The organism is Blautia sp. DFI.6.71 (assembly GCF_020593585.1).
Classification (GTDB): Bacteria; Bacillota; Clostridia; order Lachnospirales; family Lachnospiraceae; genus Blautia_A; species Blautia_A wexlerae.
This window is the reverse complement of record NZ_JAJDMJ010000027.1, coordinates 1-48,974: the sequence shown is the minus strand read 5'-3', so window position 1 is coordinate 48,974 and position 48,974 is coordinate 1. Positions and strand designations below refer to the sequence as shown.

The window sequence follows — 48,974 nt, the reverse complement described above, 5'->3', positions numbered from 1 at the left end:
ACAACAAAAAAATGCCGTATTTATGCGGCTTTTGGCGTTTCGCAAACGCCTAAATTATTTTATATAGGAAAAGGAGCAAAAAACACATGAATATTTTTGAACTTTTTATACTGGCGATAGGCTTGTCTATGGATGCATTTGCAGTATCTGTCTGTAAGGGCCTTTCCCTGGGCAGAATCAATGCAAAGCATATGTGTATCGCAGGCGCATGGTTCGGGGGATTTCAGGCATTAATGCCCCTTGTGGGATATTTTGGCGGACGATTCTTTGCAGATAAGGTTACTCGATACAGTCACTGGGTAGCTTTTGTCCTTCTGGTGTTCATTGGTGCCGGCATGATCAAAGAATCGAAAGAGGAAGAACATGTAAATGCGGATATGGATATAAAATCCATGTTCATCCTTGCAGTGGCTACCAGTATTGATGCACTGGCAGTGGGAGTGACATTTGCTTTTCTGAAAGTAGAGATTGTATCAGCAGTATCCTTTATCGGTGTGATCACCTTTGTCTGTTCAGCAGCAGGGGTAAAGATAGGCAGTCTTTTCGGAATGAAATACAAATCCAAAGCGGAATTATGCGGAGGTATTATCCTTATCCTCATAGGTACAAAAATCCTGCTGGAAGGACTGGGAATGATATAAATAATAATTACAAATCTCAACTCAAACGTGTTATAATACTACTATCAATGAACAGGCATGAAATGATTATCCGCCTGAATAATTTAAATAACATATCAGGGAGGTTTCTATTATGAAAAAAGTAAAAACAGCAGCAGCACTTTTATGCAGTGCATGTCTGGTACTTTCAGGAACTGCTGTACCGACAATGGCAGATTCAGTGAAGGTTGTGACACTGGGAGCTGATCTTACTCAGGACCAGAAGAATACAATGATGAAATATTTTAATGTAGACAGTAACCAGGTACAGATCCTCACGATTACTAATCAGGATGAGAGAGATCATCTGAGTGCTTATGTACCGTTAGAGCAGATCGGAACCAGAACAGTAAGCTGTGCATATGTAAAGCCGACTCAGTCAGGCGGTATCAAAGTAAGAACAGCCAACCTTAACTGGGTAACATGTAACATGATTGCAACGTCACTTTCCACATCAGGTGTCAAGAACTGTGAAGTGGTAGCAGCCTGCCCGTTTGAGGTATCCGGCACCGGAGCGCTTACAGGTATTCAGATGGCGTACGAGACAGCTACAGGGGAGCAGCTTGACAGCACGAAGAAAGAACTTGCTACAGAGGAAATGGTAGTGACAGGAAATCTGGCTGATGAGGTTGGAAAGAATGATGCAACTACTGTTATGAATAACTCGAAGATACAGGTTATCAAAGATAATGTCCAGAATGTGGATGATATCTATAATATCGTAGTAAATGTTGCTCAGCAGAATAATGTAAATCTGGATTCTGACCAGATTAATAAGATTGTAGAGCTTCTGAAACAGATTGCGCAGCAGGAGTACAATTATGATGATGTAAAAGCAACACTGGAGCAGGTAGAACAGAATACATCCGGTGATAATGATGAGCTTGGTGATATTGATGATGAAGAGGATGACACTGTAAATGCAGGTGATCCAGCAGATGGTGATGATATCCTGAATAATGTGGATAACAGTGCTTTAGGCGGAGATATCGTAGAGAGTTCCACAGAGAATCCATCGCTGGAGGAGGATTCAGGTTTGATTGAGGACGACGGGGACGATCAGAGTGACGGAGACCTCAGCGAAACAGAGGAACCGCAGGAGCCGGATGGTGATGAAACTACGGATGACAGTACGCTTGGAAATACAGATGAAGGTGATACAGACTCCGATGAAGGAACAGATGATACAGAAAATGATACCACATCAGATGAATTGGATACTTCTGCACTGACAGAAGATCAGAAAACCATGTTTGATAAAGCTGAGAATTTCTGCAAGGGAGAATATGAAGGCGATACCACTGCTCTTACAACAGCTATGGAAGATGAAACAGCAACAGCTTCCGTAACTCTTGATGCTGAAAATGGTGCAACTCTTGCTAAGAATGTGGAGAAGGCATATCTGAAAATTCTTACAGAAGGCACAGCTTCTTATCAGGCAGATGGAACAGAGATTTACATGAGTACAGAGCTCAATATGGTAGATAAGTCCATGAAGGAAATCTTCGGATTAAGTGCAGATGCACAGGCAAGTCCGGAGCTTGGAGAACTTTCAGATGATGACAGACAGACCTTATATAATGAAACAATGAAATTCTTTGAGAAACTCTACGGAGAAAGCACAGAGACTTATGATACAACGGATGCAGATTCCACAGAGACTGCAGGCGGCGAGGAAAATGCAGAATAATCAAAGCATCATGCAGATTTCAGAGAATAAGGATGGTTCTGCAAAGGTATTGTTCAGGATACGAAAAGCAGAGATGACAGATGTGGATGAGATCATGGCTGTTATGCATGAAGCGAAGAATGATAAAGAGCATCCGGACTGGTTTGTATCTGATGATGAGGAATATGTCAGGACACATATAGAAGAACAGGGTTTTGTGATCGTGGCACAGACAGCAGATGGTTCTGTTGCGGGTTTCTTCATTATTAAATATCCTGAAAACAGGGAAGATAATCTGGGAACTTATCTTGATTTTGATGAGGAACAGCTTTCCCATGTTGCAGTCATGGATTCGGCAGTTGTGTGTTGTGCATACAGGGGAAACGGGCTGCAGGGGCATATGCTGGAAGAAGCGGAGAGATTGCTGGATACAGACCAATATTATTATCTGATGTGCACCATACATCCGGATAATCAGTTCAGCAGACATAATATGGAAATCCATGGATATGAAGTTAAGAGAACGGCACTCTGTTACGGAGGTCTGCCAAGATGTATCCTTTTTAAGGATTTAACCGAATCAGGGAAGTCCCCTGCACAGGTTGTGAAAAGCAGCAAACAATAATAGTAATGGAAAGCAGTTGGTGAAATTTTTGTGATTTTGCCGGCTGCTTTTTGTTATGTATGGAAAAAATGAGATGAATGTGATAAAATGATGTGATTATAGCAATCCTCGTAAATAATGAATCTTAATCCGGCCCATCAGAGTGTGAAATCTGAAACTGTCTTAAATGCATTATTTATGTTACTGTTCACTGGTAATATCCTGCGAGGTGTTTTTTGTGAGCGAAGGTCACAGAAAACCCGAGACATACTGCGCGAATTTATGCGATTAGCATAAATTAAGTTTGCGAAGCAAACGATACTCCTTGGGCATTGCACAAGGAGGTTCATATTTCCTGCATCGCGAAGCGTGTTGCTGGGAACGGAGTGAACAGTAACTTATTTATGAGGGCTGCTATAGAAAACAGAGTCATATAATTGACAAAAGATAAACATAAAAATACAAGGAGAAATACGAATGGGAATGGCAGTAGTAACTCTGAAAAAGGGAGAGGGAAGACTTCTGAAATCCGGCGGAATGTGGATTTTTGATAATGAGATAGATACAGTCATGGGAAATTTCGAGAACGGTGATATTGTACTTGTCCATGATTTTGACGGATATCCTATGGGAAGAGGGTTCATTAATACTAATTCTAAGATTACGGTACGTCTTATGACCAGAGATGAAAATGTTGATATTAATGAAGAACTTTTGGAGAAGCGTGTACGTGATGCATGGGAATATCGTAAGAAAGTGGTAGATACAGGATGCTGTCGTCTGATTTTTGCAGAGGCAGATTTCCTTCCAGGAATTGTGGTGGATAAATTTTCGGATGTACTGGTAGTTCAGTCACTGGCTCTGGGGATCGATCGTTTTAAAGAAACAATCGTAGAACTCCTCAGGAAAGTCCTGGCAGAAGATGGGATCACTATTCGCGGTGTTTACGAAAGAAGCGATGTGAAGGTGCGCAAACAGGAAGGAATGGAAATGGTTAAGGGTTTTATAGGACCAGAGTTTCCAACACTTGTGCAGATTGAAGAAAATGGCGTAAAATATGAAGTTGATGTAAAGGACGGGCAGAAGACAGGATTTTTCCTGGATCAGAAATATAACAGGCTTGCAATTCAGAAGCTCTGTAAGAATGCGAAAGTTCTGGATTGCTTTACACATACAGGTTCCTTTGCACTCAATGCCGGAATTGCAGGAGCTGCGAGCGTAACCGGTGTGGACGCTTCTCAGCTGGCGGTAGATCAGGCAACCGCTAATGCAACATTGAATGGTTTATCCGACAATGTGAAATTTATTTGCGAGGATGTTTTTGAACTGCTTCCAGAACTGGAAGAAAAGGGTGAGAAATTTGATGTTGTGATTCTTGATCCTCCGGCATTTACCAAGTCCAGAAATTCCATTAAAAATGCAGTAAAAGGATACAGAGAGATTAATCTGCGTGCCATGAAACTGGTAAAAGACGGCGGATTTCTGGCAACCTGTTCCTGTTCTCATTTTATGGACTATGAATTATTTACCAAAACCATCGGACAGGCAGCAAAGAATGTACATAAAAGACTTCGCCAGGTAGAATACAGGACACAGGCACCGGATCATCCGATCTTGTGGGCGGCAGATGAGTCTTACTATCTGAAGTTTTATATATTCCAGGTATGCAATGACAGATGATTATTTGGCATATCAGGTAGGGGCAAAATACCTTTTGCCCCTAGAGCGTGTCTGAAAAATCATTTCCACAATCTGCACGCCCCACTTTGCGGTATATTTTGCCCGAATTCGGTTGCCGTAGCCAGCTACGACGCCCTCATCCGGGCAAAATCTCCCACAAATTGTGACATATATCTTGCGGAAAGTATTTTTCAGACACGCTCTAACATCATAAGAGTACATAATAAAGAAAGAGAGGAAATAATATTATGAGTTTCAGAGAAGTAAAAGCAGAAGAACTGACAATGAATCCATTTACCAAGATTGGAAAGGAATGGCTGCTGATCACAGCCGGAAATGAAGAAAAATGCAATACCATGACAGCAAGCTGGGGTGCAATGGGTGTTATGTGGGGAAAGAACGCAGTGACAGTGTATATCCGTCCTCAGAGATACACCAAGGAATTTGTGGACAGGGAAGATACATTTACAATTTCTGTTCTGGGAGAAAAACATCGCAAGGCATTAAATTATTGCGGAAAGGTTTCCGGAAAAAATGTGGATAACAAGATTAAAGAAGCAGGACTGACTCCTTACTTTACAGACGGAACAGCCGGAATTGAAGAAGCTGACATGATCATGGTCTGCAAAAAAATGTATCATGATGAGATTAAACCGGAATGCTTTGATGCCGGGGAAAACGACGGTAAGTGGTATCCGCAGAAAGACTACCATACCATGTATATTGCAGAGATCCTGAAAGTTCTTGTCAGAGAGTAAAAAAATGCATTACAAACAGTAAAAAAAGAGGTAGTTTAATGAAAGACAAATTAAACAGATTCATGCAGGGGCGTTATGGAGTGGATAATTTTGCAAGATTCACTCTCGGTGTGGCACTTTTCGTCATTGTTGTAGGTTCTTTTATGAGACAAAATGCAGCCGGAGGCGTTCTGGATACAGTTGGATTTATTCTTATCATTTATACATATTTCAGAATCCTTTCCAGAAATATCTCTGCACGATATGCGGAAAATCAGAAATATCTGGGATATACTCAGAAAATCCGTAGCTGGTTTACCAGAGAGAAAAATATGATGGAGCAGAGAAAAACACATCATATCTATACCTGCCCGGGTTGTGGACAGAAAATTCGTATTCCCAGAGGAAAAGGACAGAAGGTAGAGATTGAATGTCCGAAATGTCATGAGAAGTTTATCAAAAGACGTTGATTTGCTGCAAACACGCTCTGGCAGATCATCATAAGTTATGGGCTGGAGGAATTATGTTTGGTTATATAGTAATGAATAAGCCTGAAATCAAGTTTAAAGATTTTGATCTGTACAGATCCTTTTACTGTGGATTGTGCAGAGAACTCAAAAGTAAATATGGAATATCAGGACAGATTTCTCTGACTTATGATATGACATTTGTGGTGATTCTTCTCAGTGCGCTTTATGAGCCGCCCACACAAAAGGGAAGCACAAGATGTATCATTCACCCGGTATGTAAACAGCCGGTCAGAAGAAATACAGTGACAGAATATGCGGCAGATATGAATGTACTTCTTACTTATTATAAATGCCGGGACGATTGGGAGGATGAAAAAAAAGTAACTGCTCTTGGTTATTCAAAAGTTCTTCAGGGAAAAGTGAAAAAACTGGATCAGAAATATCCGGATAAATCCCGAAGAATACAGAAGCTTCTCAGTGAATTGTCTGAGATGGAGAAATCTGGAGAAAAAGACATTGACAAAATGGCGGGCTGTTTCGGAAAAATTATGGAAGAGATTTTTGCATGGAAACAGGATGTATGGGAAGATACTCTGCGCAGAATGGGATTTTTTCTTGGCAAATTTATTTATCTTCTGGATGCATACGATGATGTGGAAGAGGATATAAAAAATAAAAATTACAATCCTTTTTCAGAACAATATATAATAGAAGGGTTCGATGAGCAGGTACGCCGGATTCTGATCATGATGATGGCACAGACCTGCAGGGAGTTTGAGAAACTTCCTATTATAGAATACACTGATATTTTGAGAAATATTCTTTACTCAGGGGTATGGTGCCGGTTTGAGGTGATCCATAAGAAGAGAAAAGAAGCAGGAGAGAAAGATAATGATTGATCCGTACAGTATACTGGGGATTTCCAGAGATGCATCCGATGAAGAAGTGAAGAAGGCATATCGTAAGCTGAGCAGAAAGTATCATCCGGATGCCAATATTGACAATCCGAATAAAGAACAGGCTGAGGAGAAATTCAAGCAGGTTCAGCAGGCTTATGAGCAGATTATGAAGGAAAGAGAGCAGGGAGCCGGTTACGGGAATTATGGCAGCAATAATTACGGTGGTTTTGGCGGATTTTCCGGACAGGCAGACTCTGGCTATCAGGATGAAGAGTCTATGCGCAGACAGGCGGCAGCCAATTATATCCAGAGTGGTCATTATCGTGAGGCTATGAATGTTCTGCAGTCACTTTCACAGAGGAATGGACAGTGGTATTATCTGTCTTCCATGGCAAACATGGGACTTGGAAATAACGTAAATGCATTGAATGATATTAAGCAGGCTATCCGTCTGGAACCGGATAATGTACAGTATCAGATGGTTTTGCAGCAGATGGAAGGCGGAGGAAACTGGTATCAGGAGATGCAGAATCCTTTTGGAGGTATGCCGACAGGCGGTGATGATTATTGTATGAAGCTGTGCCTGGCAAATATGGCATGCAGTCTGTGTTGCCCGGGAAGCGGCATATTTTGCTGCTAAAACGTTATTGTTCACTCCGTTCTCAGTAACGTAGTCAAAATTCATTCCAGATTGCCTGCGGCAATGAAATTTTGGTAATAATTGGATTGACAATTAAAAGTGAAAATATTACTATAGTAAAGTGATAATGTGCAACTGTAATGATATGCAACAGTTGCAAACATATAATTAAGGTTACAGGAGGAAATCATAATGAGTATTCGTATTGGTATTTTAGGCTACGGCAATCTTGGCCGCGGTGTAGAGTGCGCAATCAAACATAATCCGGATCTGGAGCTTGTTGCTGTATTTACACGTCGTGCTCCGGAAACTGTTAAAATCCTTACAGAGACAGCAGCGGTATATTCTGTCAATGATGCCGAAAAAATGAAAGATAAGATCGATGTACTTATCATCTGTGGCGGAAGTGCAACAGATCTCCCGAAACAGACACCGGAATATGCGAAGATGTTTAATGTAATTGACAGCTTTGATACACACGCAAGAATTCCTGAGCATTTTGATTCAGTTGATGCAGCTGCAAAAGAAAGCGGTCATATCGGAATTATTTCAGTGGGCTGGGATCCGGGAATGTTCTCACTGAACCGTCTCTATGCAAATGCAATCCTTACAAACGGAAAGGATTATACATTCTGGGGCAAGGGTGTAAGCCAGGGACACTCAGATGCAGTACGCCGTATCAAAGGCGTAAAAGATGCAAAACAGTATACAATTCCTGTTGAAGCAGCACTGGAAGCAGTGAGAAACGGAGAAAATCCGGATCTTACAACAAGACAGAAACATACAAGAGAATGCTTTGTAGTTGCAGAGGAAGGTGCGGATCTGGCACAGATTGAGAATGATATCAAGACTATGCCTAACTATTTCTCTGACTATGACACAACTGTACATTTTATTTCTGAAGAAGAACTGAAGCGAGATCACAGTGGAATCCCACATGGCGGTTTCGTGATCCGATCCGGAAAAACGGGCTGGAATGATGAGAACAATCATGTGATCGAATATAGTCTGAAGCTGGATTCCAATCCGGAGTTTACATCTTCTGTACTTGTTGCATATGCAAGAGCTGCATATCGTATGAATAAAGAAGGACAGAGTGGTGCGAAGACCGTATTTGATGTGGCACCTGCTTATTTATGTGCTGCTGATGGTGCTGAATTAAGAAAGCATCTGTTGTGATCAGGGATATAAGATAATATTCTGTCTGTTGAAAAAATAAAAAGAAAACAGGTATACAGGTTATATTTCACAGTGTTATCTTGTGAAAAGAGACAAAGTATTTGTGGACTTTGTCTCTTTTTTTATGGAATAGACTGTGAAAAATTAGTGAATGTTTAACAGAATTTTACTTGTCTGTTGACGGGATATTTAAAGTGTAATATAATAGAGTCATAGAAACGTAATAACATTGTAAAAAACTTTGTTAAACCTTAGAGCGTATCTGAGAAGTATGTGAGATATCAGAGCGATACCCACGATTCATACTTTTCGGACACGCTCTGATAATGAAAAAAGAAAAGGAAGGTATGTATGCAAAACGTAAACAGGAAGTTTAAAATCTGGGGGGCACTTCTGTTTCTGCTGTTTTTTGCTGTGGGAGTTTCCATGTATTTTACTGCGGCAAATGTACAGGCTGCAACGAAAACAGGTTTTGTAACTATTAACGGAGATTCATACTACATAAATGAAGATGGCTCTAAACAGAAGGGTTGGCTGGAACTTGAAGGAAAGAAATATTACTTTAACACAAAGACCGGTGTTCAGGTAAAGGGCTGGGTTACTGACAGTAAAGGACGAAAGAGATATTTCAGTAAACAGGCTGGTATCATGATGACAGGCTGGGTCACTGATTCAAAGGATCAGAAAAGATATTTTAATCCATCTACCGGATTCATGCAGACGAAATGGCTGACATTGAAGGGAAAGAGATATTATTTCTACAGTAACAGTGGAGTGGCTGCCTGCAAGACGTTCCTTACAGACAGTAAGAAAAATACCAGGTATTTTACAAGTGCATGTTATATGCTTACCGGCTGGACAAAGAATTCCAGCAATGAATACAGATATTTTGAAACTGAAGACGGAATTATGGCAAAAGGTTTCCAGACACTGAATGGAAAGAAATACTACTTTAATACAGGCAGCGGCAAGATGGCTGTAGGCTGGACGACAATTGACGGAAATAAGTATTATTTTGATAAGGAAACCGGTGTGATGGCTACCGGAGATGTAACAATTGATGGACAGAAATACCATTTTAATTCCAATGGTATATTGAGCAATACTACAAGTCCGACCGGTTCCAGAACAATCAAGAATTATCTGGCAGGTGCATTACAGCCTGTTGGTCAGGCTCTGTACGTATGGGGTGGCGGATGGAATGATTCCACCAGAAAAGGAACAAGTCAGACAATGACTGATTTCTATAACAGTCAGAGCAGCAGTTATGATTACAATAACTACAGAGATCTCAGCACAGCCAACAGAGCAAAAGGTTTTGACTGTTCCGGTTTCGTAGGATGGTCAGCTTATCAGGTAATGCAGAGTAAGTCCGGTGTAGGAAGCGGATATACAGTAGTTTCCGGTGAGATTGGTTCTTATTATAAGTCCATGGGCTGGGGAAGTATTCTCACTCAGGCGAATCTGGCAAGTGATGACTGGACAGTATATCCCGGAGATGTGGGATATGACAGTGGACATACATGGATCATTCTCGGACAGTGTGCTGATAAGAGTGCAGTGATCGTGCATTCTACCCCGAATGCAGGTGTTCAGATTGCAGGTACACCTACTCCGTCCGGTGGTTATTCCAGTCAGGCGATTGCACTGGCACAGAAGTATATGTCAAGATATCCGGGATATACCAAGTATGATTATCATACTTCATCTGGTAACTATATCAGAAGAGGTAATTATCTGAGATGGAACAGAAGTACGCTTTCTGATCCGGATGGGTATATGAATATGACCGCAGACCAGATTCTTGCAGATCTGTTTAGCTGAGAAGTGAATAGTTAAGAAAATGGAAGCAGCTTTCGAAAGAGGAGGCTGCTTCTTTTTTTGCGTTCTGTAGTAATTCCATAAATAATGCAAACAATCCAATTCACTATAGCGTGAAGTCCTGCTACGTTACTGTCCACTCCGTTCACAGTAACGTAGCCAAAATTCATTCCAGATTGCCTGCGGCAATGGAATTTTGGCTTGTATGTCTCGGGATTTTGGCATATTCATGCCAAAACACCTCGCGGGATAGTGGTGTGTGAACAGTAACCCTGCATCAGATATCTTTGTCCTGTGTTAAATTATTACAAACATGAAATGGAATATGTTTGAATTGTAGAAAGAAATGCGAAGAATAACAAAAAGATTAATAAATGTTACAGAAATATAAAATTTATGGTAATTAATCCTTGCGTTTTTGAGTGTGGTGTGTTAATATGTATAAGAATTAACTTAGATATTGCAAAAACATTAAGATATAGAAAGAAAATGTTACGAGGGTGAGAATTCATGAAGAAAAGAATTGTATGTCTTACATTAGCACTCCTGATGAGCGCAACACAGGTTGTTAGTGTAAGTGCTTCAAGAGAGGATGAATTGAGAGAAGAGCAGGCGATCACAAGTCAGCAGCTGGATGCTACATATTCCAGAATGGATGAGCTTGCATATGCGAAATCACAGCTTGAGAATGAGATTTCCGAACTGGATTCCAATCTTGTAAGTGTTATGGTTTCTATTGATACTCTTAAAGGAGATATCGATAATAAAGAAGTAGATATTATTAAGACAAAACAGGATCTGGCTAAGGCTCAGAAGGCGAGAGATAAGCAGTATGAGAGCATGAAGCTTCGTATTCAGGCACTGTATGAACAGGGTGGGGATGCAGCGTGGTTTCAGATGATGCTTAATTCAGAAGATTTAAGTGAACTTCTGACACGTGCTGAGAATACACAGCAGATGTATGAGCAGGACAGAAAGAATCTTGATAAATATGTGAATACTATTAATGAGGTGAATAATTTAAAGACTCAGTATGAATCTGACAAAGCAGAACTGGAAGAGATGAAGGCTTCTTATGAACAGCAGTCTTATGATCTTCAGTGCCAGATCGATCAGAAGAAATCTGAATCAGCCGATTATGAGAATGAAATTGCATATGCACAGCAGCAGGCGACAGAATATGCAAATCTGTTAGCGGAACAGACAGCTGAAATTCAGAGATTGGAAGCTGAAAGAATCGCAGCAGAAGAAGAGGCAAGACGACAGGCTGAGGAAGAGGCTGCAAGACAGGCGGCAGAAGAAGAGGCAGCAGCAAAAGCTGCAGAGCAGGAACAGGACTCCGAATCAGAAGACGAAGAAAATGTAGAGTATGATGAAGACGGAAATGAGATTGAGAATACTGATGATGCGGATGATGAGTCTGAATCAGATGATGGTGTAGAATATGATGAAAATGGTGATCCTGTTGACAATGCAGGAGCTTCTGATGATGTAGAGTACGATGAGTATGGCAATGTGATTGATTCTGATAATACAGTTTCACCAGATGATTATGAGAGTGAACAGTCATCTGATTCAGATAGTTCTTCATCTTCAGGTTCAGGATCAGGATCTTCTGTAGTAGACTTTGCAACACAGTTTGTTGGCAATCCATATGTATGGGGCGGTACAAGCCTTACAGGTGGAGCTGACTGTTCAGGATTTACACAGAGTGTATATGCAAACTTCGGAGTAAGTCTTCCGAGAACTTCTTATGAACAGCAGAATGCCGGTACAGAAGTATCTTATGCTGATGCACAGCCGGGCGATTTGATCTGCTACGGTGGACACGTTGCAATCTATATGGGGAATGGACGTATCGTTCATGCATCGAACTCTGTAGATGGAATTAAGATCAGTGATAACGCAGCGTACAGAACGATTGTTTCTGTAAGAAGACTGGTATAATTAAATAAGTATAAATAATTAAATTTATAGGGGTTGAAAAGGAGTATCGCTAAGGGGGCTGATGCTCCTTTTCTTTATGTATAAGTAGTTATCATTATTCCGCGAGGTGTTTTGGCATGAATATGCCAAAATTCCGAGACATACCGTGCGAATTTATGCGATTAGCATAAATTCTGTGCATCGCGAAGCGTGTTGCTGTGAACGGAGTGAACCGTAACCATGTATAATATTTTACCGACTTTCAGGTGGATTTTACCTTGACATAAAATTGGATGGATAGTACAGTTTATGTAACTGAAGAGATACATATAAAATTTTAAATCTGTTTTTGGAGACATCAGTGGGAAAGAATATTCTCATGAATTATCCGGATTATAGTTGAATAGTGAAAGCGAGGAATGATAAATGGCAAATGACCATGTAGAACACATAAGAATTGTACAGGAAACAGTTGCTGGCAAGGAGATTACTTTTGCACATGTAATGGGAGGGCCGGCTCCGGTCATATACCAGAAGCTTGGACTGAATCCGCAGGTGGATTATCGTTCATCTGCAATCGGAATTATGAATATGACACCGCCTGAATCTGCAGTGATTGCATCTGATATTGCGGTAAAAAGCGGAAATGTTTATCTGGGATTTGCAGATCGATTTACAGGCACACTGATCATTACGGGAGAGATTTCCGATGTAATGTCAGCGATGACTGAGGTTGTGGATTATTTCAGAGACACTCTGGGTTATGTAGTCTGCAAGATTACCAAAAGATAGGAAGTGTTGGGATGGCAGGGATGACAACCAGAGAATTACTGGAAAAGCTTTATAACCAGGATTATGAGAAACTAAAGGGAAAAAAACTGCGTATGACCAGGGTAAGGGTTCCGGGAAAGGAAGTGTGCCTGGCGCATGTGATCAATCCTTCACAGAGCTGTATTTATCAGAATCTTGGTTTGCATATTGGAGTCCATGAGGGAGAAGACCACACAGGAGAAGCAATCGGAATGATTCGTTTTACCCCATGGGAAGCAGTGGTTGTAGCTGCTGATATTGCAGTGAAAAGTGCAAATGTGGAGATTGGTTTCATGGATCGCTTCAGCGGATCATTGATCCTTACGGGAGGTCTGACGGAAGTTCAGACTGCAGTGGAAGAAGTGGTGAAATTTTTTAGAGAGGTGCTTGGCTTTAAGACTTGTGCAGTTCACAAAAGTTAAAACATACGAAAAGTCAGTTATTCTGTATCGATGGTGCTTATGTAACTGCCGGAATAGCTGAGAGAAGTGAAAGGGACAGACATTAAATATGAAGAAAATATTTCTGATGGGCAGAAGTGAAGCAGGTAAGACTTCATTAACGCAGGCATTAAAAGGCGAAAAACTTCATTATGTAAAAACGCAGTATACGAATACGGATGATGATACCATTGATTCTCCGGGAGAGTATGCAGAGTCCAAGCATTTCAGCGTAGGGCTGGCCTGTTTTTCTTTTGAAGCAGATGTGGTGGCAATGGTACAGTCAGCAGATGAACCTTTCAGTTTGTTTGGCTATGGCAGTAATGCATTTATTCTGAGACCACTGATAGGAATCATTACGAAAATAGATTCTCCTTATGCGAATGTTCCAATGGTGCGTCAGTGGATGCTGAATGCAGGATGTGAAAGAATTTTTCTGGTAAACAATGTGACCGGAGAGGGGATTGATGAGCTGAGAGCGTTTTTGAATGAGGATGTTCCAAAGCTGAGTCTGGAAGAAGCAAAATTCAGACAGAGTCTTGGTCTGAATGAATGGGATCCGCTGCCGGAAGGTGTGGAATATTGAAAAATATATTGATAAATAGTTGACAAGCTTGTTGCAGGGTGTTATTATAATGACAGTATAATTCCATACAGAACATATTAAGTGCTGATACTGTGAGAAAGAGCAGTACAGAAAGAGGGAATCAGGTGAGAAACCTGAGCGATCCGGTCACTGTAACAGAGGAGCAAATCTCAGAATGTCCATTGTGCCATAGCATGAGAAGGAGAGAGGAGCGATGAGCCTGGAGCCAGGAAACCTGCTTGGTATGGCGAGGTTAAACTTCCGTGTAAAGTGTAACAACCAACTCCGTTGAATCCGCAGCTTCGGAGTGTTGTCTGCTTTTATCTGAAGGCAGACATTTTTTATGGAATGCGCCTGTTCTTTATGAATTATACATGATTAAATGGCAGGCGATACTACTTCGGATTTATTCGTTCCCTCCGCGCACTCATGAACGGATTTTTTTCTACCCCGGGGTAGCATCGCTCCCTCTTATTAATTTTAAATGTATGATCTGTGAAAAATACTGTAATGAATTTTCAATGCTTTGTTATGTGAAGAGAAATTGATAATTTATTAGAGTATTTTTTTTATTTCGTCCTCTGATGGGTGGGATTGATGGAGAATGAGAAAACGGAATTATTCTGGAAAGATAAAAACTTGCAACAGGAGAGGAGAGGTAGCAATGGAGAAACCTTATTGGGAAGGGAAAGAATATTCTTATTTCAGCCATAAGAAATGTGAATTTTTTCCGTGTCATAAGAATGCAGATCCGGATGATTTTAACTGTCTGTTTTGTTATTGCCCGCTATATGCCCTGGGTGAGAAATGCGGTGGGAATTTCCGGTATACGGAAAAGGGAATTAAAGACTGCACAAACTGTATGCTTCCGCATAAGCGAAAAAACTATGGGTATGTCACAGGAAAATACCAGGAACTGGCTGATATGATGAAAAGAGCAAAGGAAAGTATCAGCAAATAAGAGGAGAATGCGTTGCTGCTTAGAACGGAGTGAACAGTAACAATGTGTCAGATTAGCACAAATAAGAAAGAACGATTTTCATTGTAATACAATGCTTGTTCTGCTAGAATAAGGATAGCAAAAGAGAAGAGTCTGTAAGATTTTCAAGTCTGTTCTGAGTTAGTATATAAAGCATTTCACACACATTTTTCACACTTTTCACATGCACAGAAGAAAATGCATCACAGGCATTTGACGTCTTTTCCTGGCGACATTTTCTTGTCGGCAGAGCTCTGCATTTCTACATAGAGCCGTCGGAAAACAGGGAAAATTCACTGTTTTCCGACGGTTTTTGTCATTGATCATGGTTGAAAAACAAAAAAGATACTGATATAATGATATTATATTTATGTAAGGGAGTTAACTACTACATGAAAAAAAGAAATACAGCGATACGCGCATTGTCAGTTTTTCTGGCTTATTCAATGGTTTGTACATCGGTACCCGCTGCGGGTCAGGAAATGTTTGGATCCGGAGTCAACAGGGAGACAGAAGAAAATACATCAGATCTGAAAGAATTTCAAAGTTCACAGGCAGATGAATTTGGAACAGATACGGGATCGGATGCAGAATTGTTCGGAAGCGATGATGCAAAACAGGAGTTTCAGGATGGAGAAAACTCAGAAGAGGGTACAGACGGAATCAGGTATATTAAGGGTCGTCCGTTGACAGAAGAGGAAAGAAAGGAAGAACTGGAACCCTTTAAAAATTTAAAACCTTTGGATCCGGGAATTGAAGTGGAGAGTGATCTGACATCAGTTTATGCTGCATATGGAAACAGGGAGGCTGCATTTCCATCTTCCTATGATGCCAGAAAGGAAGGATTAGTTACGCCCGTAAAGAATCAGAATCCATTTGGAACCTGCTGGGCTTTTGGTATGGCAGCAATCATGGAGACTTCGCTTCTGGCACAGAACAAAGGAACCTACGATCTGTCAGAAGAACATTTATCATATTTTTTCTCCAACAGACAGAATGATCCTCTTGGAAATACCCCCGATGATAAGAATTATGTACTGGGAAATTATCATGTAATAGGAGGTAATGATCACCTGGCGGCTATTTATCTCAGTACATGGTCGGGAATGACTACAGAGGCCGATGTACCATTTCCTACGGATTCTTCGCATCAGCAGGATCTGACTGTACAGATTCCGGGAAGTAAGGCTTATAATTCAGCGGCATATCTGAAAAATGCATCTGTTTCCAAATACAGTGAGGAACGTATGAAGGAAATGTTGCTGAATGACCATGCAGTATCCATTATGCTTTATATGAAGGAAAATTATGTAAACCCGGACACAGCAGCATATTGTTATCCTGTTGGAAAATCAAATTCGACTGTAATTAATCATATTGTGACAGTGGTCGGATGGGATGATACGTATTCAAAGGATAATTTCCTTCCTGTTTCCAATGTAACATCTGATGGTGCGTGGATCATCAAAAACAGTTGGGGGGAGAAGAAAGGAGACGGAGGATATTACTATCTTTCTTATCAGGATCCCAATATCAGTAAACTTGTAAGTGCAGAGGCAGTGGCTGCTTTGGATCAAAAGTATAGGAATAATTATTTTTATGATGGTTCTTCAGCACTTTCAGTGATTCCGATACAGGCGGGACAGTCAGTAGCAGCAGTTTATGAGACAACTGCAGGAAAGGGAAAAGCAGAAGTCCTAGGGGAGGTTAATCTTGTTACAAACAGTGACAATGCCTGTTACAAAATTCAGATATACACCGATCTGACAGATCCATATGACCCGGAAAGCGGGACCGCTGCATATGCTGCTCCATATGAGTTTGAACAGCCAATCGCAGGTGTACAGACTATCAGTGTACCAGAGGTGGTTTTGAAACAGGGAAGCAGATATTCTGTTGTGATCACAAACAGTGGGATTGAAAAAATCAGCTTTGGAGTGGAAGCAAAGTCCAGTTATGGAAACTGGTTTACCTGTACGGCGGGGATAGAAACAGGGCAGACATTCTATAAGAGTGCATCGGAAACGGCCAGGTGGACAGATGGAAAGACGAAAAACTGGACGGCAAGGATCAAGGCACATACAAGGACCCTGAATCAGTCATGGGTGCCGGATACACCGGTATTTCAGGTGAAGGCATATAATTCCGGATACAACCTTATTTCATGGAAAAAAGTTTCCGGAGCTACAGGATATTATGTGTACAGAAAACCTGCAGTAGGTGGGAAGTGGTCCCAAATTGCAGATGTCGGGACATCGGAATTAAAATATAAAGATAGTAAGGTTACGGCTAATGCATCATACCGTTATACAGTAAAAGCATATTATGAAGCATCCGGAAAAAGATATTCAGGTAAATATAAAACCGGCGATGTGATTAAAGCAGCACCTGCAGTGCAGAAGGTTACTTCTGTGAAATCTGAGAAAAATGGAATCCGTATCCGGTGGAAGCCTCAGAAAAAATGTGACGGCTATTATATTTACAGAAAGAAAAAAGGTGGTTCCTATCAATTGATAAAGAAAATTTCCAATGGAAATAGTTCTTCTTATCTGGACAAAAAAGCACAAAAAGGTGTATCATACTATTATGCGGTAAAAGCATATGTTAAAGAGCCATATGGAAATACATACAGCAAATATAAAAGTTCATCTGCTGTAAAAAGAAAATAGGAAATGAAGGAAAGAGATTATGAAGAGAAGGTTTGGAACAGTAATAGCAATGGTACTGTGCTTTATTCTGACAGTGGTTTCTGTTTATGCGGATGACGGAAAGGGTCAGAATCCGGATTATGTAACAGATTATTATATGATCGTACAGAGTACACAGGGCGGGGTAGATATTTATGATGAAGCAGACACTCAGAGTGTTAAACTGAATGACAGCAAGATTCCAAATGGAACTGCCATTCACGTTCTGGGTGAGAAGAATGGAGCAGACAATAAAAAATGGGCATATGCACAGTACCATGGAATGAACGGATATGTTCCTATGGATGATCTGGATCCGGCTTCCAGAGAAGAAGCTGCCAATGAGGAATATCGTACTTTCGGAGGCAAAGATGTGGATTTCGAAGTAAAGGTTCATGGAAACGATGGAAACGTATCGGTTTATAACGGACCTGGAGAGAAATTTGATCAGGTTTCAGGAACAGAGGGAATCGCAGATGGGACAACTGTACATATTTTTCAGTATGTTCAGGGAGAAGACGGAACAAACTGGGGGAAAACAGACACAGATGGTGTGACACAGGGATGGCTGAATCTTGATCGTGATACAGATTACGTAAATGAAAATGTATCCGCAGATGCACCGGAGGCTACAGGCACATCAGGAAATGTTCCGGTGGCTGCTGTTACACCAACACCGGAAGCAACTCCAACTCCGAAAGCCACACCAACACCAGAGGTAACACCTACAGAAAAAGTGACACCGACACCGGAGGCAACACCTACAGAAGAAGCAACACCGACACCGGAGGCAACACCTACAGAAGAAGCAATGCCAACACCGGAAGAAACAGAGACGCCTGCTTCGACAGAAGACAAGGAATCCGATGATAAGCAGAGTCAGAAAACATCAGGAAAGAATGTAAAAGCAGATTCAGGAATGAAGAATCCTGTAATCTGGATTAGTGGTATCGGGATTATTGTTATCATAATTTTACTTATTTATTTCCTGAAGAAGAAAAAGTAAGAGTTAAAATCATTAAAGAATGCCGTCGACGGCAGAGAACAGTTACAAAATAAACAGTGGAACTAAAAGAGCAGCGCATCGGATGATGCAGCTGCTCTTTTTAGAAAATGTGTGTGTATAATTGAGACGTTATGAGGAAACCTCAAATCAGTCTTAATTAACAAAAACTATTAATGTGTGTGCATATATAGTCTACAATTTTTTTGCAATTTAATCAAGATGGAATTTTATAGAACGTGATATATTTGTTACTGTTCACTGGTAATATCCCGCGAGGTGTTTTTTGTGAGCGAAGGTCACAGAAAACCCGAGATATACCGCGCGAATTTATGCGATTAGCATAAATTCTGTGCATCGCGAAGCGTGTTACTGAGAACGGAGTGAACAGTAACATATATTTTGAGGAAAGAGGCTATTCAGACTTTTTACTTGCGTAACTCTGGCGGGAAACGTATAATAGAAAAAAGCAATACTCGAGGGTGAGGAAAAGAGGATGAAGATAACGGAAGAACTGTTAAATGAGATGAAAATTAAGGATGAGAACTTTTCTGACGGTCTGATCAAGCCGGACGGCGATTACGTAAGAATACCCAGAGGACATCTTCATGGAATGATGGAATTGCTTCCATGGACAGAGAACGAAATCTGGAAAATGATCCCGGATGATGATTCTCCGCTGTTCTGGCTGATTGAGAAAACAGGATGCGTTCTTACGGATTATAATAATTCTATTGGCATGAAGATGACACCTGCTCAGCAGACTGTGTTTGATATGATGCGAAAACATGGGGTTCTTACAGATGATTATTACGATCTGACGAAACAGAGGGAGAAAGTAAGAGAAGCCAGAGAACAAAAAGAGAACAGGAAACAATAGTTAAGTGCATATGAATATATGGGAGTGCAGCGATGGAAAAGCATTCTCATTAAAGTCATCCGATGCAGAAAAAACAATATACGATATTAAAAAGCAGCATATCAGAGTTATGGATCATAACCTGATATGCTGCTTTTAACGTGTCTGAAGAAAAATGAAATGTCAATCATAAAAACAAAACAAAAACAACCAGAACGGAAGAAAAAACAAATAAAAAACAACATAAAAGTTCAGAATATACATGTTGATTTATGTTGACTTCGCGATAGCCATAAGGTATAATGAATCTATATGAAAACATGGAGGATATTGCTGTCAGAATGATACCGGAATGTATTGGGGTCTGGTATGGGTGCAGCTTTTATTCATGAGAAAGGAGTAACATGGAAAAATTTCAAACATCAGATATTCCCAAGTCTCCCAGAATTCAGAAACTGGTAGATGCATTGTATGAACATATGCCGGTGATCGAATCAGCCAGAGCAAAGCTGATCACAGAATCTTATAAGGAAACAGAAGGAGAACCGATCATCACACGCAGAGCAAAGGCTTTTGCGCATATTCTTCATAACATTCCGATCATTATCCGTGACAATGAACTGATTGTCGGAAGCAGTACGATTGCGCCGAGGGGATGTCAGACATTTCCGGAGTTCTCTTATGAGTGGCTGGAAGCTGAACTGGATACAGTTGCGACCAGAACTGCGGATCCTTTTGAGATTGCTGAGGAGACCAAAGCCGAACTTAAGGAGGCAGATAAGTACTGGAAAGGGAAAACAACCAGTGAACTTGCAACTTCCTATATGGCACCGGAAGCAATCAAGGCAATTGAACACAATATTTTTACACCTGGAAATTATTTTTACAATGGTGTAGGACATGTAACAGTTAAATACTGGGAAGTACTGGAAACCGGTTTTGAGGGAATCATGGAGAAGGCTCGGAAAGAGCTGGATGGATGCAGTGTCGGTGACGGTAATTATGCAAGAAAGTCTCACTTCCTTGAGGCAGTGATTTTAAGCTGTAAGGCGGTGATCGATTATGCAGGCAGATATGCAAAACTTGCGCAGGAAATGGCGGCACAGACAAGTGATCCGGTAAGAAAACAGGAACTTTTTGTTATCGCAGAGAACTGCAGCAGGGTACCGGCAAAGGGTGCACAGAATTTCTATGAGGCATGTCAGTCATTCTGGTTTGTACAGCAGCTTCTTCAGATGGAATCCAGTGGACATTCTATTTCACCGGGGCGCTTTGATCAGTATATGTATCCATATTATAAGAAGGATATGGAAGCAGGAACTATTACCCGAGAGTTCGCACAGGAATTGATGGATTGCATCTGGGTTAAATTAAATGACCTGAATAAATGTCGTGATGCGGCTTCAGCGGAAGGATTTGCAGGATATAGCCTTTTCCAGAATCTGATCGCGGGTGGTCAGAATAAAGAGGGAGAGGATGTAACTAACGATCTTTCTGTTATGTGTATTCAGGCATCCATGCATGTGCATCTTCCGGCTCCATCACTTTCTGTGAGAGTATGGAATGGTTCTCCGCATGAATTCCTGATAAAGGCAGCCGAGCTTACGAGAACAGGAATCGGACTTCCTGCATATTACAATGATGAGGTGATTATTCCGGCACTGCAGAACAGAGGCTTATCTCTGGAGGATGCCAGAGAGTACAATATCATCGGATGTGTGGAACCGCAGAAAGCCGGTAAGACAGAAGGGTGGCATGATGCCGCATTCTTTAATATGTGCAGACCTCTGGAACTTGTTTTTTCGAATGGTATGGATAAAGGTGAGATGGTGGGAATCCCTACCGGCGATGTCACTCAGATGAAGACCTTTGATGAATTCTTTGACGCATATAAGAAACAGATGGAATACTGCATTTCCCTGCTGGTGAATGCAGATAATGCTATTGATGTAGCTCATGCGGAACGCTGTCCGTTACCATTCCTTTCCTGTATGATAGATGACTGTCTGAAAGAAGGCAAGTCTGTCCAGGAAGGTGGAGCTGTTTACAACTTTACAGGTCCTCAGGGATTTGGAATCGCCAATATGGCAGATGGACTTTTTGCAATCCGCAAACTGGTCTATGAGGATAAGAAAGTATCTATGAAAGAACTTAAGGAAGCTCTTGCATGGAACTATGATAAAGGACTGGATGCGCAGTCCGCCGGTGATATGACAGAAATGATCATGAAGGCAATGCAGAAAGCAGGCAGAAATGTGGATGCTTCCACTGCAGAAGGACTTCTGAAAACTTTCATGGGGATGAAACCGGGTGAACAGAAGATACAGAGATTCAAAGAAATCCACGATATGATCGATGAAGTTCCGAAATTTGGAAATGATATTCCGGAAGTTGATTATTTTGCAAGAGAAGTTGCCTATACATATTCCAAACCGCTTCAGAAGTATAACAATCCAAGAGGCGGAAAGTTCCAGGCAGGTCTGTATCCTGTATCTGCAAATGTACCGCTGGGCGGACAGACAGGAGCGACGCCGGATGGAAGATATGCACACACACCTGTTGCAGACGGCGTTTCGCCATCTGCGGGCAAGGATGTAAAGGGACCTACGGCAGCGGCAACTTCCGTATCCAGACTGGATCATTTTATTGTATCCAACGGAACACTCTTTAATCAGAAATTTCACCCATCCGCACTTTCAGGAAGAGAGGGACTGGAGAAATTCGTTGCACTGATCCGCGGATACTTTGACCAGAAGGGAATGCACATGCAGTTTAATGTAGTTGACAGGCAGACACTGCTGGATGCACAGGAACATCCTGAGAAATACAAACATCTGGTAGTACGCGTGGCAGGCTACAGTGCACTGTTTACGACACTTTCCCGTTCCCTTCAGGATGACATCATCCGTCGTACAGAACAGGGCTTCTGATCCAGACGTTTTTTGCAGGAAGTAAAAGTGACAGGCAGAGGATGTATGGATAACAGAATAAGAAAGGAAAAGCATGGACTATTTGGATACAAAGGGCAGAGTGTTTGATGTCCAGAAATATTCTATTCATGATGGACCGGGTATAAGGACGATCGTATTTCTGAAAGGTTGTGTCCTGCGGTGCAAATGGTGCTGTAATCCGGAATCTCAGGAATATAAAATCCAGACAATGAAAGTGCAGGGAGAAGACAAGGTCATCGGACGTGATGTGACAGTCAGGGAGATGATTGAAGAAGTTGAGAAAGACAGGGTATACTATTATCGCTCGGGCGGAGGTATGACTCTTTCCGGCGGAGAATGTCTCTGTCAGCCGGAATTTGCAGGAGCACTTCTGAGAGCTGCCAAAGAGAGAGGGATTTCTACTGCGATCGAGAGTATGGCATGTGCAAAATGGGAGACGATTGAGACAATCTTACCGTATCTGGATACTTATTTAATGGATATTAAACATACAAATCCTGCGAAGCATAAAGAATTTACAGGACGTTCCAATGAACTGATGATGGAAAATGCCAGAAAAGTGGCGCTTTCCGGTAAAACCAGGCTGGTAATCCGTGTACCGGTGATACCCACATTTAATGATACAGTGGAGGAAATCCAGGGGATTGCAAGGTTTGCAGACACACTTCCCGGAGTGGACAAGATTCATCTTCTTCCGTATCACAGACTTGGACAGGATAAATATGAGGGACTTGGCAGACCATATCTGATGGGAAATGTGGAACCACCGTCCAAAGAACATATGGAAACATTAAAAAAGGCAGTACATGCGGTCTGCGGTCTGGACTGTCAGATCGGTGGATAAGGCATTTTTTGCATCTGATACGATTATTGGAATAAAAAAAGAAAAAACAAACAAAAACAACACAATAAAACCCGTAAAAACAACATAAAACAACGGAAATGTATTGACTTTTTATGACCGATAGTGTAAAATCACAGATAGAAACGTCAAAAACTATATCAATGCCTTAAGGAGGAAAATGAGCATGGTAAACGAATATGAAATCAAAAAACAGATCTGCGACATCGGAAGAAGAATCTACAGCCGCAACATGGTAGCTGCAAACGATGGTAACATCTCTGTAAAACTGAACGACAACGAATTTCTTTGCACACCTACAGGTGTATCCAAAGGTTTTATGACACCGGAGTATATCTGTAAAGTAGACAGAGAAGGAAATGTGATCCAGGCTAACCCGGGATTCAAACCATCCTCTGAAATCAAAATGCATATGAGAGTTTATGAGAAGAGACCGGACGTAGGTTCTGTTGTGCATGCTCATCCGATTTATGCAACATCTTTTGCAATTGCAGGTATTCCGCTGACACAGCCGATCATGCCTGAAGCAGTTATCTCACTTGGATGCGTTCCGATCGCTGAATACGGTACACCATCTACAATGGAGATTCCGGATAATCTTGAGAAATACCTTCCATATTTCGATGCAGTTCTTCTTGAGAACCATGGAGCACTGACATGGAGCACAGACTTAAACGCAGCTTACATGAAGATGGAATCTGTTGAGTTCTACGCACAGCTTCTGTATCAGTCAAAAGTTCTTGGCGGACCTAAGGAATTTGATGAGAAGAACATTAAGAAACTGTATGAAATCCGCCGTAAATTCGGTATGGCAGGCAAGCATCCTGCAAACCTCTGCCTGAATAAAGATGGCCATAACTGCCATAACTGCGGCGGCGCATGTCATGACGGCGAATTCAAGAAATTCCCTGGATATCAGTATGATTTCGTAGGCGGCGGAGATTCCCAGCCGGAAGCAGGAACAGCAGACAAATCTGAAGCTGAATTAGTTGCTGAGATCACAAAACAGGTAATGGCTCAGTTAGGAATGAAATAAGAGTATAGATGACCGATAATCAAGGAGGACAGTCTCATGCCAATTAATGAGAATATGGTACAGGAAATTGTACAGGAAGTAATGGCAAAAATGCAGATTGCAGACGCTCCGACTGGTAAACATGGTATTTTCAAAGAAATGAATGATGCGATCGAAGCGGCGAAGAAATCACAGCTTATCGTAAAGAAGATGTCCATGGATCAGAGAGAAAAAATAATTACCTGCATCCGTAAGAAAATAAAAGAAAACGCAGAAGTAATGGCTCGTATGGGCGTGGAGGAAACAGGTATGGGAAATGTTGGGGACAAGATCCTCAAACATCATCTTGTAGCTGACAAGACTCCCGGAACAGAAGTTATTACAACAACTGCATGGTCCGGAGACAGAGGATTAACTCTTATCGAGATGGGACCTTTTGGTGTGATCGGTGCGATCACTCCATGTACCAACCCAAGTGAAACAATTTTATGTAATACAATGGGAATGCTTGCAGGAGGAAATACAGTTGTATTCAATCCTCATCCTGCAGCGATCAAAACTTCCATTTATGCAATCAATCTTTTAAATGAAGCATCATTAGAGTGTGGTGGTCCTGACAACATTGCAGTTACTGTAGAGAAACCTACACTTGAGACAAGCAATGTGATGATGAAACATAAAGACATCCCGCTTATCGCTGCAACCGGCGGACCTGGAGTTGTAACTGCAGTTCTTTCTTCCGGTAAACGTGGTATCGGAGCAGGCGCCGGAAATCCTCCGGCACTGGTTGATGAAACCGCTGATGTCCGCAAAGCAGCCACAGATATTGTAAACGGATGTACATTTGATAACAATCTTCCATGTATTGCCGAGAAAGAGATCGTAGCAGTTTCCTCTATCGTAGATGAGCTGATGCACTATCTTGTAACTGAGAATGACTGCTATCTTGCTTCTAAGGAAGAGCAGGACAAACTTACAGAAGTTGTTCTGGCAGGCGGAAAGCTGAACCGTAAATGCGTAGGCCGGGATGCAAGAACACTCCTTTCCATGATCGGAGTAAATGTACCTGCAAATATCCGCTGTATCGTATTTGAGGGGCCAAAGGAACACCCTCTGATCACTACTGAGCTGATGATGCCGATCCTCGGTGTTGTAAGAGCAAGAGATTTTGATGATGCAGTAGAGCAGGCAGTCTGGTTAGAACATGGCAATCGTCATTCCGCACATATTCATTCAAAGAATATTGATAATATCACAAAATATGCGAAAGCAATTGATACAGCAATTCTTGTTAAGAATGCACCGTCTTATGCAGCTTTGGGATTTGGCGGTGAAGGCTACTGTACATTTACCATTGCAAGCCGTACAGGTGAAGGCCTTACATGCGCAAGCACATTCACCAAGAGAAGACGCTGCGTAATGGCAGACAGTCTCTGTATTCGATAAGAATTGATATAAGGAGAGAAAGAACATGGACATGAATAATGTAAATATAGAAGAAATCGTGAAACAGGTTCTCTCCGGCATGACAGGAAATGCACCGGCAGCAGCTTCTGCACCGGCAGCATCAACTGGAATCCCGAAGACAGCCAGAGTAGCTGTATTAACTGAGAAAGAGCATTTTGACATCAAAGAATATCCAATCCCGCCAATCGGAGATGATGATATCCTGGTTAAAGTTGAAGGATGCGGCGTATGCGGTACAGATGCACACGAATTTAAGAGAGATCCGTTTAACCTGATCCCGGTAGCACTTGGACATGAAGGTACAGGTGAGATCGTGGCAATGGGTAAGAATGTTAAAGTTGACACAGCAGGAAAACCTGTAAAGGTTGGAGACAAAGTTGTTACCTGTATGATCTTCAAGGATGATCCTGATATTACAATGTTTGACCTGAACAAGAAGAACGTAGGCGGAGCTGATGTATACGGACTTCTTCCTGACGATGATGTACATCTCAACGGATGGTTCTCTGATTACATCTTCTTAAGAGGCGGAAGCTTCGGAACTACATTCTTTAATGTAAGTGATCTGGATCTGGATTCCCGAATTCTCATTGAGCCATGTGCAGTGCTTGTACATGCAGTAGAGAGAGCAAAAACAACAGGAATCCTTCGTTTCAACAGCAGAGTAGTTGTTCAGGGCTGCGGACCGATCGGACTGATCTGCATTGCAGTACTCCGTACTATGGGGGTTGAACATATCTGCGCAGTAGACGGAAATGAGAAACGTCTTGAATTTGCCAAGAGAATGGGTGCAGACACAAGCGTTAACTTCATGAACTTTAAGGGAATCGAAGCACTGACAGAAGCTGTAAAAGAAGCTCAGGGCGGACATCTTGCAGATTTCGCATTCCAGTGCACAGGAAACCCGAAAGCTCATGCAAACATTTATAAATTTATCCGCAATGGTGGTGGTCTTTGTGAACTTGGCTTCTTCATCAATGGTGGAGATGCTACAATTAATCCGCACTTTGACCTCTGCTCTAAAGAGATCAACCTGGTTGGTTCCTGGGTATATACTCTGAGAGATTATGTAACAACCTTTGATTTCCTTAAGAGAGCAAAAGCAATTGGTCTTCCGATGTCTGAACTGATCACAGATAAGTTCCCGTTAGAGCAGATCAATGAAGCTCTTCAGACAAACCTGGCAATGACAGGACTTAAGATCGCAGTTGTAAACAAATAGTTGCTGTTCACCGGTAATATCCCGCAAAGAGTATTGCTGTGAACGGAGTGAACAGTAGCAACAAATAATAAGCCTGGCAATAGAGGAGAAAAGAAATGGCAGAAGCTGTAGGAATTTTAGAGGTATTCGGGCTGGCGACAGCCTTTGTAGCAGGCGATGCCGGATGCAAGGCAGCAAATGTCCGCCTGGAGGTTTTTGATAAAAACAAACCAGCCAATGCTGACAGCCTGCCGGTACCGCTCCTTGTCTGCATTAAATTCAGAGGAAGTGTAACTGATGTTACAGCGGCTGTGGAAGCAGGCATGGAAGTTGCAAACAGAATGACTGGTGTGGTACAGCATTATGTGATCCCGAACCCGGAAGAGGGAACGGAAAAAATGCTGAAGATCAGCGCCCTGGATAAGGATTAGCAGTTGCATATCCATTGGGCATCAGTTAAAATATAATCAGATATTTATTTGTAGATTCAGGAGGAAGCAGAAATGGCACAGGAAGCATTAGGAATGGTAGAAACCAGAGGACTTACAGCAGCAATTGAAGCAGCTGATGCAATGACAAAAGCAGCTGAAGTAGCATTAGTAGGAACAGAGAAGATTGGATCCGGACTTGTAACAGTTATGGTACGCGGAGACGTAGGAGCTGTTAAGGCAGCAGTAGAAAGTGGAAGCGCGGCAGCATCCAGACTTGGCGAATTAGTTGCTACTCATGTAATTCCGAGACCTCATACAGACGTAGAGAAAATCCTTCCAAGCATCTGACCAGCAGATTGAGAAGTATAAAAAAGGAGTTCGCTCATGAGTAAATCATATGGATTTATAGAAATCACTGGTGTCGTTGCAGCAATCGATGCACTGGACATCATGTGCAAAACTGCAGACGTTGAGCTGGCGTCATGGGAACGTAAGCTGGGCGGACGACTGGTTACTATTATAGTTGAAGGCGATGTATCTGCCGTTACAGAAGCAGTAAATGCAGCAGCGACAGGTGCGATCAAGAAACCGGTAAGTTATGCAGTAATTGCACGTCCCCACGAAGAAATCGTCAGAATGGTGGAATTAAGTGCAAGTCGCTGGAAGAACAATCAGGGGGATGAATAATGGCTGAAGAGAAGAAACCGGAAGCAGATAAAAATGCCCCTAAAAAGGCAGCCGCTCCAAGAAGAACGAAAGCAAAAACTTCTTCAAAACCGGAAGTAAAAGCTCAGACGGCAGATACGGCGGCAGAAACAGCAAATAAAACAGAATCCCAGAAAGAACAGATAAAGGAAACAGTATCTCATAAGGAGGAAAAAGTTATGACACAGGAAGCATTAGGAATGGTAGAAACCAGAGGACTTACAGCAGCAATCGAAGCAGCAGACCAGATGTGCAAGGCTGCTAACGTAGCATTAGTAGGAACAGAGAAGATCGGATCCGGACTTGTAACAGTTATGGTACGTGGAGATGTAGGAGCTGTTAAATCAGCAGTAGAAAGCGGAAGCGCAGCAGCATCCAGACTTGGTGAATTAGTTGCTACACACGTAATCCCAAGACCACATACAGATGTAGAGAAAATCCTGCCTGTATTAAAATAGTAATCCATCGTAACTGTCCGGTATCTGCACAGCAGACTGCCGGATGGTTATAATCCGTCATATTTGACAGAAAGCAGGTGTATTCTTGGAATCTAATAATATTGAACTGATTACCAGAATGGTCATTCAGGCAATCAATCAGAATGAAAAAAAAGGCGATGGATTCATGGTTCCCATCGGGGTTTCCGCAAGACACATTCACCTGACACAGGAACATGTAGAAGCATTGTTCGGACCCGGATATCAGCTTACGAAGAAGAAAGAGCTGATGGGAGGTCAGTTTGCTTCTAATGAAACAGTTACCATTGTGGGACTGAAACTTCGTGCCATTGAGAATGTAAGAATCCTTGGACCGGTGCGTAAAGCTTCACAGGTTGAGGTATCTGCGACAGATGCCATTAAGCTTGGAATGAATGTTCCGGTTCGCGAATCCGGAGACGTTGCAGGAAGTGCACCAATCGCAATCATAGGTCCCAAAGGAGCAGTTTATCTGAAAGAGGGATGTATCGTGGCAATGCGCCATATACATATGTCTCCGAAAGATGCACAGGCTGCAGGTGTGAAGGACGGCGATATCGTATCAGTAAAGGCAGATAATGAGAGAGGAACCATCTTCAATCAGGTCAAGATCCGTGTAGACGACAGCTTTACACTGGAAATGCATATTGATACAGATGAAGCAAATGCAGCAAAGATTGCTACAGGCACTACCGTAACAATAATTAAATAATATCGGGGGCCAAAGGTCAAAAAGCCGTTCGTGCCTGCACGATAAGGTTTTTGAACAGAAACCCTTAAGCGTTAATTGGGGGCAGAAGTATTTGCCCCCAATATTATTATCAGAAACAATTTGGAGGCTCATATGATCGTAGGCAAAGTTGTAGGAAGTGTGGTATCCACACGAAAGAGTGAGAAGCTGATTGGAAGTAAATTTATGATTATCGAGCCTGTGCATCATATGAAAGGCGACCTGAGCCAGCTGGTTGCGATCGATATGATCGGAGCCGGAGTTGGTGAATATGTATTGGTGGCACAGGGAAGCGCAGCAAGAATAGGCTGCGGCGTAGAAACAGCACCAGTAGATGCCGCAATTGTCGGTATTATTGATGACGGTGCAGGATTGGAGTAACGCCATGGAAATCAAAGAATTACAGGATATTATACAGCAGAATGGTGTGGTAGGTGCCGGCGGAGCCGGATTCCCTACTTATATGAAGCTTACAGACAAGGCTAATATCATTCTTATGAACTGTGCAGAGTGTGAACCATTACTGAAATTACACAGACAGTTATTGGAAAAACACGCATATGAAATTATGAAAACATTCCATATGATCCAGGAGACGGTTGGTGCTTCTGAAGCAATTATTGGAATTAAGAAGTCTTATGTACAGACAATTCATGCATTAAATCAGCATATTGAAGAATTTCCTGGCATGAGGCTGCATCTTCTGGACGAAGTTTATCCGATGGGAGATGAGGTTGTACTTATTTATGAGGCAACCGGAAGAGTAGTACGGCCGGGAGGACTGCCGATCGAGCAGGGAGTAGCTGTATTTAACGTTGAAACTGTATACAATGTATATCGTGCTGTGGAAGAGAAGCAGCCGGTTACAGACAAATATGTATCTGTTGTTGCAGAAGTAAGTGATCCTGTTACAGTGAGAGTTCCCCTGGGATGTACTCTGGAGGAAGTGGTAGCACAGGCAGGCAGCACAACAGTGAAGGATCCTGTCTATTTCGTAGGCGGCCCGATGATGGGGCGTATCGGAAATGGTTCAGATCCGGTGACAAAGACAACAAATGCGATTTTGGTCCTTCCAAAAGACCATCTTATTGTAGCGAAGAAGCAGCGGACTTCTTCCATAGATTTAAAACGTGCAGCATCTATCTGCTGCCAGTGCAATACCTGTACAGATTTATGTCCGAGACATAATCTGGGACATCCGATCGATCCGGCGAAATTTATGAGAGCTGCATCAAATAATGATTTCAGAGACCTGAATCCATATATAGATGCTTCCTTCTGCAGTTCCTGCGGTGTATGTGAGATGTACTCATGTCCTCAGAGTCTTGCACCGAGAAGTCTTCTCGCAGATATGAAGGGCGGTCTGAGAAAAGCAGGTATCCGTCCTCCGCAGGGTGTACAGCCGAAACCGGTACAGGAATCCAGAGAATACCGTAAGGTTCCGGAAGAACGTCTGATGGCGCGACTTGGTCTTACGAGATATGACAAGGATGCTCCTCTGAAAGAAGAACTTGTACAGGTTAAGAAAGTAAGGATATTATTGAGCCAGCACATCGGAGCACCTGCACAGGCAGTGGTCAAAGCCGGTGATGAGGTAACAAGAGGGCAGATGATCGCACAGCCGGCACAGGGCTTAAGCGTTGGTATTCATGCTTCTGTCAGCGGTAAAGTAACAGAAGTAACAGACCGTTACATTATTATTGCAGTAAAGTAGAAAGGACGTGCACAAAATGAGTAAAGCAATCGGAATGATTGAATTTAAAACCACATCTACAGGCGTTACTGCAGCAGATGCTATGGTAAAAACATCTGAGGTAGAGATCGTCGAGGCACAGACCGTATGTCCTGGTAAATATATTGCAATTATTACCGGTGACTTAAGTGCGGTAAAGGCCGCCGTTGATACGGCAGTAACTACATATGAGGATAAATGCATTGACAGCTTTGTGCTGGGCAATCCGCATGAATCCATTTTCCCGGCAATTTACGGAACTACTCAGGTAGAAGATATCAGTGCGCTGGGAATTCTTGAAACTTATGATGCAGCTTCCATTATCGAAGCAGCAGACCAGGCAGCTAAGACTGCGATCGTAGATCTGATAGAACTTCGTATTGCCAAAGGTATGTGCGGAAAATCATATATGATGATCACCGGTGAAGTTTCTGCGGTAGAGGCTTCCATTGACAGGGCAAAAGAACTTGTAGCTGCCAAGGGTATGTACCTGGATTCTTCCGTTATCGCACATCCTGACAGAAGAATGATCGACAGTATTTTATAATATCCGGGGTAAGAAGTTTCTGACCCTGACACTTATAAAAAATTTCTCGAAAAAAGGAGGCAAAGATATGCTTGCACTGGAGAGAAGAAATCTGATTCTCGAAAAATTACAGGCAGAAAAGCGAGTGGTGGTCAGCGAGCTGAGCCAGCTTTATGACGTCTCTGAAGAGACCATACGCCGTGATCTGGATAAACTTGAAAAGGAAGGACTTGCGATAAAAAGTTATGGCGGTGCTGTGATCAATGAGGATGTAAGCATTGATTTGCCTTTTAATGTACGTAAGAACCAGAATGTTACAGGAAAGCAGAAAATGGCTGAACTTGCAGCTTCCCTTGTGAAAGACGGAGATCATATTTTTCTGGATGCGAGTACTACGGCAGTTTTTGTGGCGAAAGCATTAAAGGAAAAAGAACGTCTTACCGTAATTACCAATTCCATGGAAATACTTCTGGAGTTAGCTGATGTATCCGGGTGGAACATTATCTCCACCGGAGGCGTAATGAAAGAAGGATATCTGGCTTTTCTTGGATCAAAGACAGACGAATCCATACGTTCTTATTATGTAGATAAGGTTATCTTTTCGTGTAAGGCGCTGGATCTGGAATGGGGGATTATGGAATCGCAGGAAGCTTTTGGCTCTACCAAGAGAGCGATGATCGGTTCCGGACGAAAGAGAATTCTGGTTGTTGACAGTTCTAAATTTGATCAGACAGCGTTTTCCGTAGCTGGAAGCATGAAAGAAGTAGATATTATAGTGACGGACAAAGAACCGACAGAACGTTGGAAGAAGCACTTTGAGAAATTTAATGTAAAATGCCTATATCCTGTCTGACAAAGAAAATAGGAGTATGATACAATGAATACTTTTGAGATGAAAACCGCGATCCATTTTGGGGATAACGCGTTAGACAGATTAAAAGAGATCCCGTATAAAAGGGTTCTCATTATAACAGATCCATTTGTGGTACAAAGTAAAATGATCAATCTGATCACGGCTCCTTTAAACAGTGCAGGTATTGAATACGATATTTTCCATGACGTTGTGCCGGATGCACCTGTGGACAAGATTGCAGAAGGGGTAAAGAAGTTCCTGGAATATCAGCCGGAAGCAGTTGTTGCAGTCGGTGGTGGTTCTGCGATTGATTCTTCCAAGGCAATCAGAGAATTTGCACTGAAGATCAACAATTACGGAAAAGTAGGTCTGATCGCAATTCCGACGACAAGTGGCACCGGATCAGAAGTTACTTCTTTTGCAGTAGTAAACGATACTGCAGCACATGTAAAATATCCGCTGATCTCAGAGAGCCTTACAGCAGATGAAGCAATTCTGGATGCAGAACTTGTAAGGAGTGTTCCGCCGGCCATCACAGCGGATACTGGTATGGACGTGTTTACACATGCGCTGGAATCATACGTAAGTACTGCACATAATGAATTCTCTTCTGCACTTGCGGAGAAAGCGATTGAAATTTGCGGGGTATTTCTGCTGAGAGCATATCTGGACGGCAGTGATATGCATGCGCGTAAAAAAATGCATGTAGCTTCCTGTCTGGCTGGTTTATCCTTTAATACAGCAGGTCTTGGAATCACTCACAGCATGGCTCATCAGCTGGGAGCAATGTTCCATATTCCGCATGGAAGGGCAAATGCTATGCTGCTTCCGCATATCGTAGAATTTAATTCTGATATCAATAAGCACAGTAAGAGCCAGAAAGAGTATCTTCCGGCTGTAAAGAGATACGCCAATGTTGCGCACATTCTCGGACTGAGCAATTATAATAAAGTAATGACGGTCCGTTCTCTGGTAAACTGGATTCAGTTTATGCAGAAAGAGATGAATATTCCGCTGACGATTCAGGAACTGGGAACAATTGCACCGGAAGAATATTTTGCAGCAATTGACAAGATGGCAGACGCAGCACTTGCAGATGCCTGCACAGTGAATAATCCGAGAGTTCCGACTAAAGAAGATATTATAAAGATTTATACGAAATTATGGTCATTCTGAAAATGAAGACAATAATTTCCGGCAGATGCTGACTGCTGCTGAAATCAGATACAGGAGATGGAGAAGAGATGAGTATTTATACAAAAAGAGGAGACAGAGGAATTACAGATATGGCTCATGCTGGTAATATTTCCAAGTCTGATGACCGTATCCGCCTTATGGGTGAGGCTGATGAACTGAATAGTCATATTGAACTTGTAAAAAGTATGCTCCGTCAGTCAGAAATACTTCAGCTTCTTGAACGTATTCAAAAGAATCTTGATCTGATCGCAGCGGGAGTCAGTAACCCATATGATCGTGACTGTAAAGTCAGTGAAAAGGAAACAGCAGTGTTGGAGGCGGAAACAGATAAACTGGAAGCACTGTGCGAAAAGCCTGTTCCGGAGAAGCTTACAGGAAAGAGCCGACTGGCTGCAGAGATAGATATTGCACGTACTGTTGCCAGAAGAACAGAGCGCTGCCTTGCACAGGTCAGCGTGAAGTTTGGCGCAGATACAGAGAGTAAGAGATTTCTTAACCGCCTTTCGGATTATCTGTATATTTTGGCGAGATATATAGAGTATTACTCTGATCTTTCAGTGGAACTGTCTGATGATCATGCGGGTGCATTGGCGAAAACGTCTGATAATAATACAGATGCATTGCCGGAACCGTCCGACAGTAATACAGATGTATTAAAAAAGACGGCAGATATCAATGAAGCCGTCATCCAGGAGGTTCTTAAACGAATGGGAATTCAGAGCAGGATAACATTGGATACAGCGAAGAAACTGATCGAGAGACTGGAGCAGGAAGCTGTGCGCAGAGGGCAGCGTGCGGTAATCGCGGTCTGCAATCCGGAAGGAAATCCGGTTGCGGTCCATGTGATGGATGGAGCATTCCTTGTAAGCTTCGATGTGGCAATGAAGAAAGCTTATACTGCAGTGGCAGTGAAGATGTCTACAATGGAACTTTCGAAGATCGCACAGCCCGGAGGAACCTTTTATGGCGTTGACAAGCTGGATGGTGGAAAAATCGTTATTTTCGGCGGCGGTATTCCGCTGAAGTCCGGAAATACAATTATCGGTGGACTTGGAATCAGCGGCGGTACAGGAGAAGAAGACCATAGTCTGGCAGAGTATGGTCAGTCTGTGTTAAATGAAATATTGTAAGATGGATGACAACTATTTGGCAGTCCGCTGTTGAAGGCACCAGACAGTTGTGAAGGAGTATTAAAAAGATCAGAACAGTTCTGAAGAGAGCTGTTCTGGTCTTTTTGCGATGTACTGATTTATCTTCGCTTATATTTCCCGGGAGTCATGCCTTTGTATTTCTTAAAAGTACGTATAAAATAACTCAGATCATTAAATCCGTTCCTGTAAGCAATTTCTGTGATTGAATCATCAGTAGCTGCCAGCTGGAAACAGGCTTCTTCGATTCGCTGTCTGTTCAGATAATCTACAGGAGTCTGATGGGTCATTTCCGAAAAAAATTTGCAGAAATATTTCGGTGACATAGAGACAGAAGCAGACAGTTCCTGAAGTGTGATAGGATTGGCATAATTTTTTTCGATAAATTCCAGAACCTGCTTCAACTGGAGAATACGTTTATAGTCTCTGCGCGTTCGGGTAGGATTTTCGATAAAGTAATGATTACTGAAAATCAAACCAAAAAAGTGGTAAAATTGTCCAAATACAGTCAGCTCATATCCGGTATCTTTTTCATACATGGCATCAAACAGAACAGAAATACAGTTCAGAATCTGTGGATGCTCATCTGAAAAATGTGGAAAAAGCATTGTTTCCTGATGCAGGATTTTCTGGATATATTCTCCGCATACAGGATTGTTTTTCAAAAAAGTGTTCATATCAAAAACAATGCACTGATATACACAATCATGGGGAATTCCTGAATGAAGAATTCCGCTATGTACAAAAATGACATCATTCTTAACTGCTGTAAAACTTTTTTCGTCTAAAGTGACAGTAAGAGAACCTTCCAGAATACGAATTATTTCATATTCCACATGCCAGTGATAAGACATGACATATCTGGGATGTGTATGATCGATGTGATGAAACTCAAATGGAAACTCATAAGTGCCTCTTGGACGGTCTTCATTATGGTTTAAATCATGCAAAAGAACTTTCCTCCTTACAAAATTTACAGAAATTTTATGATTAAAACAGAAAAAGTGAATATTGTACTGTTTTTTGCTATTATAACACAAGTAATTTTCTGAATGCAATTATATAATAGATATCAGTAACAAAGTTGAGTGGTCAGGCTGCTGTGAACGGAGTGAACAGTGGTTATCGGGCTACTTGGCACAACAGGTGTAGAGGTTATTATTTTTGTTATATTTGCAGTCAGAAGATGCTGCGAAAAGTGAAAATGTAATCTTGGGGGTTAGAGCGTGTCTGAAAAATCATTCCCGCAAAGTGTGACGCACATCTTGCAGAAAGCCTTTTTCAGACACGCTCTAGCAGGAAATGATCCTGCGGGAATCTTACAATAATTTATCAGGAGGTATTTTATTATGGCAAAGAGCAGATTAATTGGCAGCTATCCGGTAATTGGTATCAGACCTACTATCGATGGTCGTAGAGGAGCACTGGATGTTCGTGGATCTCTGGAAGATCAGACAATGAATATGGCGAAATCAGCTGCTAAATTATTTGAAGAGAATTTAAGATATTCCAACGGTGAACCGGTTAAAGTTGTAATCGCTGATACAACCATCGGACGTGTTGGAGAGAGCGCTGCATGTGCAGATAAATTCCGTAAAGAAGGCGTAGATATCACTCTTACAGTTACACCATGCTGGTGCTACGGTGCTGAGACAATGGATATGGATCCACAGACGATCAAAGCTGTATGGGGATTCAACGGAACAGAAAGACCTGGTGCTGTATACCTTGCATCTGTACTTGCAACACATGCACAGAAAGGACTTCCGGCATTCGGTATCTATGGACATGATGTTCAGGAAGCTGATGATACATCTATTCCGGAAGATGTTAAAGAAAAACTGTTAAGATTCGGCCGCGCAGCAGTTGCAGCAGCATCCATGAGAGGAAAATCCTATCTGCAGATCGGTTCTGTAACAATGGGTATCGGCGGATCTATCATTGATTCCGATTTCATCGAATCTTATCTTGGAATGAGAGTTGAGTCTGTTGATGAGGTAGAGATCATCCGTCGTATGACAGAGGGTATCTATGATCACGCAGAATTTGAGAAAGCTCTGAAATGGGCAAAAGAAACCTGTAAGATCGGCTGGGACAAGAACCCTGAAGAACTTCAGTTCTCTCCGGAGAAGAAAGAAGAGCAGTTTGAGTTTGTAGTTAAGATGGCAGTTATCATCAAAGAACTGATGAATGGCTGTGACAACCTTGATCCTAAATTCTCCGAAGAAGCAATCGGACACAATGCTCTGGCAGCCGGTTTCCAGGGACAGAGACAGTGGACAGATTTCTATCCGAACGGTGACTTTGCAGAAGCTATGCTGAACACTTCTTTTGACTGGAACGGAGCACGTGAACCATACATCCTGGCTACAGAGAACGATGTTCTTAACGGACTTGGAATGCTGTTCATGAAACTTCTTACAAACAGAGCACAGATTTTCGCTGACGTTCGTACATACTGGAGCCCGGAGGCTGTTAAGAAAGCTACAGGATATGACCTTGAGGGCGTAGCAAAAGAAGCCGGCGGTTTCCTTCACCTGATCAACTCCGGTGCTGCCTGCCTTGATGCTAACGGAGAAGCAAAAGAAGCTGATGGAACAGCTGTTATGAAACAGTGGTGGGATATCACAGAAGAAGACCAGAAAGCAATCATGGAAAACACAGAATGGTGTATGGCTGACAACGGATATTTCCGTGGAGGCGGATACTCCAGCCGTTATGAAACACGTGCCCAGATGCCTGCAACAATGATCCGTCTGAACCTTGTAAAAGGACTTGGACCGGTTCTGCAGATCGCTGAAGGATGGACAGTAGCTCTTCCTGAAGAAGTATCTGACAAGCTGTGGAAACGTACAGACTATACATGGCCATGTACATGGTTTGCTCCAAGATGCGATGGCAAAGAAGGACCGTTCAAGACAGCTTATGATGTAATGAACAACTGGGGTGCAAACCATGGAGCAATCTCCTACGGACACATTGGTGCAGATCTTATCACAATGTGCTCTATGCTGAGAATTCCTGTATCCATGCACAATGTTCCTGAGAAAGATATCTATCGTCCGGCAGCATGGAATGCATTTGGAATGGATAAAGAAGGTGCAGATTTCAGAGCATGCAAGAATTATGGACCTCTTTACAAATAATAAATAAAACCGATATGTAAGAATGTATATCGGCCGCCCGGAGTTGGAGATGATCTGACTTTGGGCGGCTGTTTGTATCAGGGGGAATCAAAAAAACAAACTGATATCTGTGTGTACAGATACCAGCCTGTTGTATATATATGTATGTGTGATGTGTGTATAATGTGTAAAAATGATATTTGGCATGAATATGCCAAAATCCCGAGACATACAAGTCAAAATTCCATTGCCGCAGGCAATCTGGAATGAATTTTGGCTACGTTACTGTGAACAGTAACGAAAAGATAAAGCAAAATCAGTTGTTGATTACAACACCTTTCTGAAGCATTATATTTGCATACAGAGCTTTTTCGCTTGTGGAAATAATGCAATATGCAGTTTTGGCTTCTTCATAGAAAGCGAAACGTTCAATATTTCCAACCGCTTTATCGCCGCGCTCGTCATATTTGGCAACGATTTCTTTATATGTATCCCAGATTGGTGTTTCTACATTATCGCCAGGCATAACTTCCATGAGATTTACAGGATGCTCTACATAAGTATCCAGTGGAAACAGTTTGAGGATCGCATCCAGGATTTCCGGTACACCATGTCCGTCACAGCGGATAGTGATGGCATTCTTTCCCATAGATTCAACAGGGAAGTTACCGTCTGCGATAACAAGACGATCGCTGTGTCCCATTTCACATAAAACTTTTAATAATTCCGGTGATAAAATTTCAGGAATTCCCTTTAACATAATTTGTATTCTCCTTTCAAAATTCTGAAAATCATTGTAAACAGTTTAATGAAAAAAATCAGATTATTCAAGGCAATATTTTACGCAAAAAGAGTAAATTTTTATAGTTTACAGCGGAGGAAACAGTAACACACGGAGCTGTATGAAATGCACAAAAATATATTGAAAAAATTGAAAAAATAGTATAAATATGCTATTATCATTATAGTGAATCACGCAGATATTCGAAACCTGCTTTACTGTTCGCTTATAACCGAATAGCTGCTTTGCGGAGGTTTTACCTGATTTGGTTAAATAAGTAAAAGGAAGTAGTAATTTTTATTGGGTTATCAGGCAGGGGATGATGCCTGGATCTTATGGGGGATAAAATTTAATATGTACAAAATATTATTGGTAGACGACGAAATCCTGGTCAGGGATGCAATCAGGGAGAACATTGACTGGAAAAGCCTGGACTGTGAGCTTGTGGGGGATTGTGAGAATGGCAGACAGGCAGTGGAATTTGTGCAGAGCCACAAGGTGGATGTTGTATTGACAGATATCTGTATGCCTTATATGGATGGTATGGAACTGAGCGAGTTTCTTCATGATAATTATCCGGATATTCTTATTGTTATATTCAGCGGTTTTGGGGAATTTGAATATGCGAAGAAAGCAATCCGTTATAATGTAAGTGAATATATGCTCAAACCTGTCACAGCAATGGAACTGACAAAAGTGCTCCGGAATATGAAAGAGAAACTGGATTCCAGAAAAAAAGAACAGAAAAAAATGGAATCCCTGTCGCAGACTTCAAAGGATTACCACAAGAATGTGGATGTCATCCGGTCGAAAGCACTGGAGACTCTTGTAAATTGTACCAGAGATGTACAGGTAAGTCTTCTGGAACTGAAAAAGCTGGGGATCAGCTTTGACTGTTCGAGCTACAGAGTAGCTGTTTTTGATATGGACACTTACTCAGAAATGTATCAGGTAGATATGCATAAACAGCAGGAAAGCGCACTGATGTCCTTTGTACTTTTTAATATAAGCAATGAAATTGTGACCAGAGAGAACGCAGGTGTTGCTTATCAGGAAGGCAGCAATCGGGTATGCATTATATTTACAGGATGCAGATCCAGAGAATTCGGAGACAAAATACATAGTATCTGTCAGGAAATCCAGCAGAAAGTAAAAGAAGTGATCGGGATTGAAACTTCTATAGGAATCGGAAGCTGGGTGAGATCACCTCAGGAACTGGTCTATTCCTATAAGCTTGCTGAGAAAGCCATTGGCTATCGGTATCTGCTGGGAGGCAGCCTCCTTTTGGATATGGAAGAAAAGAAAACGGACAACAGTATTAATCTTATAAAATCTCTGGAAACACTGACAGAAGAGATAAAGGTCGGAAACAGGCAGAAAGTGACAGAAATCCTGGAGCAGATCGAGCATGAGATCAAAGGGGCACTGGTGGAGAAAAGCTATGCCTGCATTTATCTTCAGCAGGTGATACGTGCCATCGGAAATACCTGCCAGTCCCTGAGTGATGATCCGGAAAAGATCATTGCTCAGAGAGAGAAGCTTCTGAAAGAAGTTTCTCAGGCAAAAACCTTTGATAAAGCAGTGACATTGGTGAAGAAGTATGCTGAAGGAGTTTTTGAATCACTTCAGGATCTGAATAGTTCCAGCGGCCAGAGGCAGGGAATGATGGCTATGGATTATATCCGGAAAAATTATATGGATCCGGATCTGAGTCTGAACAGTATCTGTTCTTATCTGAATATCAGTACCAGCTATTTCAGTACTATTTTTAAGGAGATGACAGGGGAAACATTTATCGAATCACTTACCAGGATCAGAATGGAGAAGGCGAAGGAACTCCTGGAGAATACAACTCTGAAGAATTATGAGATTGCGGAAAAAGTAGGATTTTCAGATCCACACTATTTCGGAATTTCATTTAAGAAGATGACAGGAAAAACACCTACCGAATATGCAAGGGAGAAACGCCGATGAAGATTTCTTCAAAATTTAAGAGTATTCAGAGTTCTATTTTCTGTGCGGTGTCGATCCTGGTATTAAGTGCTGTGCTGGTTGTGACAGTGGTATCTCTGAGATATACGAATTCATCTATTTATGAAAATTCTGTCATGTATACACAGACGATCATCAAACAGCTGAATCAGAATATAGATTCGTATATCAGTTATATGGATAATATTGCGTCAGTGATCGCGCAAAGCGGTGATGCTTATAAATATCTGTACAGTGAAAAAGGACATGGAGCCACAAAGGATGAAAATTACAGTGAATACAGACAGCGTCTTGTGGAACAGTTTAAAACGATCCTGAAGGGCAGGGCGGATATCAGAAATATCGGGATTGTCAGAGAGGATAAGAATACTCCATCTCTGTTTGACAATGGATTATCTGTGAGAAATACATATGTAGATCTTAATACACAGCCATGGTATGCAGATGCAGTCGGAAAATATGACCGGTATAATCTGACATCATCTCATGTGCAGAATGTGATAAAGGGAGAAAGACCATGGGTCATCACACTCAGCAGAGGAATCCGCAATTATACAGGAACAGAAGCAGAGGATGGAGTAGTTTTTCTGGATCTGAATTACAGTGCGATCAGTGAACTCTGTGCGCAGAGCAGCATGGGAGATAAAGGATATGTTTTTATTCTTGATCAGAATGGAAATATCGTTTATCATCCACAACAGCAGCAGTTATATAATGAACTGCAGACAGAGAACATTTCACTTGTTATGAATGCAAAATCAGATATTGTTACTGTCGGAAAGGGAGATGACGAGAAAATTTATGCACTGTCCCATTCTGATATCACAGGATGGACTATTGTGGGATGCATGAATATGTCTGAACTTTTACGAAACAGCAGACAGACAAGAAGTATTTATGTGCTGGTAGCAGTGGGGCTGATCATAGTTGCTCTTCTGATTTCCAGCCTGATTGCCAGAAATATTACGCTGCCGATCCAGAAGCTTCGTGATTCTATGAAAAGTGTGCAGAAAGGAAATTTTGATATTGAAGATATAAAGGTGATTTCTGACAATGAAATAGGAAGTCTTACCAGATCTTTTAATGTGATGACGCACAGGATAAGGGAATTAATGGAGCAGAATGTAAAGGAGCAGGAGCAGAAGAGAAAAATAGAACTGAAAGCTCTGCAGTCGCAGATCAATCCGCACTTTCTGTACAATACGCTGGATTCTATTATCTGGATGGCTGAAGGAAAGAAGAATGAGGAAGTGGTGATAATGACGGCTTCTCTGGCGCGACTGCTCAGACAGAGTATCAGCAATGAGGATGAGCTTGTAACAGTCGGACAGGAGATTGAATATGTCAGAAGTTACCTCACGATCCAGAAGATGCGCTACAAGGATAAGCTGGAATTTGAGATAAAGGCAGATCCATCCATTACACAGGTACCTATCATTCGTCTGGTATTGCAGCCGCTCGTGGAGAATGCAATTTATCATGGCTTAAAATATAAAGACAGTAAAGGACTGTTGACAGTACATGGATATATGAAAGGTGAGAATGCAGTAATCGATATTACGGACGATGGTGTGGGAATGGATGAGGAAACCCTGAAACATATTTATGATAAGCATAAGGTGAATTACCGTTCCAATGGAGTTGGGGTGTACAATGTGCAGCAGCGTCTGGTTTTATATTATGGAAAAGATTATGGCATTATCTATCACAGTGAAAAAGGAAAGGGAACCACAGCATCTGTTGTAATTCCCGGAATACAGGAGGAATCCCATGAAAAGTCATAAAAAAGAAATTATAACAGTTGCAATCCTTATGGCGGCAGCAGTGGTGATTTTTGCCGGAATCCTGAAACCGGAGGCGACACAGACGAAAAAATGCTCCCTCATTTATATTCCAAAGATCAGGGATAACACCAATGATTTCTGGACTTCGGTAATATCCGGCTGTAAGATGGCGGCAGAGGAATATGAATCTGACCTTGAAATCCTGGCTCCGGATAAAGAAGAGAATATAGAAGAACAGAATAAACTTCTGAAAAAAGCCATTGAGCAGAAACCGGATGCGATTCTGTTTTCTCCTTCCAGCATGGATGCATCAGATGAACTTCTGAAGGAAGCAAAAGAAAAAGGAATCCGTATTACCTATATTGATTCCTATACAAAAGAAAAACTGCAGGATCTCACAGTTGCCACAGATAATGTGAATGCGGGCAGGATGTTAGGAGAGTATGCCAGAAAATTAATCGATAAAGATTCAAAGATAGCCATTGTCAGCCATGTAAAAGGTGTTTCCACGGCTGTGGAGAGAGAACAGGGATTCAGGGAAGGTCTTGGTGACTATGCTGATAACATAGTAGATATTGTCTACTGTAACTCACTCTATGAGAAATCCTATGAACTGGCGCAGGAACTGATGAGGAAATATCCGGATCTGGAACTGATTGCAGGAATGAACGAATATTCTGCAGTTGGTGTGGGAAGAGCAGTCAGTGATGCAGGAGCGAAAGATAAGATCGCAGTAGTTGGTGTGGACTGTTCCCAGGAGGCCATCAATCTTATGGAAATGGGCGTTTATAAGGGAATTATTGTGCAGAAAGCATTCCGGATGGGGTATATCGGAGTGGAAGAAACCATTCATATGCTTAACGGGGATGCAGTAGAGAAGAATATTGATTCAGGATGCGAGCTGGTTACGCCGGAGAATATGTATAACAGTGATATTGAACGGCTTATCTTCCCGTTTAGCTGACTGACGCGTTGAAACGACTGCGTAATATAAGGATAAAAGAAGCAAAAAGGTTAAATATTTCCGGATGAAAAAAAGGAAATATTTAACCTTTTTTTGGAAGATATTTCATTACAATTATCCGACAGGTAAGGTAAGATATAGAAAACAAAGAGAGATACGAAATAACGTAAGGAGGGTGAAAAACTTGGAAAAGTTGAAACAAAATCCAATTGTGAAGAAACTCGGTCTGAACAGAATACTGTTAGCATGTATTCTGGTTCTTATGTTCGTAGTCTTCAAAGTAGTTCTGGGAAGTAAGTTCCCTGTAGGTGACAGTATCAAATCTACTTTGAACTATGTATACTTCCTGGGCTTTCTGTCACTTGGAGTAACATTTGTAATTGCCACTGGAGGAATCGATTTCTCCATTGGACCTGTAATGTTCTGCTGTGCCCTGATCTCAGGTTACTGCATGACATCTTATCATGTACCTTGTGCAGCAGCAATGGTGATCTGTATCCTGATCGGATTTGCATTTGGCGTGTTTAATGGCTGGATGGTATCTTATATGTCAGTTCCGCCATTTATCATTTCCATGGCATCTATGAACATTGCAAAAGGTATTGCATCTGTATTTACAAAGACACAGTCCGTCAGCTGGCCACTGGGAAGTGATCCTGTAAACGGATGGTTCAGAAATCTTATCTCCTATAAGGGATTCCCTGTAGGACTTGTGATTTTCCTGGCAGCAGCAGTGATCTGTGGAATTATTCTTTATAACACAAAACCGGGACGTTATATCCTTTGTCTTGGTTCTAACAGCGAAGCAGTAAGACTCAGCGGTGTTAATACAAAAAAATGGAGAATGCTTGCTTATGTGATCTGCGGTGTTCTTGTAGGAATCGGAGCAATTTTCTTTGTTGGCGCTTATACAACTGTTCAGCCTGGATACGGCGATCAGTACAACAATGAAGCGATTGCAGGCTGTGTAATGGGTGGTACATCCATGGTTGGCGGACTTGCTTCTATCGGCGGTACAGTCATCGGTGTATTTATCATTTCTCTTCTTCAGCAGGGTATCATGGCATTTGGTCTTGGTAAAGGTCAGCAGATGATCATCACAGGACTTATCGTAATTGTAGCAGTTTATGTCGACGTTTCTGCAAGACGCAGAAAGAACTGATCGGAAGGGAGGATGTAACAATGGGTGAAGTTATTTTGACTATGAAGGACATTGATAAGTCCTTTCCTGGAGTTCATGCTCTGGATCACGTTAATTTTGAAGTGAAACGCGGCGAAGTACATGCTCTTATGGGAGAAAACGGTGCCGGAAAGTCTACATTGATGAAAGTTCTTACCGGTATTTATCAGAAAGATTCAGGATCCATTACCTATAAAGGAAAGGAAACTGAATTCCATAACACAAGAGAAGCGCAGGATGCAGGTGTTGTAATCGTGCATCAGGAGCTGAACATGGTAGGTGATCTTACCGTAGCTCAGAATATTTTTATCGGACGTGAACCAAAGAAAGGGTTCAGCATTGATGATAAGAAAATGATCGAAGATTCCAAAAAACTCTTTCAGGAACTGAACATTGAAATCAATCCAAAAGAAAAGATGAACAATCTTACCGTCGGAAAACAGCAGATGTGTGAGATCGCAAAGGCTATTTCCCACAAAGCAGAGGTTATTATCTTTGATGAGCCGTCAGCAGCACTGACAGAGAAAGAGATTGCAGACTTATTCGAGATTATCCGTGATCTTCGTAAGAAAGGTCTTGGAATCGTTTATATTTCCCACCGTATGGATGAGATCAAAACGATCACTGACAGAGTAACAGTCATGCGAGATGGTGGTTATGTAGGAACTCTGATCACAGCAGACAGTACAAAAGAAGACATCATCAATATGATGGTTGGACGTGTTATTTACGAGGATCCAAAAGAACATAGCATGGTTGCACCAGATGCGCCGGTTGTTCTTAAGGTAGAGAACCTGAATGCAGGTAAGATGGTTCAGAATGTAAGCTTTGAACTTCGCAAAGGTGAGATTCTTGGTTTCTCAGGACTGATGGGAGCCGGACGTACTGAGACAGCAAGAGCACTGTTTGGTGCTGACCCGAAACAGAGTGGAAAGATCTCTATAAGGGGAAAAGACGGACAGCTTCGCGAGGTAACTATCAACAGTCCTCAGGATGCAGTTAAATATGGTATTGGTTATCTGTCAGAGGACAGAAGAAGATATGGTTGTGTCGTACAGAAATCTGTAACAGAGAATACTACGCTGGCAACCATGGAAGAATTTACCAGTGGTATCTTCATTAATAAATCAAAAGAAAAAGAGGTTTCAGAGAAATACGTTAAAGAGCTGGCAACCAAAACTCCAAACTGCGAGCAGCTGGTAGTCAATCTTTCCGGTGGTAACCAGCAGAAGGTCGTTATCGCAAAATGGCTGACACGAGACAGTGAGATTCTTATTTTTGATGAGCCGACCAGAGGTATTGATGTTGGTGCCAAGAATGAAATTTACAAGTTAATGAACAGACTGGCTGCAGAAGGTAAATCTATTATCATGATTTCTTCTGAAATGACAGAAGTTCTCCGTATGAGTGACCGTATTATCGTTATGTGTGAAGGTAAGATTACAGGAAATATTGATATTTCCGAAGCTACACAGGAACACATTATGAATCATGCAACACGGAACATCAATTAAGGAGGAAAGTCATGACTAAGAAGAAAAAAAGTATTTTAAGTGATCAGAGATTTATTGTATTACTGGTTATTATTGTACTGTTTGCAATTTTCTCCTTTAAGAGCAGGGAGTTCAGACAGTATACCACAATCCTGAGTATGCTGGATTTCTCATATTATGATCTTCTGATGGCAATCGGTGTTACATTCCCTCTTATTACAGGAGGTGTAGACCTGTCAATCGGAACAGGTATGGTATGTTACGCATTGATCGCAGGATCTCTGGTAAGAAATAATAATCTTCCGGTTGTACTTGCAATGTTACTTTGCATTGTACTTGGAATTATTGTAGGAGCAGCAAATGGTGTGCTGATCGGTATTATGAACCTGCCGCCATTCCTTGCAACACTTTGTACCTGTATGATTACCCGAGGTGCAGGATCCCTGTGCAGTGCCACTCCCTGGCCGGGACTTACACAGGAGGGCGGATGGTTCCATTCAATCTTTAAGATTACAGTTGGAACAGGAAGAAGTGCTTCCCGTTATCCTATCGGTTTCTTATGGATGATCATTCTGGTCCTTGTAATGGAATATGTTCTGAATCATACAAAATTCGGTCGTTATACGATCGCGATCGGTTCCAATAAAGAAGCAGCAGCTCTTTCGGGAATCAACGTTAAATTCTATCATGTTATGGTATATGTAGTATGCGGACTCTTCACAGGTCTTGCAGCTATCGCATATGCGGCAGTTACACCAACTGTACAGCCTGGTACCGGTGCTGGACTTGAAATGGATGCCATCGGTGGAGTATTCGTAGGTGGTGTTGCAGCAACAGGTGGTTATGGATCAGTAATCGGTACTTTAGCCGGTATCTTCGTTATCATGCTTCTGAAAACCGGTCTTCCATATATCGGACTTCAGGCAAACTGGCAGCAGATCATTACAGGTGCAGTTCTTATCATTGCAGTACTGATCGATATCATGAAAGAAAAGAAAGCAGCAGCAAAATAATTTTCAAAACTGAATAAAGAAAAATGCATCTTACGACAGATGCAAAACAGCAGGATATGAAACAACGGAGGGCTTCCAGGGGATGTTCGGCGACAGTATTGTCATATGTGTATTTTGGGGAAGGCGGAACGAGAGAGGAAGCCTCCGGGGTATCATTTATAAAAAAACTATATTAAAAATGTATATTTAAAAGGAGGAAATTTTAAATGAAAGCAAAAAAAGTGATCGCATTAGTTATGTGTGCAGCAATGGTAGCAGGAATGTCCGCATCAAGCGTTATGGCAGCCGATATGCCGGAACAGTTCAAAGATCTGAAAGCTAATGAAGCTTATGATTTCCCGATGATGGTTAAATCTTTCCAGTCTACATACTGGGATGCAGCTCAGGAAGGTATGAAGAAAGCTGCTGATGAACTTGGTGTTACATACAAGGCACAGGGACCAAACAGTGAATCTGATATCGCTGACCAGGTTAACATGATCAACACAGCAATCGCTGCAAAGCCGGCAGGTTTAGGTCTTGCTGCATGCGATACTTCTTCCGTTCTTGATGCACTTCAGGAATGCGTTGACAAAGGAATCCCGGTAGTAACATTTGATACAGGTATCGCTGACGCTCCGGAAGGCTCTGTAGTATGTGAAGTTTGTACAGACAACGCACAGGCTGGTTCTGTTGCAGCTGAAAACATGTACAATGCGATCAAAGATGTTGTAGCTAATGCAGATGGACAGGTTATCATCGGTGAAGTTAACCAGGATGCTACAGGTCAGAATATTCAGCAGCGTGGCGGCGGATTTATTGACAAAATGATCGAACTGCTTCAGGCTGACGGAAAAACAGTTGCAGTTAAAGGTAACGAGTTCTATGTAAACGCAGCTAAAGGTGCAGATGCAAAAGAAGCAGACGCAGACGTTGTTATCCAGGTCGCTGTTCCTGCACAGACAACTGTAGAGCTTTGCTCAACAGAGGCTCAGGCAATCCTTTCTCAGGAAAACTGCATCGCTATCTTCGGTTCCAACCAGACAGCAGCAGAAGGTGTTCTTGCAGCTAATGCTAACCTGAACGTTCTTGGTTCTGACGCAGGAGCAGGCGATGTTATCGGTGTTGGTTTCGATGCTGGTTCTATCATTAAAGCCGCTGTACAGGATGGAACATTCATCGGTGCTGTTACACAGTCTCCTCTGATGATGGGTTACTATGCAATCTACGCTCTGACAGCAGCAGCTAACGGACAGGAACTTGAAGATGTTCCTACAGATGGATACTGGTATGATTCCACAAACATGGACAGCGAAGAAATCGCTCCTAACCTTTATGACTAATCGATAAGTAAATATCGAGAGGAAATGAATCCTTAGAATTAAGTATTAATTATTAATACAAATACAGACGCCGCACTGCCGTATGGCAAGTGCGGCGTTGTTGTTCAAACAATAAAACAATGATTGGAAATGATGATTTTATTAAGTTGTAAAGATACTTATTTCGACGATAGATTTCAAAATAGCAAATAAGGACACTTTTTCAGACAAACAAGGTTCTTATTTTGGGGGAGTAAGTTGAGATAAAATGAAATCATCAGATATGAAGAGCGTATAAATTCATATATTGAGGAGGTTTTGCAATGGCAGCATATTATTTAGCAGTAGATATCGGAGCATCCAGCGGACGTCATATCCTTGGACATATGGAAAACGGAA

General features: G+C 41.8%; 47 protein-coding genes and 1 riboswitch. Of the genes, 44 read left to right on the top strand and 3 right to left on the bottom strand.

The features are described from left to right. Window positions 1-86 precede the first annotated feature (86 nt). From LJE12_RS12180 to LJE12_RS12165, 4 genes are all read left to right on the top strand, one after another. Complete coding sequence (locus LJE12_RS12180; protein ID WP_008705613.1) at window positions 87-641, top strand: manganese efflux pump MntP; 555 nt, start codon at window positions 87-89, stop codon at window positions 639-641. A 112-nt stretch (window positions 642-753) separates the two neighbouring features. Next, window positions 754-2,349 carry a DUF1002 domain-containing protein gene (locus LJE12_RS12175; protein ID WP_020993380.1) on the top strand — a complete coding sequence of 532 codons (1,596 nt, stop codon included), beginning with the start codon at window positions 754-756 and terminating at the stop codon, window positions 2,347-2,349. Further along, entirely contained in the window at window positions 2,339-2,953 is a 615-nt protein-coding gene (locus LJE12_RS12170) for a GNAT family N-acetyltransferase (protein WP_227226890.1), read from the top strand. The genes LJE12_RS12175 and LJE12_RS12170 overlap by 11 nt, the downstream gene beginning before the upstream one ends. Before the next feature lie 456 nt (window positions 2,954-3,409). After that, the gene (locus LJE12_RS12165; RefSeq protein WP_025581119.1) at window positions 3,410-4,612 is read left to right on the top strand and encodes a class I SAM-dependent rRNA methyltransferase; all 1,203 of its coding nucleotides are present in this window, start codon (window positions 3,410-3,412) and stop codon (window positions 4,610-4,612) included. 12 nt (window positions 4,613-4,624) lie between these two features. Here the strand turns inward: LJE12_RS12165 and LJE12_RS20685 are convergent, their stop codons facing one another. After that, complete coding sequence (locus LJE12_RS20685) at window positions 4,625-4,774, bottom strand: DUF6783 domain-containing protein (RefSeq protein ID WP_306452300.1); 150 nt, start codon at window positions 4,772-4,774, stop codon at window positions 4,625-4,627. Between LJE12_RS20685 and LJE12_RS20680 the strand changes: the two genes are divergently transcribed. The 31 genes from LJE12_RS20680 to LJE12_RS12015 all read left to right on the top strand — a co-directional run bounded on the left by LJE12_RS20680 (window position 4,706) and on the right by LJE12_RS12015 (window position 34,924). Then, the gene (locus LJE12_RS20680; RefSeq protein ID WP_320055411.1) at window positions 4,706-4,864 is read left to right on the top strand and encodes a DUF6783 domain-containing protein; all 159 of its coding nucleotides are present in this window, start codon (window positions 4,706-4,708) and stop codon (window positions 4,862-4,864) included. The genes LJE12_RS20685 and LJE12_RS20680 overlap by 69 nt on opposite strands. Continuing rightward, entirely contained in the window at window positions 4,861-5,370 is a 510-nt protein-coding gene (locus tag LJE12_RS12160) for a flavin reductase family protein (protein WP_055150836.1), read from the top strand. Before LJE12_RS20680 ends, LJE12_RS12160 begins: the two co-directional genes overlap by 4 nt. Window positions 5,371-5,408: 38 nt before the next feature. Next, complete coding sequence (locus LJE12_RS12155; RefSeq protein ID WP_008705607.1) at window positions 5,409-5,819, top strand: hypothetical protein; 411 nt, start codon at window positions 5,409-5,411, stop codon at window positions 5,817-5,819. A gap of 53 nt (window positions 5,820-5,872) precedes the next feature. Then, the gene (locus LJE12_RS12150; RefSeq protein WP_227226891.1) at window positions 5,873-6,718 is read left to right on the top strand and encodes a DUF5685 family protein; all 846 of its coding nucleotides are present in this window, start codon (window positions 5,873-5,875) and stop codon (window positions 6,716-6,718) included. Then, a complete protein-coding gene (locus LJE12_RS12145; protein WP_055053726.1) occupies window positions 6,711-7,358 on the top strand; it encodes a J domain-containing protein in 648 nt (215 codons plus the stop codon). The genes LJE12_RS12150 and LJE12_RS12145 overlap by 8 nt, the downstream gene beginning before the upstream one ends. A 192-nt stretch (window positions 7,359-7,550) precedes the next feature. Further along, the gene (locus LJE12_RS12140; RefSeq protein ID WP_008705602.1) at window positions 7,551-8,537 is read left to right on the top strand and encodes a diaminopimelate dehydrogenase; all 987 of its coding nucleotides are present in this window, start codon (window positions 7,551-7,553) and stop codon (window positions 8,535-8,537) included. Window positions 8,538-8,888: 351 nt separating this feature from the next. Next, a complete protein-coding gene (locus LJE12_RS12135) occupies window positions 8,889-10,361 on the top strand; it encodes an N-acetylmuramoyl-L-alanine amidase family protein (protein WP_055059880.1) in 1,473 nt (490 codons plus the stop codon). A gap of 507 nt (window positions 10,362-10,868) precedes the next feature. Next, window positions 10,869-12,305, top strand: a complete 1,437-nt coding sequence (locus LJE12_RS12130) for a C40 family peptidase (RefSeq protein WP_195480945.1) — start codon at window positions 10,869-10,871, stop codon at window positions 12,303-12,305. A gap of 405 nt (window positions 12,306-12,710) precedes the next feature. Continuing rightward, window positions 12,711-13,076 carry a BMC domain-containing protein gene (locus tag LJE12_RS12125; RefSeq protein WP_008705595.1) on the top strand — a complete coding sequence of 122 codons (366 nt, stop codon included), beginning with the start codon at window positions 12,711-12,713 and terminating at the stop codon, window positions 13,074-13,076. Between the two features lie 11 nt (window positions 13,077-13,087). Beyond that, on the top strand, window positions 13,088-13,516 hold the full coding sequence (locus LJE12_RS12120) for a BMC domain-containing protein (protein WP_008705594.1): 429 nt from the start codon (window positions 13,088-13,090) through the stop codon (window positions 13,514-13,516). An 88-nt stretch (window positions 13,517-13,604) separates the two neighbouring features. Next, a complete protein-coding gene (locus LJE12_RS12115; protein WP_008705593.1) occupies window positions 13,605-14,120 on the top strand; it encodes a EutP/PduV family microcompartment system protein in 516 nt (171 codons plus the stop codon). 62 nt (window positions 14,121-14,182) lie between these two features. Continuing rightward, a riboswitch (cobalamin riboswitch) is annotated at window positions 14,183-14,377 on the top strand. A gap of 407 nt (window positions 14,378-14,784) precedes the next feature. Further along, entirely contained in the window at window positions 14,785-15,081 is a 297-nt protein-coding gene (locus LJE12_RS12110; RefSeq protein WP_008705592.1) for a cysteine-rich small domain-containing protein, read from the top strand. A gap of 410 nt (window positions 15,082-15,491) precedes the next feature. Further along, complete coding sequence (locus LJE12_RS12105) at window positions 15,492-17,768, top strand: C1 family peptidase (protein WP_227226892.1); 2,277 nt, start codon at window positions 15,492-15,494, stop codon at window positions 17,766-17,768. Between the two features lie 19 nt (window positions 17,769-17,787). Then, a complete protein-coding gene (locus LJE12_RS12100; RefSeq protein WP_227226893.1) occupies window positions 17,788-18,792 on the top strand; it encodes a hypothetical protein in 1,005 nt (334 codons plus the stop codon). A 493-nt stretch (window positions 18,793-19,285) separates the two neighbouring features. Next, complete coding sequence (locus LJE12_RS12095) at window positions 19,286-19,669, top strand: hypothetical protein (RefSeq protein ID WP_008705589.1); 384 nt, start codon at window positions 19,286-19,288, stop codon at window positions 19,667-19,669. Between the two features lie 383 nt (window positions 19,670-20,052). After that, complete coding sequence (locus LJE12_RS12090) at window positions 20,053-22,578, top strand: glycyl radical protein (protein ID WP_173744796.1); 2,526 nt, start codon at window positions 20,053-20,055, stop codon at window positions 22,576-22,578. Between the two features lie 73 nt (window positions 22,579-22,651). Then, entirely contained in the window at window positions 22,652-23,443 is a 792-nt protein-coding gene (locus LJE12_RS12085; protein ID WP_008705586.1) for a glycyl-radical enzyme activating protein, read from the top strand. 184 nt (window positions 23,444-23,627) lie between these two features. Continuing rightward, entirely contained in the window at window positions 23,628-24,497 is an 870-nt protein-coding gene (locus LJE12_RS12080) for a class II aldolase/adducin family protein (RefSeq protein ID WP_025580586.1), read from the top strand. A gap of 36 nt (window positions 24,498-24,533) precedes the next feature. Then, window positions 24,534-25,922, top strand: coding sequence for an aldehyde dehydrogenase family protein (locus LJE12_RS12075; RefSeq protein ID WP_025580587.1), 1,389 nt, complete (start codon window positions 24,534-24,536; stop codon window positions 25,920-25,922). Window positions 25,923-25,947: 25 nt separating this feature from the next. After that, window positions 25,948-27,165: a zinc-binding dehydrogenase gene (locus LJE12_RS12070; RefSeq protein ID WP_118586957.1), complete on the top strand. Its 1,218-nt coding sequence runs from the start codon at window positions 25,948-25,950 to the stop codon at window positions 27,163-27,165. A gap of 95 nt (window positions 27,166-27,260) precedes the next feature. After that, on the top strand, window positions 27,261-27,575 hold the full coding sequence (locus LJE12_RS12065) for a BMC domain-containing protein (protein WP_008705582.1): 315 nt from the start codon (window positions 27,261-27,263) through the stop codon (window positions 27,573-27,575). Between the two features lie 72 nt (window positions 27,576-27,647). After that, window positions 27,648-27,923, top strand: a complete 276-nt coding sequence (locus LJE12_RS12060; RefSeq protein ID WP_008705581.1) for a BMC domain-containing protein — start codon at window positions 27,648-27,650, stop codon at window positions 27,921-27,923. 36 nt (window positions 27,924-27,959) lie between these two features. After that, window positions 27,960-28,262 (top strand): BMC domain-containing protein, encoded by a 303-nt coding sequence (locus LJE12_RS12055; protein ID WP_008705580.1) that lies wholly within the window; start codon window positions 27,960-27,962, stop codon window positions 28,260-28,262. A gap of 197 nt (window positions 28,263-28,459) precedes the next feature. Then, entirely contained in the window at window positions 28,460-28,738 is a 279-nt protein-coding gene (locus LJE12_RS12050; RefSeq protein WP_005427721.1) for a BMC domain-containing protein, read from the top strand. A gap of 118 nt (window positions 28,739-28,856) precedes the next feature. Further along, complete coding sequence (locus LJE12_RS12045; RefSeq protein ID WP_416387584.1) at window positions 28,857-29,468, top strand: phosphate propanoyltransferase; 612 nt, start codon at window positions 28,857-28,859, stop codon at window positions 29,466-29,468. Between the two features lie 132 nt (window positions 29,469-29,600). Further along, the gene (locus LJE12_RS12040) at window positions 29,601-29,867 is read left to right on the top strand and encodes a EutN/CcmL family microcompartment protein (protein WP_008705576.1); all 267 of its coding nucleotides are present in this window, start codon (window positions 29,601-29,603) and stop codon (window positions 29,865-29,867) included. 4 nt (window positions 29,868-29,871) lie between these two features. After that, complete coding sequence (locus LJE12_RS12035) at window positions 29,872-31,200, top strand: 4Fe-4S dicluster domain-containing protein (RefSeq protein WP_055053736.1); 1,329 nt, start codon at window positions 29,872-29,874, stop codon at window positions 31,198-31,200. Between the two features lie 16 nt (window positions 31,201-31,216). After that, window positions 31,217-31,765, top strand: coding sequence for a BMC domain-containing protein (locus LJE12_RS12030; RefSeq protein WP_008705571.1), 549 nt, complete (start codon window positions 31,217-31,219; stop codon window positions 31,763-31,765). 67 nt (window positions 31,766-31,832) lie between these two features. Beyond that, window positions 31,833-32,597, top strand: coding sequence for a DeoR/GlpR family DNA-binding transcription regulator (locus tag LJE12_RS12025; protein ID WP_008705569.1), 765 nt, complete (start codon window positions 31,833-31,835; stop codon window positions 32,595-32,597). A gap of 24 nt (window positions 32,598-32,621) precedes the next feature. Then, window positions 32,622-33,773, top strand: a complete 1,152-nt coding sequence (locus tag LJE12_RS12020; RefSeq protein ID WP_008705567.1) for a 1-propanol dehydrogenase PduQ — start codon at window positions 32,622-32,624, stop codon at window positions 33,771-33,773. 68 nt (window positions 33,774-33,841) lie between these two features. After that, window positions 33,842-34,924, top strand: a complete 1,083-nt coding sequence (locus LJE12_RS12015; RefSeq protein ID WP_055053737.1) for a cob(I)yrinic acid a,c-diamide adenosyltransferase — start codon at window positions 33,842-33,844, stop codon at window positions 34,922-34,924. A gap of 119 nt (window positions 34,925-35,043) precedes the next feature. Here LJE12_RS12015 and LJE12_RS12010 read toward each other — a convergent pair whose 3' ends face one another. Beyond that, on the bottom strand, window positions 35,044-35,892 hold the full coding sequence (locus LJE12_RS12010; protein WP_195277791.1) for an AraC family transcriptional regulator: 849 nt from the start codon (window positions 35,890-35,892) through the stop codon (window positions 35,044-35,046). Window positions 35,893-36,179: 287 nt separating this feature from the next. Between LJE12_RS12010 and LJE12_RS21100 the strand changes: the two genes are divergently transcribed. Both LJE12_RS21100 and LJE12_RS12005 read left to right on the top strand, forming a co-directional pair. Further along, window positions 36,180-36,248 carry a DUF6783 domain-containing protein gene (locus tag LJE12_RS21100; protein WP_368214656.1) on the top strand — a complete coding sequence of 23 codons (69 nt, stop codon included), beginning with the start codon at window positions 36,180-36,182 and terminating at the stop codon, window positions 36,246-36,248. Window positions 36,249-36,291: 43 nt separating this feature from the next. Then, window positions 36,292-38,088: an L-fucose isomerase gene (locus LJE12_RS12005; protein WP_173681545.1), complete on the top strand. Its 1,797-nt coding sequence runs from the start codon at window positions 36,292-36,294 to the stop codon at window positions 38,086-38,088. Between the two features lie 295 nt (window positions 38,089-38,383). On the opposite strand, the gene LJE12_RS12000 is transcribed toward LJE12_RS12005, so the two are convergent. Then, complete coding sequence (locus LJE12_RS12000) at window positions 38,384-38,827, bottom strand: RbsD/FucU family protein (protein WP_008708382.1); 444 nt, start codon at window positions 38,825-38,827, stop codon at window positions 38,384-38,386. A 375-nt stretch (window positions 38,828-39,202) separates the two neighbouring features. On the opposite strand from LJE12_RS12000, the gene LJE12_RS11995 reads away from it, so the two are divergent. The 7 genes from LJE12_RS11995 to LJE12_RS11965 all read left to right on the top strand — a co-directional run bounded on the left by LJE12_RS11995 (window position 39,203) and on the right by LJE12_RS11965 (window position 48,596). Beyond that, window positions 39,203-40,822 (top strand): response regulator, encoded by a 1,620-nt coding sequence (locus LJE12_RS11995; protein ID WP_118592774.1) that lies wholly within the window; start codon window positions 39,203-39,205, stop codon window positions 40,820-40,822. Further along, the gene (locus LJE12_RS11990; RefSeq protein WP_227226894.1) at window positions 40,819-42,624 is read left to right on the top strand and encodes a sensor histidine kinase; all 1,806 of its coding nucleotides are present in this window, start codon (window positions 40,819-40,821) and stop codon (window positions 42,622-42,624) included. Before LJE12_RS11995 ends, LJE12_RS11990 begins: the two co-directional genes overlap by 4 nt. Next, a complete protein-coding gene (locus LJE12_RS11985) occupies window positions 42,611-43,588 on the top strand; it encodes a substrate-binding domain-containing protein (protein WP_055053739.1) in 978 nt (325 codons plus the stop codon). The genes LJE12_RS11990 and LJE12_RS11985 overlap by 14 nt, the downstream gene beginning before the upstream one ends. A gap of 184 nt (window positions 43,589-43,772) precedes the next feature. Then, on the top strand, window positions 43,773-44,750 hold the full coding sequence (locus LJE12_RS11980; protein ID WP_008705559.1) for an ABC transporter permease: 978 nt from the start codon (window positions 43,773-43,775) through the stop codon (window positions 44,748-44,750). Window positions 44,751-44,770: 20 nt separating this feature from the next. Further along, window positions 44,771-46,282 (top strand): sugar ABC transporter ATP-binding protein, encoded by a 1,512-nt coding sequence (locus tag LJE12_RS11975; protein ID WP_008705558.1) that lies wholly within the window; start codon window positions 44,771-44,773, stop codon window positions 46,280-46,282. Window positions 46,283-46,293: 11 nt separating this feature from the next. Next, on the top strand, window positions 46,294-47,274 hold the full coding sequence (locus tag LJE12_RS11970) for an ABC transporter permease (RefSeq protein WP_008705556.1): 981 nt from the start codon (window positions 46,294-46,296) through the stop codon (window positions 47,272-47,274). A 206-nt stretch (window positions 47,275-47,480) separates the two neighbouring features. Further along, window positions 47,481-48,596: a substrate-binding domain-containing protein gene (locus LJE12_RS11965; protein WP_118571276.1), complete on the top strand. Its 1,116-nt coding sequence runs from the start codon at window positions 47,481-47,483 to the stop codon at window positions 48,594-48,596. Window positions 48,597-48,974 lie beyond the last annotated feature (378 nt).

What these genes read in the sequence shown, in the direction of transcription:
- LJE12_RS12130 (WP_195480945.1), top strand. Translation starts at nt 10,869, where the DNA reads ATGAAGAAAAGAATTGTATGTCTTACATTAGCACTCCTGATGAGCGCA.
- LJE12_RS12065 (WP_008705582.1), top strand. Translation starts at nt 27,261, where the DNA reads ATGGCAGAAGCTGTAGGAATTTTAGAGGTATTCGGGCTGGCGACAGCC.
- LJE12_RS12025 (WP_008705569.1), top strand. Translation starts at nt 31,833, where the DNA reads ATGCTTGCACTGGAGAGAAGAAATCTGATTCTCGAAAAATTACAGGCA.
- LJE12_RS12070 (WP_118586957.1), top strand. Translation starts at nt 25,948, where the DNA reads ATGGACATGAATAATGTAAATATAGAAGAAATCGTGAAACAGGTTCTC.
- LJE12_RS12040 (WP_008705576.1), top strand. Translation starts at nt 29,601, where the DNA reads ATGATCGTAGGCAAAGTTGTAGGAAGTGTGGTATCCACACGAAAGAGT.
- LJE12_RS12125 (WP_008705595.1), top strand. Translation starts at nt 12,711, where the DNA reads ATGGCAAATGACCATGTAGAACACATAAGAATTGTACAGGAAACAGTT.
- LJE12_RS12000 (WP_008708382.1), bottom strand. Translation starts at nt 38,827, where the DNA reads ATGTTAAAGGGAATTCCTGAAATTTTATCACCGGAATTATTAAAAGTT.
- LJE12_RS12050 (WP_005427721.1), top strand. Translation starts at nt 28,460, where the DNA reads ATGACACAGGAAGCATTAGGAATGGTAGAAACCAGAGGACTTACAGCA.
- LJE12_RS12045 (WP_416387584.1), top strand. Translation starts at nt 28,857, where the DNA reads ATGGTCATTCAGGCAATCAATCAGAATGAAAAAAAAGGCGATGGATTC.
- LJE12_RS12150 (WP_227226891.1), top strand. Translation starts at nt 5,873, where the DNA reads ATGTTTGGTTATATAGTAATGAATAAGCCTGAAATCAAGTTTAAAGAT.
- LJE12_RS12120 (WP_008705594.1), top strand. Translation starts at nt 13,088, where the DNA reads ATGGCAGGGATGACAACCAGAGAATTACTGGAAAAGCTTTATAACCAG.
- LJE12_RS12030 (WP_008705571.1), top strand. Translation starts at nt 31,217, where the DNA reads ATGAGTAAAGCAATCGGAATGATTGAATTTAAAACCACATCTACAGGC.
- LJE12_RS12055 (WP_008705580.1), top strand. Translation starts at nt 27,960, where the DNA reads ATGAGTAAATCATATGGATTTATAGAAATCACTGGTGTCGTTGCAGCA.
- LJE12_RS12110 (WP_008705592.1), top strand. Translation starts at nt 14,785, where the DNA reads ATGGAGAAACCTTATTGGGAAGGGAAAGAATATTCTTATTTCAGCCAT.
- LJE12_RS12170 (WP_227226890.1), top strand. Translation starts at nt 2,339, where the DNA reads ATGCAGAATAATCAAAGCATCATGCAGATTTCAGAGAATAAGGATGGT.
- LJE12_RS11975 (WP_008705558.1), top strand. Translation starts at nt 44,771, where the DNA reads ATGGGTGAAGTTATTTTGACTATGAAGGACATTGATAAGTCCTTTCCT.
- LJE12_RS11990 (WP_227226894.1), top strand. Translation starts at nt 40,819, where the DNA reads ATGAAGATTTCTTCAAAATTTAAGAGTATTCAGAGTTCTATTTTCTGT.
- LJE12_RS12075 (WP_025580587.1), top strand. Translation starts at nt 24,534, where the DNA reads ATGCCAATTAATGAGAATATGGTACAGGAAATTGTACAGGAAGTAATG.
- LJE12_RS12145 (WP_055053726.1), top strand. Translation starts at nt 6,711, where the DNA reads ATGATTGATCCGTACAGTATACTGGGGATTTCCAGAGATGCATCCGAT.
- LJE12_RS12155 (WP_008705607.1), top strand. Translation starts at nt 5,409, where the DNA reads ATGAAAGACAAATTAAACAGATTCATGCAGGGGCGTTATGGAGTGGAT.
- LJE12_RS12085 (WP_008705586.1), top strand. Translation starts at nt 22,652, where the DNA reads ATGGACTATTTGGATACAAAGGGCAGAGTGTTTGATGTCCAGAAATAT.
- LJE12_RS12020 (WP_008705567.1), top strand. Translation starts at nt 32,622, where the DNA reads ATGAATACTTTTGAGATGAAAACCGCGATCCATTTTGGGGATAACGCG.
- LJE12_RS12105 (WP_227226892.1), top strand. Translation starts at nt 15,492, where the DNA reads ATGAAAAAAAGAAATACAGCGATACGCGCATTGTCAGTTTTTCTGGCT.
- LJE12_RS12100 (WP_227226893.1), top strand. Translation starts at nt 17,788, where the DNA reads ATGAAGAGAAGGTTTGGAACAGTAATAGCAATGGTACTGTGCTTTATT.
- LJE12_RS12135 (WP_055059880.1), top strand. Translation starts at nt 8,889, where the DNA reads ATGCAAAACGTAAACAGGAAGTTTAAAATCTGGGGGGCACTTCTGTTT.
- LJE12_RS12140 (WP_008705602.1), top strand. Translation starts at nt 7,551, where the DNA reads ATGAGTATTCGTATTGGTATTTTAGGCTACGGCAATCTTGGCCGCGGT.
- LJE12_RS12015 (WP_055053737.1), top strand. Translation starts at nt 33,842, where the DNA reads ATGAGTATTTATACAAAAAGAGGAGACAGAGGAATTACAGATATGGCT.
- LJE12_RS11965 (WP_118571276.1), top strand. Translation starts at nt 47,481, where the DNA reads ATGAAAGCAAAAAAAGTGATCGCATTAGTTATGTGTGCAGCAATGGTA.
- LJE12_RS12165 (WP_025581119.1), top strand. Translation starts at nt 3,410, where the DNA reads ATGGGAATGGCAGTAGTAACTCTGAAAAAGGGAGAGGGAAGACTTCTG.
- LJE12_RS12175 (WP_020993380.1), top strand. Translation starts at nt 754, where the DNA reads ATGAAAAAAGTAAAAACAGCAGCAGCACTTTTATGCAGTGCATGTCTG.
- LJE12_RS12090 (WP_173744796.1), top strand. Translation starts at nt 20,053, where the DNA reads ATGGAAAAATTTCAAACATCAGATATTCCCAAGTCTCCCAGAATTCAG.
- LJE12_RS12035 (WP_055053736.1), top strand. Translation starts at nt 29,872, where the DNA reads ATGGAAATCAAAGAATTACAGGATATTATACAGCAGAATGGTGTGGTA.
- LJE12_RS11970 (WP_008705556.1), top strand. Translation starts at nt 46,294, where the DNA reads ATGACTAAGAAGAAAAAAAGTATTTTAAGTGATCAGAGATTTATTGTA.
- LJE12_RS11985 (WP_055053739.1), top strand. Translation starts at nt 42,611, where the DNA reads ATGAAAAGTCATAAAAAAGAAATTATAACAGTTGCAATCCTTATGGCG.
- LJE12_RS12080 (WP_025580586.1), top strand. Translation starts at nt 23,628, where the DNA reads ATGGTAAACGAATATGAAATCAAAAAACAGATCTGCGACATCGGAAGA.
- LJE12_RS12160 (WP_055150836.1), top strand. Translation starts at nt 4,861, where the DNA reads ATGAGTTTCAGAGAAGTAAAAGCAGAAGAACTGACAATGAATCCATTT.
- LJE12_RS12180 (WP_008705613.1), top strand. Translation starts at nt 87, where the DNA reads ATGAATATTTTTGAACTTTTTATACTGGCGATAGGCTTGTCTATGGAT.
- LJE12_RS12115 (WP_008705593.1), top strand. Translation starts at nt 13,605, where the DNA reads ATGAAGAAAATATTTCTGATGGGCAGAAGTGAAGCAGGTAAGACTTCA.
- LJE12_RS12095 (WP_008705589.1), top strand. Translation starts at nt 19,286, where the DNA reads ATGAAGATAACGGAAGAACTGTTAAATGAGATGAAAATTAAGGATGAG.
- LJE12_RS12060 (WP_008705581.1), top strand. Translation starts at nt 27,648, where the DNA reads ATGGCACAGGAAGCATTAGGAATGGTAGAAACCAGAGGACTTACAGCA.
- LJE12_RS11995 (WP_118592774.1), top strand. Translation starts at nt 39,203, where the DNA reads ATGTACAAAATATTATTGGTAGACGACGAAATCCTGGTCAGGGATGCA.
- LJE12_RS12005 (WP_173681545.1), top strand. Translation starts at nt 36,292, where the DNA reads ATGGCAAAGAGCAGATTAATTGGCAGCTATCCGGTAATTGGTATCAGA.